Source organism: Herbaspirillum sp. AP02, assembly GCF_015767275.1.
Taxonomy (GTDB): domain Bacteria; phylum Pseudomonadota; class Gammaproteobacteria; order Burkholderiales; family Burkholderiaceae_D; genus Herbaspirillum.
In genome coordinates, this window is the sequence record NZ_JADWMY010000005.1 from 1 (window position 1) to 57,671 (window position 57,671).

Consider the following 57,671-nt stretch of genomic DNA (forward strand, 5'->3'; position numbering starts at 1 on the left):
AAAGATCATCTGCATCAAACGCGCTTGGCGCTGTTTGCATCGCTGCGAATCGTTGTGTTCGTCAGCAGCAGAGAAACGAGATTATGTAGCAGTTAGTTCATCGCGTCAACTACTTTTTTGCGATTCGTTTTAAATTTTTTCGTCTTCGCTTTTGCTACCGCTCGACGACTTCCATTTAAAACGCCCTTCAACCTGCTTCACTACTCATCTGCCTCGCCCACCTTCGTCGCTCTGTTTTTCAACTTCGCTTCGTGTGTCGCGTCAGCAGGGGGCGAACTATAGCAACCCACCCAACACCGCGCAAGACCTTTTTCTAAAATATTCGAAAATAATTTACAGGGCCCGGAACGATCAACCTTCTTTCTCAATATCCACCCGAGTTCATCCCCCCTCCAAACGACGCGCCAGGCCAGGCTGACCGCCTGTATTCACCGGCTGCTACAGGACGCGATGATAGTATTGGCATCCTTTCCCCGCTGCTCCCTATCTCTCCATGCGTATTCTTATAACAGGCGCTTCCGGTTTCGTTGGCCAAGCTTTGATTCGCAAACTTGCTTGCGAAGGTGGCCATCATTTGCGGGCGGCACTTCGCCGCGCTGCCAACCTGGCCTTGAACTACGACAACCTGGAAAAACTGGCCGTGGAAGGGCTGACGCCAGAGACCGACTGGTCCGCCGCGCTGGATGACATGGATGCGGTGATCCACTGCGCGGCCCGTGTACACGTGATGAACGAGACCGCTGGCGACCCCCTGTCGGAATTCCGCAGGACCAACGTCGAAGGAACACTGGCACTGGCACGTCAAGCGCAGCAGGCGGGGGTCCGACGATTCATCTTCATCAGTTCGATCAAGGTCAATGGCGAGGAAACTCAATCTGGACACCCCTTTACTGCCGACGATATACCCGCTCCGGCCGATCCCTATGGCATTTCCAAGCTGGAAGCCGAACAGGCACTGGGGGAGCTGCTGCGCCATGGCACTATGGAATTGGTGGTGATAAGACCGGTGTTGATCTATGGCCCAGGAGTCAAAGCCAATTTCCTGAGCATGATCCGCTGGCTGGATAAAGGAGTGCCACTACCCCTTGGTGGCATCACGAACAACCGTCGTAGCCTGGTAGCACTGGATAACCTGGTGGACTTGATCAGCGTCTGCCTAGCCCATCCGAATGCCGCGAACCAGGTATTCCTGGCGTCGGATGGAGAAGACCTTTCGACCACGGCCATGCTCAGACGCATTGCCCATGCCCTGGGCAGGTCGCCGCTCCTGCCTCCGCTACCGGCTTCCTGGTTAACGCTGGCAGCACGCCTGGTGGGCAAGCCCGGGATCGCACAGCGCCTTTGCGGCTCACTGCAGGTCGACATCAGCAAGAACCGCGATCTGCTCGGCTGGACTCCCAGGGTAACGGTCGACGACGCTTTTCAGAAAACCGTCGACGCCTATCGCCGGGCCTGACCATCCTTCAAGAACCCCTCCAGCAGAGAAAGAGTTCGACCGGTTGCGCCCTGATGACGTTGCGCAAAGACCTTCGCGGACCGCGACTTATCATCCATGCTCTTGTGGTTGGACACAAGTTCTCTCCACTGGCGTAGCAATGTGTCCGCATTCTCCACACGGGTGGCTGCGCCATCGGCAATGGCATCTTCTGTAATACGCTGGAAATTGAAAGTATGTGGGCCGATCAACACCGGCTTGCCCAGGGCGAGTGCCTCAATCAGGTTTTGCCCGCCGAGCGGCAACAGACTGCCTCCGATGAAGGCGACATCGCAGAGCGCATAGTAGGCGAACATCTCCCCCATGGAATCACCCAGCAGGACATCCACATCCCGCAAGTCGGCGTCCTGCTCCAGTGCAGAGCGTCGCTGTACGCGCAGGCCGCGCGCGCCGATCATGTCGGCGACCTCGTCGAATCGCTGAGGGTGACGCGGCACGATGACCGTCAGCCAGTCAGACCGACCTTCCCTGGCCAATGCATCAAGAATCAGGACCTCCTCCCCTTCCCGCGTACTGGCGCACAGCAGCACCTGGCGCGCCCCAATCCGGCGTTTCCATTCCAGGCCGCGCGCCACCACGGCAACAGGGGGATCAACGTCGAACTTGAGGCTACCGGTAACGACGACCTGGCGCGCGCCGAAGGCACGAAGACGCTGCGCATCGGCATCCGATTGCGCTGCCACAACATGGATGGACGCGGCCGCTGGCCTCAACAGAGCCGCAAAACGCAGCCCACGTCGCAGCGAGCGCTCCGACAAACGGGCGTTGGCCAGCATCACTGGCACCTGGTACCGGCGGCATTGAGCGATCATGTTGGGCCAGACTTCGGTTTCCATCAGCACGCATACTTCTGGACGAAAGTGACGCAGGAAACGGGCGCACATCCATCCGATGTCATACGGCAAGAAGCTTTGCACCACGCGCGCGCCGTGCTTGCCATAGACCTGGGCTCCGGTAGCCCGACCCGTGGCGGTCATGCAGGTCAGAAGGATGGAATGCTGAGGATATTGCTGCAACAGGGCGTCGATGAGGGGCTCGGCGGCGCGGGTCTCTCCGACCGACACCGCGTGCACCCAGATGAAACGCGCCTGCGGATCAGGCAGGCGTGGATAGACGCCCAGCCGTTCGCTCACATGCGCCCGGTAGCCAGGCTCCTTGCTGCCACGCCTCCAGAGACGCAGCAACACCAGCGGCAGCACCAGCCACCAGATCAGGGAATACAGCAGCCGCATCTCAGACCAGGGGATGGCCGACCAGCCGTGTGAGGATGGCCAGCGGACTGGATTGCGGATCGTATTGCTGTTCCGGTGCCAGGTGCAGGGTCTGCTCCATCATGTATTGGCCTGACATGACGGCGTGGGACGCCTGATCGGAGAAGCAGATCCAGACCGAGCCGGCGGCAAAGGGCATGGAGACCTGCTGGGCATTCTGCTGGTATTGCATGTCACCCTTCATGCCGTCGTGCAGCTGGAGCATCAGGTGATCGTACTCGCTGCGCAGGGACTTGGTGACATGCAATGCCTTCAGTACACTCGCCTGCCACGGGACGTAGGGCTTGGCGCGCGGCAGAAAGCGCCGGGCCACGGTTTCAAAAGGCTCGCCTACACGCCAGACACGCGGCACGCCTTCCGGGTTGATATTGGTGAACACGCGCAGGATACGCTCGCCATAGTTCGGCCGTGATGGAAACGCGTCGACGTGCATGCGGCGGTCGTCAGCCCGCCAAGACTGGGCACGGGTTTCCACCTGCATCGGCCGATAACTGGTGGGCGCCACTCGCAGGGCATCGCGATACTTGGGCAGGAGAGTATGTACCAGCGACAGCGCCTGCTCGCGGAAGCGCCCCACCATGGCGGCCAGGGCCAGTTGCTGCTCCGTGCCACCAGCGGCCCCTTTAATATGTCCCCGCGCGTCCAGGCTGATATTGCGGGACTTCGGAGCACGCACCGCCGGATCGAGCAGCATCTGCTCGGACTGCATCAGCTGAAAGGCCAAGTGCGGGAAATACAGCACCTTGCCGGCTTCCAGCGCGGCGATCCATTCCTGATTGGGATTGTTGACCCGCCATTCATTCAGGCCGATCTCGATAATTTGCGATTCCATGGCGCGTATTATGCCCGCAAGCGTCAACGCCGTGTGGTGATGCTGGCGCCACCGGTGGCCGCAAAACCCCGCCACAAGCGGCTGGGAGGCCAGGTTTGACAGTTTGCCACCGGGATTTGATCTGTTTCAATAATCCGGGTCGATGCCTTGACCGGTCGGGAGCCCTCAGTCCAGCAAACCCAGTGCGGCGGACAGCACAGCATCCTCGGCCGGCGGCGCTCCCAGATCCCCCAGGTTGACGATCCGAGGCGACCAGTCACCTTCGGTTTTCCAGCGCGGAGAGTCACAATAGAGCTCGACCGTGGGCTTGCAGTAGGCAGCGGCGATGTGGGTCAGGCCGGTATCCAGCCCGATCACCAGTCTTGCCTGCTGTACCAGCGCCACCGCCTGCATCAGCGGCAATGCCGGCAACACGGTGGCCCCGGGAATGCCCGCTGCCAGTTGCTGCGCGGCCGCCTGTTCCCGTGCGCTGCCCCACGGCAACAACACCGGCAGGCCGCGAGCCGACAGGTCCTGCCCCAACCGAATCCATTGTGCCTGCGGCCACTGCTTGGCGGCACGTGCGGTGCCATGGAAGAAGACCGCATAAGGAATCTCCGGCATCCAGGGCCAGCGTGCCGGTTGCGGTGCCTGCAGAGCGAAATCGGGCTCACCCTCGACCTGGTAGCCCAATGCACCGGCAGCCACCAGGCGCGCGCGCATGACGGCATGGGTGCGCCGAGCGACTGTGATGCTCTGGTCATGGAAGACCCGTGAGAGCGGCTCATAGCCCGATCCCTCGGTGGCATTGGCCAGGCCCACGCGACGCCCCTGATCGGCCAGCCGCGCCATGCGCATGACCACGCTGGTCTTGAGCAGGCCCTGAGTATCGAACACCACGTCGTAGCGTTCGGCGCGCAGTTGCCTTCGGAAAGCCGCGATCTCGGCGCGCGTGGCGGCAGAGAACAAGGTCTTGCGCCAGCGACGCAAGGCAATCGGAATCACATTGTGGACGTGGGGATTGAGGCGGACGAGGCTGGTATAGGCCTCCTCCACCACCCAGTCGATCTGTGCGGCAGGAAAATGGCGATGGATGTCCGCGACCATCGGCATGTTGTGGACGACGTCCCCCAAGGAGGAAACGCGGACGATTAGGATTTTCAAGGCTGGCCCACTCTGGCTGAACTTAACTGTGGGCCAGCATCTTACCTCATCAAGCCGTCAGAACGGCAGTGCGACGTCGGGACGAGCTGCCAGGATGACCTTGCGGAACTCACCCTGAATGCGCGCCAGCGCTTCCGCAGTCTCGGCCTCGAAGCGCAGCACCACTACTGGCGTGGTATTGGAGGACCGCGCCAGACCAAAGCCATCGGCATATTCCACGCGCAGACCGTCGATGGTAATGATGTCCTGGGCGCCCTCGAACTTGGCATCGCTTTGCAGCTTGCCGATCAACGCGACGTTCTCACCTTCCTGCAGCTGCAGTTGCAGTTCCGGGGTGCTGACCGATTGGGGCAGCGCATTGAGGATCGCCGACGGGTCGCTCTGGCGCGCCATCAGTTCCAGCATCCGCACGCCGGCATAGAGACCGTCGTCGAAACCGAACCAGCGGTCCTTGAAGAAGATGTGACCGCTCATCTCGCCGCCCAAGGGCGCACCCGTTTCACGCAGCTTGGCCTTGACCAGCGAGTGGCCGGTCTTCCACATCAGCGGCTGCCCTCCGCGGGCGCTGATCCAGGGTGCCAGGTGGCGGGTGCACTTGACGTCGTAGAGGATTTGCTTGCCCGGATTGCGGGTCAGCACATCTTCGGCGAAGAGCATCAGTTGGCGGTCCGGGTAGATGATCTGGCCGTCCTTGGTCACCAGGCCGAGGCGGTCGCCGTCGCCGTCGAAGGCCAGGCCGAGTTCATTGTCGGTTTCCTGCAGGCACCGAATGAGATCCTGCAGATTTTCCGGGTGTGCCGGATCGGGATGGTGATTGGGGAAGTTGCCGTCGACCTCACAGAACAATTCAGTCACTTCGCAGCCAAGTGCACGGTAGATCTCAGCGGCGAAAGCGCCGGCCACGCCATTACCACAATCGACGGCGATCTTCAGCGGGCGCGCCAGCTTGACGTCCGAGATCATGCGGGCAATGTAGGCGTCCTTGATGTCATGCGTGCTGTAGCTGCCGGTGCCCTGCGGGAATTCACCCTTGACGATGGCGTGGTACAGGGCCTGGATGGTCTCTCCATGGATGGCCTCGCCCGCCAGCACCATCTTGAAGCCGTTGTAGTCGGGCGGGTTGTGGCTGCCGGTGACCATGATGCCCGACTGGGTGTCCAGCACGTGGGTGCCGAAATAGACCATGGGGGTCGCGACCATGCCCAGGTCGATCACGTCCACACCCACTGACTGCAAACCCTTGGCCAGCGCAGCGGCCAGCGCAGGGCCGGACAGGCGACCGTCACGGCCGATCACGACCTTCTTTTGTCCTTTGGCCAGCGCGGCAGCGCCGAAGGCCTGACCGATCTGATAGGCGACCTGGGCGTCCAGGGTTTTGTCGATGATGCCGCGGATGTCGTAGGCTTTGAAGATGGAATGGGAGAGGATGGTCATTGATGGCATCAATACGTCAGGACTACGTGAAGGAAGATTAAACAGCTCAAGCAGGCAGCTTGGAAAGGTCTTCGGTTGAGTGCACCTCGGCAATGTTGATCCAGTCCACGATCTCTCCAGCTGGCTCATAGCCTGTTACCAGGGCGGCCAACAGACCTCGGATCGCGTCCACGTCATTGGCTTCCAGCAACGTCACGAGTTGCACCAATCGGGCCTTCAACTCCGGCCACAGCAAATGTTCCTCATGGGCGCGCAAAATACGGGGATGGGCAGTACGCTTCGCATTTTCTCCGATGAGGAGTTCTTCGTAAAGCTTTTCACCTGGGCGCAAGCCAGTCACCTGAATCTCGATATCCCCTTGGGGACGCTGCTCGTCGCGGACCGTCAGTCCCGAGAGCTGCACCATGCGGTAAGCCAAGTCAATGATCTTGATCGGCTCGCCCATTTCCAGCAGGAATACATCCCCGCCTTCAGCCATGGCGGCGGCCTGTATGACCAGCTGCGCCGCTTCAGGAATCGTCATGAAATAACGAGTGACCTCGCGATCTGTCAGCGTAATCGGGCCACCCAAACTGATCTGCTGGCGGAAGAGCGGAACCACGGAACCAGAAGAGTCAAGTACGTTGCCGAATCGCACCATGGAAAAACGGGTGCGGACCGGGGTTAGCTGCTCGTACCGCTCGTCCAAGCTGAGGCACACTGACGGGCTGCTGGCCAGCGCCTGCAGGATCATCTCTGCCACACGCTTGGTCGCGCCCATGATATTGGTCGGGCGTACCGCCTTATCGGTACTGACCAGCACGAAATCCTGCACGCCCCATGCGATGGCTGCGCGGGCAACGTTGTAGGTACCAAGAACGTTGTTGCGGATACCTTCGGCCGGATTGTGCTCGACCAGCGGAACATGCTTGTAGGCAGCCGCATGATAGATAGTACGAGGACGCCAGGTGCGGCAAATTTGCTCAATGCGATCATAGTCCTTGATACTGCCCAGCAAAGGAATCAGGTGGATATCGCTGCCTTGGCTCTCCACTTCCTTGAGTAGCTCCTTGTGGATGCTATAAAGACTGAATTCGTTGTGATCGAGCAGCAGCAGATGGCTGGGTTGCGCCGCAATGATCTGACGGCACAGTTCGCTTCCGATGCTGCCGCCCGCGCCGGTCACCAGAACGACCTTGTCGCTGATGTTCCGACTGATCAGAGTGAGATTGGGCGCAACCGGTTCACGCCCCAGGAGATCGATGATATCCAACTCGTGGATGTCAGCCACCTTGACGCGGCCCTTGGCGAGATCGGAAAGATCGGGCAAGGAACTGACATGCACATGGAATTTACGCAATTGCTCGATGATCTCGTTACGACGGGCCCGTGAAGCCGAAGGCACTGCGAGCAGCACATCGGTGACGGCAAACATGCCAATGACCCGCTCGACCTCTGATGCCGGGTAGACCTTGAGATTGTTGATCAGCTTGCCGGCCATTTCCGGCTGGTCATCCAGGAAACCGATAACCCGGAACTGGCGACGTCGATGCAGCACGTCGGCGATCTGCGCACCTGCAGATCCGGCACCATAAATGAGCATGCGCGAGGGTCGCTGCGCGCCATGCTCGCCATCAGCTTGGCTGAGCCACAAACGCGCAAAGGCGCGCGTACCGCCTACCATGGAAAACATCAGCAACGGCTGGAGGACACCAACAGAACGCGGCACGCCGGGCAAGCCCATCCACAGCAGGAAGAGGAAGTAGATAGCACCATACACCGCCACTGCCTTGGCTATGGACACCATGGCCGCGATCCCGGTATACCGGAAGACGGCACGATAGAGCCCGAACCGCAAAAAGATCGGCAAAGAAAGCAAAGGTGCGACCTGATAGGCATGCCATTGGTAGCCCTCGGGGAAGTGCAAGGTATCCAGCCGCAGCGAAAACGCTATCCAGGTCGACAGGATACAAATGAAAACGTCGACCGCAATGGCAATACCCTGCTTGGTCGCACGGGGCAGATGAATGATTTGTCGTCGCATGAACCGGCTCTAATGAGATACACCACTACGGCTGAGTACCTTGCGAGCAGTCTCCCAGATGATATAGAGGTCGAAAAAGAAGGAACGGCGCGTCAGATATTCCACGTCGAATTGAACCTTGACATCGAGCGGCAATTCGTCCCGACCATTGATCTGCGCCCACCCTGTCAACCCGGGCGTCAATTCAGAGACACCCTTGAGAGTACGCATCTGGATGAGATCCTCCTGATTGTATAGCGCCGGGCGCGGCCCTACGAAACTCATGTCGCCCTTGAGGATGCACCACAGCTGGGGCAGTTCATCCAGACTGCTCTTACGCAGGAATCCACCGATCGGGGTCAAATGCGTTTTCGGATCGGCCAACAGATGTGTGGCCACTGCTGGCGTATTGACCCGCATCGTCCGGAACTTGGGCATGCGGAAGATTTTATTGTTCCGGCCCACACGATCAGACCAGTAAATAGCCGGGCCGGAAGAAGTCAAAATCACGAAGAGATAAACGACAATGCAGGGAACAAGAAGCAATACTGCAGCAAACAACGCACTGACAACATCAAAACATCGCTTCATGATTCCGTTCTCGAGAAAATCTCAATGTCGTTAATGAGGGAGGGTAAAAACCATCCGCGACAGATATATGAAAAATATATCTTATATTGCACCAATGCAAGCCCGCAGACGCAGAGAAGAGCCGTCATGATACAATATAATGTTTAGTCAACCACTCAACAAATCGAGCATTTTCTCGGTGAATGAGGGGACATCTGGTATTTGCCCTCAGCATTGATCTGCATCGGCGCCCATGCAAAACAACAATGAAAGGAGTGGCACTCCGTCCTCGCCCTTTCACCGTCAGGACGGTAAGTTAATGGGATCCAGCGGGTTGACGACATGACAGAGGCGCTGGGACAGCCCTTGAAGGCTGACCGACAGCATCGAACAACAACAGCGCAAATGAAATTGATCCGGGCCTGGAAGCAGGTCGAGTTGACTGCCTCCTCTTCCATCCAACGCTATGAGCACCGCCGCAATGACAGCCAGCAAAAAGATTTATGTAGCCGGACACCGGGGTATGGTTGGCTCCGCGATCGTCCGCCAACTGCGTAACGCAGGTCACGGCAATATTATTGTCAGGACACACGCGGAACTGGACCTGACCAGTCAGCAGGAAGTCAAGGAGTTCTTTGACCGTGAGCGGCCTGACGAGGTCTACCTCGCTGCCGCCAAAGTGGGCGGCATTCATGCCAACAACACTTACCCGGCTGAGTTCATCCACCAAAATCTGATGATTCAGGCCAATGTCATCGATTCAGCCTTTCGCGCTGGCGTGACGAAACTGCTGTTCCTGGGTTCCAGCTGCATCTATCCCAAGTTTGCCGCACAGCCGATCAAGGAAGATGCATTGCTGACCGGGCAACTTGAGCCGACCAACGAACCCTATGCGATAGCCAAGATTGCGGGGATTAAGCTCTGTGAAAGCTACAACCGCCAGTACGGCTCCTCCCATCAGATCGACTACCGCAGCGTCATGCCGACCAACCTCTACGGTGAGGGCGACAACTACCATCCGGACAATTCGCATGTGATTCCGGCATTGATCAGACGTTTCCACGAGGCCAAACTGAACCAGAAACCCGAGGTGGTCGTATGGGGAAGCGGCACACCCATGCGCGAATTCCTGTACGTGGACGACATGGCGGCGGCCTGCGTACATGTCATGCAGCTTCCGGCAGAGGAATATCAGCGCCACACCACGCCGATGCTCAGCCACATCAACGTGGGCTACGGCAGTGACGTGAGCATTCGAGAATTGGCAGCGCTGGTGGCAGAGACTGTAGGATATACGGGCGAATTGAAGTTCGACGCCAGCAAACCCGATGGCACACCCCGCAAACTGATGGACAGTTCCCGCCTTGCGTCACTGGGATGGAAGGCCAAGGTCGACCTGCGACAAGGGCTCAACATTACCTATCGTGAATTTCTGAAAGTCTATTCGGCATGACAACCTCTTCCCAATCGATGCAAAAAGTGGCCCTGATCACCGGCGTCACCGGCCAAGACGGCTCCTATCTGGCGGAATTCCTGCTGGAAAAGGGTTACATCGTGCACGGCATCAAGCGCCGTGCCAGCCTGTTCAACACCCAGCGGATCGACCACATCTACCAGGATCCGCATATCGAAAACAGCAATTTCAAATTGCACTACGGCGACTTGAGCGACACTAGCAACCTGATTCGCATCATCCAGGAAACCCAGCCGGACGAGATTTACAATCTCGGCGCACAAAGTCACGTAGCAGTCAGCTTCGAAAGTCCGGAATACACCGCCGATGTCGATGCCATCGGTACGCTGCGGATCCTGGAAGCCATCCGTATTCTGGGTCTGGAAAAGAAGACCCGCTTCTACCAGGCCAGCACCAGCGAACTCTATGGTCTAGTACAGGAAACGCCACAGAGTGAGACCACCCCGTTCTATCCGCGCAGCCCCTATGCCGTTGCCAAGATGTACGCCTACTGGATCACCGTCAACTACCGAGAAGCTTACGGAATCTATGCATGCAACGGCATCCTGTTCAACCACGAGAGCCCACGCCGCGGCGAGACCTTCGTGACCCGCAAGATCACGCGTGGTCTGGCCAATATCAGCCAAGGCCTCGAAGAATGCCTGTATATGGGCAACATCGATGCATTGCGCGACTGGGGTCACGCCCGTGACTATGTACGCATGCAATGGCTGATGCTGCAGCAAGAGCAGCCAGAGGACTTCGTCATTGCCACCGGCGTACAGATCAGCGTGCGCTCGTTCATCGAGAAGACAGCTGCGGCCCTGGGTATGCAACTGACCTGGAAGGGCCAGGGTGTGGATGAGGTCGGATACTGGAGTGACCGTGAGATCGTTCGCATCGACCCGCGTTACTTCCGCCCTACCGAAGTGGAGACCCTGCTGGGGGACCCAACCAAGGCAAAGGAAAAACTTGGCTGGGTACCGGAAATCACCGTCGACCAGATGATCGAAGAGATGGTCGCTCACGATCTTTCTCAAGCCAAACAGCACGCATTGCTCAAGCAGCACGGTTTTGAAGTCCCTGTGAGCACCGAATGAGATGAAAGCAGTCATCCTGGCCGGCGGGCTTGGCACGCGCATCTCGGAAGAGACCGACATCAAACCCAAACCGATGGTAGAGGTAGGCGGCATGCCGATTCTCTGGCACATCATGAAGATCTATTCCCACTTCGGCGTGAATGACTTCATCATATGCTGCGGCTATCGCGGTTACGTGATCAAGGAGTATTTCGCCAACTACTTCCTGCACATGTCGGACGTCACGCTGGACCTGAGTCAGAACAGCATGGAAGTCTTGCATCGCTACGCCGAGCCCTGGCGTATCACCTTGCTCAACACTGGCATCGACACCATGACGGGTGGACGGCTAAAGCGTGCGGCTCCCTACCTGCAGGACGAGGAAGCTTTCTTCTTTACCTATGGCGATGGCGTGGGCAACGTCGATATTGCGCAGCTTCTGGACTTCCATCGCTCACAGAAGACCTTGGCAACGCTGACCGCAACCTACCCTCCAGGCCGCTTCGGCGCGCTAGACCTTGCCGGAAACAAGGTCCGCAGTTTCAAGGAAAAACCCAAGGGTGACGGCAACATGATCAACGGCGGCTTTTTCGTGCTCTCGCCCAAGGTGATCGACCTCATCGAGGGTGACCACACCGTGTGGGAAGCCGATCCGCTGGAAGCCTTGGCCACAAAAGGCGAACTGTCTGCGTTCCGCCATGAGGGCTTCTGGCAGCCGATGGATACCCTGCGTGACAAGAATTACCTTGAAAGCCTTTGGTGCGGCGGTAACGCACCTTGGAAGGTGTGGTCATGAATCGCGCGTTTTGGGCTGGCCGCAGGGTTTTCATCACCGGTCATACTGGATTCAAAGGAAGTTGGCTGAGTTTGATGCTGCAAGACGCCCAAGCCGAAGTGACCGGCTTCGCATTGCCTCCACCGACCGAGCCCAGCCTGTTCGAAGAAGCATCCGTCGCCACGGGCATGCGTTCGATCAACGGCGATATACGCGATCAGGCCTGCTTGTTCGACGCCCTGCGACAATCTCGACCAGAAATCGTTCTGCATCTGGCTGCGCAGCCTCTGGTCGGATATTCGTACAGCCATCCGGTTGAGACCTACGCGACCAATGTCATGGGTACGGTGCATTTGCTGGAAGCAGTGCGGCAGACCGGTAGCGTGCGCGCAGTGGTGAATGTCACTACCGACAAATGCTATGAAAACCGCGAGTGGTCCTGGCCCTACCGGGAAAATGAACGCCTGGGTGGCCATGACCCCTACAGCAACAGCAAGGCCTGTTCTGAACTTGTCAGTGCCTGTTTCCGAAGCTCGTTCTTCAGCCCGGAGAGGTTCGACAGTCACGGTGTCGGCTTGGCCACGGCGCGGGCGGGCAATGTCATTGGAGGCGGCGACTGGGCGGACAACCGCCTGATTCCGGATATCCTGGCCGCCTTTGCCCGAGGCGAGCCCGCGGGCATACGGTCGCCGGCATCGGTACGGCCTTGGCAACACGTTCTCGAGCCGCTCGCAGGCTATGCGCGCTTGGCCGAACTGCTGCACGAGCAGGGCCCGCGGTTCGCGCAGGCCTGGAATTTCGGTCCCCATGCAGAAGACACCCGTCCCGTATCGTGGATTGCCGACAAGATGGCAGACCTCTGGGGTGACGGTGCCAGCTGGATCAATAGCGCATCTCTGCAACATCATGAGGCCGGGCAACTGCGCCTGGACAGCACCAGTGCGATGCAGGAATTGAATTGGCAGCCCAGGCTGCGCCTGGAAGAAGCCTTGAAACTCGTCACAGAGTGGGCCAAACGACGTATGCAAGGCGCCGATATCCGTGCGCTTACCTTGGACCAGATCCGCCATTATGGATCGCTTACCCACGCAGATTAAGTCATGCAACAAGCCAAAACCCTACAGATCCGCCAGCAGATCGCTGCTCTGGTCGATGAATACGCAGCCCTGGCGCTGGCTCCCCGGCCTTTCGAACCTGGCGTGACGACGATTCCTCCCTCGGGAAAACTGATCGATGCCGCAGAACTGAAAATGATGGTCGAGGCCTCACTGGATGGATGGCTCACGACTGGCCGCTTTAACGACCAGTTCGAAGCCGCGCTGGCTAGATTCATCGGTGTCGACTACCTCATTACTGTCAATTCGGGCTCGTCGGCGAACTTGGTCGCCTTCTCCACCCTGACATCCCCCAAGCTCGGGGCTCGCGCCATCATTCCGGGCGACGAGGTCATCGGCGTGGCCGCCGGCTTTCCTACGACGGTCAACCCCATCCTCCAATTTGGTGCGGTGCCGGTCTTCGTCGACGTGGAAGTCGGAACGTACAATATCGATGCCTCGAAGATCGAAGCCGCCATCACGCCACGAACCAAGGCCATCATGCTGGCCCATACCCTCGGCAATCCCTACAACCTGTCGATCATCACCTCCCTGTGCAAGAAATATAATCTGTGGCTGATCGAGGATTGCTGCGACGCGCTGGGATCAACCTATGACGGCAAGATGGTGGGGACCTTCGGCGATATCGGCACTCTGAGCTTCTATCCTGCGCACCATATCACCATGGGCGAAGGCGGAGCGGTGTTCACCAACGATCCCCAGCTCAAGCAGATTGCCGAGAGTTTCCGGGATTGGGGGCGTGATTGCTACTGCCCCCCGGGCAAAGACAATACTTGCGGCAAGCGCTTCTGCTGGAAAATGGGACGTCTACCCGAAGGCTACGACCACAAGTACACCTATAGCCACCTGGGCTACAACCTCAAGATCACGGACATGCAGGCGGCCTGCGGTCTTGCGCAACTGGCCAAAGCACCGCTCTTCATCGAACGGCGCAAAGCCAACTTCGCACATCTGAAACAGCGCCTGCAGAGCTGCACAGAATTCCTGATTCTTCCGGAAGCCACCGAAAACAGCCAGCCTTCCTGGTTCGGCTTCCCGATCACCCTGCGCGAGAACGCGCCGGTGAGCCGGGTGGATCTGCTGACCTATCTGGACCAGCAGAAAGTAGGAACTCGCCTGCTGTTTGCAGGGAACCTGACACGACAGCCCTACATGGAAGGCCGCCAGTATCGCGTCAGCGGCGACCTCACCAATACCGACATCGTCATGAACAATACATTCTGGATCGGTGTACAACCAGCGCTGGATCAGGCGATGTTGGACTATGCTGCCGACAAGATCGAACAGTTCCTGGGCGTAAGCTTCTGAAGCATGGAGCAAGCCATGAGCCCAAGTGCCGCCACCTTCAATGCCTCCCGATTGAGGCGTACCGTGCTGGACATGGCCTACGCAGGCGCCACCGTACACATTGCCTGCGCGTTTTCGATCATCGAACTGCTGGCAGTTCTGTACCGCTCATACGTGCGCTATCCCGACGACAATCCCGAGCACCCGGCACGTGACTTCCTGATCCTCAGCAAGGGCCATGGCGTCATGGCGCAATATGCCTGCTTGCTGGAAAAGCAGTGGCTATCGCGCCATGACATCGACCATTATTTTGCCGACGGATCGCTGCTAAAGGGCCTGTCTGATTCCCGCGTCCCCGGCCTGGAGGTGTCGTCCGGATCCCTGGGCCATGGTCTGTCCGTCGGCGTAGGGCTCGCTCTGGCGGCCAAGCTGGATCAGACCGGACAGCGCACCTTTGCATTGCTGGGCGACGGCGAACTCAACGAGGGAACGATCTGGGAAGCAGCGATGTTTGCTGCCCACCATCAGCTCAACGACCTGACCGTGCTTATCGATGCCAATGGTTTCCAGGCAATGGGCAAGACGGATGACATCATTGGTCTCGGCTCCATCGAAAGCAAATTCGCCAGCTTTGGATTCGAAACGATGTCGGTAGACGGCCATGACGAACAACAGATCCATGCAGCGCTCGACACGCTTGGAAAGAGTCCTTCCACCGCGCCCAAGGCTCTGGTGGCACGTACCATCAAGGGTCGCGGCGTGTCGTTCATGGAACATGACAATCGCTGGCATTACGCCCGCCTGGATGCGGACAGCTACGCCCGGGCGATCCACCAGCTATCGGAAGGAAGCGCATGAGAGCCGCGTTCACCGAAGCCCTGCTTGCATTGGCCAAATCCGACCCGCGCGTGCTCCTGCTCACGGGAGATCATGGCTATGCCCTGTTTGATGGCTTCCGTCGCGAATGTCCTCGCCAGTACATCAACGCCGGGATCGCCGAACAGAACATGGTAGGCATGGCGGCGGGTCTTGCCAAGGCGGGATTCCGACCGTTTGTCTACGGCTTGAGCGCCTTCGTGCCGATCCGTGTGCTCGAACAGATCAAGATCGATGTGGCGCACGACAAGCTCCCTGTGGTCTTCCTGGGCGATGGCGCTGGCCTTGTGTACAGCCATCTTGGTACCAGCCACCAGTCCACCGAGGATATCGCCTGCACACGCGCCATCCCCCACCTGGCCATCTATTCGCCAGCCGACCGATTCGAAATGAAGCTCTGCATGCAGATGGCCTACGATGCGCGCGGACCGGTTTACCTGCGCATGGGCAAGAGCGATCGTGGCGATGTCCACAGCGCACCGCTGACGGAGGCAAACGCTGGACAATGGCTTGCCCTCAAACAAGGGACTGCTGGAGCACCCGTGTTTGTGGCCACCGGATCCATGGCCGTCACGGCGCTGAGATTGGCGCGGGAAGCGTTTCCGCAAGCTTCTGTGTGGAGCGCTCCTTGCATCAAACCTGCTCCTGTGGAACAGATTGCAACCCTGTGCAGAGAGAGCGGCTGTGTCGTCACGCTGGAAGAACACTCCGTCATCGGTGGACTAGGCTCCCTGGTCAGCGAAATCGCTTGCACCATGGCGCCTGCGCGCGTGCTACGGATCGGCGTGGAGGATCGGTTTTCGAAGCACTGCGGCACTCACGCCTACCTGCTCAAGGAACACGAAATCGATGACGAATCGATTCGCCACCGCCTTGAAGCATTGCTTCAAGGCGTCTGATCATGCGCATTGCTTTTCTCGGCGCGTCAAGCCAGATTGCGCGCGATCTGGCTCCCTTGTTCGCTGCAGTGCCCGGCCTCGCTCTGGAGCGCTTCCTTCGTGATCCCGATGGCGATGTAGCCTGGCGCACGCAAGCCGGCCTGCATGCGGTTCCAGCCGGCCATCATCTCCACGAATGGACGCAGCGCCCGGCGTTCGACGCCATCGTCAATTTCATCGGTGCCGGCAGTCCGGCCCGTGCCACAGGATTGGGCGCAAATATCCTGGAACTGACCGCGCATTACGATGACATGGTCGTGGCCTATCTGCAGCGACATCGCGGTTGCCGCTACCTGTTCCTCAGCAGCGGCGCAACCTATGGTTCCGACTTCGTGGTACCGGCGCGTCACGACACAGTCGCAAGCTTCCCGGTCAATGCACTAGACCAGCGTCACTGGTATGGCTTGGCCAAGTTCCAGGCGGAGTGCCGGCACCGTGCCAGACCAGAACTGAACATATGCGACATCAGGGTCTTCAGCTACGTCAGCACCAGCCTGGACATGAACAGCCGGTTTCTGCTTGCGGATATCGTGCGGACGTTGGCAGAAGGGGGCACCCTCGATACGTCGAGCCAGGACATTCACCGCGACTACATCAGTCCGCCAGATCTCTTTGCGCTCATGCATAGCATGTTGATGCACGCGCCATGCAATACCGCAGTGGATGTCTACAGCCTGGCACCTGTGGGCAAGATGCAATTGCTGGATCATCTGAGCAAACGCTTCGGATTGCGCTATGAGCTGGTGGAACGGGCCACCGGCCTCAACGCCACAGGCATCAAACCCAATTATTTTTCAGAAAACCGGAAAGCTGCCGAGTTCGGGTATCTGCCCCGGTTCGATTCGCTCTCAGCAGTCATCCATACTGTTGATCAACTTCTTTCCCAGTCCTGATTCAGAAATGAATATTCACCAAACCGAAAAACGCTGGACCACCGTCATCGACGCCAACGCGAATCGCTCCGCCTCGCGCGTGCGCGAGCTCTGGAAGGCCCGCGATCTGATTTTCCTCTTCGTGCGACGGGACTTCGTGACGTTCTACAAGCAGACCATCCTCGGCCCGCTCTGGTTCTTCATCCAGCCGCTCATGACGACACTGGTCTTCACGGTGATCTTCGGACGCATTGCCAATATTCCCACGGATGGAATTCCGCCGTTCCTGTTTTACATGTCGGGCATCATCCTGTGGACCTACCTTTCCTCTTGCATCGAGAAGACTTCGACGATCTTCGTCGAGCAACAGGCCGTTTTTTCAAAGGTCTACTTCCCGCGGCTGTCAGTCCCTGTCTCGATTGTCATCAGCAAGGTATTTTCCTTCGGCATCCAGTTCGTCACGTTTCTCGGTTTCCTCACCTATTACGCTGCGACCGGAGCCACCATTCATTTCCATTGGTGGGCCATTCTGGTCGTACCGTTGCTGCTGGCTTACGTTGCGATCCTGGCCATCTCGATCGGCCTGACGGTATCGGCCCTGACGACCAAGTACCGGGATCTGGCTTTCATGGTCACTTTCGGTGTCCAGCTGTGGATGTACGCGACCCCCATCGTGTATCCAATGTCGCAGGCACCGGACCGGCTCAAGTTGGCGCTAGCCTTCAATCCCATGTCGGCCCCGATCGAGATTTTCCGATTCGCCTTCCTTGGCAATGGCCAGATCTTCGTTCCCGCGATCGTCGCCGGACTGGTCATTACCAGCGCGCTTGCCATCACTGGCGCCAGGCTGTTCAGTAGTGCTGAAAAGACTTTCGTCGACACGATCTAAATCAAGTTAATCCGTATGACCGACAAATCCCAGATCGCCATCGAAATCGACCGCATTTCCAAGGAATACCGTCTTGGTACCATTGGTCACGGTACACTGTATCGCGACTTACAGAGCTGGTGGGCAAAGATCCGTGGCAGACCGGATCCGAATGCCCTGGTCTTCGATGAAGCCACGCCCGAAAAAAAGAATTTAAATCAACGTTTCAAGGCACTCGACGAGATTTCGCTCACCATCAACAAGGGCGACATCATCGGTGTCATTGGCCGTAATGGTGCGGGGAAATCCACGCTACTCAAGCTGCTCTCCCGCATCAGTGCGCCCAGCAGTGGCGAGATCCGCATCAATGGGAGAATTGCCAGCTTGCTCGAAGTCGGTACCGGCTTTCACGCCGAGCTGACAGGCAGAGAAAACGTCTACCTCAATGGCACCATTCTCGGCATGACCAAGGATGAGATCGACGGAAAATTTGACGAAATCGTCGCCTTTTCGGAACTGGAAAAATTCATTGACACACCGGTCAAGCGCTATTCCTCCGGCATGACCGTGCGCCTCGCGTTTTCCATCGCAGCCCATCTTGAACCGGAAATCCTGATCGTCGACGAAGTGCTCGCGGTAGGCGATACATCGTTTCGCAAGAAGTGCATCGGCAAGATGCAGGGCATCTCTCGCGATCATTCCCGCACGATCCTGTTCGTCAGTCATGACATGGGAGCCATCCGCAACCTCTGCACGCGCGGCGTAGTCCTTGAGAAAGGACGCGTCATCTATGACGGTGACGTTGAGACGGCAGTCAAAACCTACAGCGATATCAACAAGGATGACGACCGCAAGGATGGTGTCTTCGAGTTCGACAGCGGCAATAGCAAATATCCGGTGCGCATCACCAAGGCGACGCTGTACAACGGTAAGGGTGAGGTCACATCACGCATCGAATCAATGGACTCCGTCGTGCTTAGCATCGATCTGGAGGGAGAACCGCCCCAGGGAGGATTCAACCTGGAGTGGCGCCTCTTTTCCTACCGTGGCGAGGCCCTTGCCTATGGCTCCAGCTATGCGTTGGATGCAAAGGTCTATGCCATCGGCGATCGCCAGATCCACTGCAAGATCGACAGCTTGCCGCTAGCGGCTGGGGAGTACCACATGACGCTGATGTTGCGCGTCTGGGGGCAGGAGGCATGGGATTACATTGAGCGCGCGGTACTCTTCGAGGTCCTTCCGCAGCCCCACGCCGAGACTGGATTTGAATACGTACTGGAAAGCGCCGGCCCCTTCCGTATTTCCCAGCATTGGTATTGACGCTATCTGAAAGAAGCATTCTTGTGAAAAACTCATCCGATCAGCGCATCCATATCTCCATGATCATGTACGGTGGCCTCTCCTATGGTGGAGCCCACCGGCAGACGATTCGGCTGGCTTGTGCGCTGGATCCCGGACGCTTCGCGATCAATTATTTCTGGTGCAAGCCTAATCCCGACCTGCATTCCGATTTTGTATGGCCGGAACTCGATTACAGCAACATTGAGCTCATGCGCAGCCATGGCATCAACGTGATTGAATTTCAGACCCGAACCCGTGATATCTCGCACCGCTATCAGCGCTGGATCGACACGACGTTCTTCGAGGAATACAACAAGGTCAGAACCGATCTGGTATTCGCAAGTCGAGGCGGATATCCCGAATATCCTTTCATTCTGCTGCGCGAGCCAGTCATCGAGTGGAACATTTTCGGATGCGCAGATCGCTCGGCGAATCTGATCTATTCCGCCGCAATCAGTCACTGGGCGCACGAAACATGGCGCCAGGCCGCGCTGCCCGTCGAAGCAGAGATCGTCTATCCTGCCGTACCCGGCCCGGCTGAGGTCGCTGATCTTCGCGGCCAGCTTGGCATCGATGCCGAGACAATCGTGCTGGGCTTCCATCAGCGTCAGGATGACCATATTTACGGCGAACACGCCCTTCGTGCATATGCACAGGCGCTGCCACTCCTGGAAAAGCCTAGCCGCTTCCTGATCGTAGGCGGTTCGCCAAAGTACCGCAGGCTGGCCGCGGAGCTCGACATTGATGTCGGTTTTCTTCCGATTGCCAAGGACTACGAGGCCGTCTCCAGCTTCCTGCACACCCTCGATATTTTCGCCCACTCGGGTGGCGCCGGCGAAGCGCACGGGACGGTCATCCAGGAAGCGATGATGCACGCACTTCCAAGCATTACCATGCTGATCGAAGGCAAGGCTGACGGCCAGGTCGGCACCATGGCCGGAACAGGCATGGTCACCCGCTCGGTTGCCGAATATGCAGCGGCCATCACGGAGCTGGTCAATGACGAGAACCGGCGCAAGACCTTGGGGGCAATGGCCCACAACATTGCTCACGAACGCTACGCCATCGCTCCGGTAGCACGTCATTTCGAAAAGGTATTCTTGGAAAAAGCCACAGCGTATCGCCGGCGCCGTTTCTCGCGGATCAACAGAGTCGCGGTCGATTACTTCGTCGAGAGCACTCCTTTGCTTCGGCGTATCGTTGCACGTTTCCCCGTCCTGCGGCGCTTCCTGTAATTTCATATCGCCATGTCAGCCAGCCGCCATCCTGCCAATGTCACCGACGCCATGCGTCTGGTAGGGGCCTACTGCGTCGTGTGGTATCACAATCCGTTTTATTGGAACCTGCACGAGCACACCCAATGGGTGGACGCAATGAAGCTGCTTATTCTGGGATGGTCGATGCCGTTTTTCTATACGACTTCGGCTAGGTTCGCCTTCGCTGGAAAAGATGTTTCCCGGCATTTCCAGCGCGTGGTTCGCCTAGTCGCCCTGATCGGCTTCTATACGGTGCTCTACGAGTTGCTGCACTGGAACCTTCCCACTTCGCTCGCCAGCCACTGCTTTGGAAGCAGCACCGCGGACTGCTCCCCCGGGCTGGTCTTCGAGACCTTGCGCAACGTCGGCAATACCCCCGGATATTATTTGTCAGACCTGATCGTGATGCACCTGCTGGCCATGCTGGTGGCAGCGCGTCCCTTCATCGGCAAGGGTCTGGCCATCGTTGGCGGAATTGCCCTATTCGCGGGCTGGATTAGGCTGGGCGGCCTGTTCCTCAATCCGCTGGGCCTGTTTGGCTTGAGTGCAGCGCTGGGCTATATTTATCTCGTGGCGCCCCGCCTCTCAGGGTATCGACGCGTCTCGCTGGCGCCAGTGCCGACCGCCGCAATGGCGCTGGGCTTCGTTCTGTTGTGGGGCGTCGCCAACCTCCTGCAGGCGCAGAACCAGTACTGGAACGACACGAGCAATATACTTCTGTTCCTTCCTCTGCTTTTGCTCTTCATGGCACTGAGCGATCTTATACGGCCCGAGGGGCGCCTGACGTTGCTTGTCTCCGAGTGGGGCAGAAAGTATGCCTTTGGCATCTTCATCTTTCACCAGCTCTGCTTCGATCTTCTGGCACCCCGGGTCGCCCAGGTTACGATGAAGCTGGTTCAGGGCGATAATGCGCTTACCCTCTATGTGCTCTCGTCCATCGTCATTTCAGCGGCCGCCACGATCGTCACCGCCATCATACGAAAGGCAGCGCCTGTGCTCCTGACGCCGTGACGATCAACTTTGGCTCGACTGAAAACCCCGAGTCGCCACGCACCTCCTATCGTGAGTAAAATATTTTCAGCCTAGGGGGATTGTCCAGTGACTTCGTGCGCTGGCAAACGCAGGCGAGAACGGAAGCCAGGACAGTCATTAGTGACTGATGCAGAACAAACCAACTAAACTGCCTATGCGACATTTCATACACTCGACCGCCATCCGCCTGAAGAAAAAACTGAGCGAAAAGTACTATCGCGAAGTTCTGGACATTCATGGACAGTACGGAGAAGACATCATTCTTGACCGGCTCATGGGCAATCCGGCGAGCGGATTCTATGTGGATATTGGCGCAAACGATCCCAACAAGTTCAGCAATACGCTGCGTTTCTACCGTCGAGGATGGTCTGGCATCAACGTAGAACCCAATCCTGTCAAATTCCGCGAGATCTCTGCATGTCGCCCGCGTGATACCAATCTTAATGTTGGCATAGGTCCCGCACCCGCCATCTTGCCGTTTTATGTGATCGATCCGGATACGCTCTCGACCTTCGACCGGAAGGTCGCCGATATAGCCGTCAAGGACGGTTTTCATCTTGCCGAGACCATCGATGTCCAAGTCATCAAGATGGAAGACCTGATCACAGAACATTCCAAGGGTCGCGCGATTGATTTCATGTCCATCGACGTTGAGGGATTCGAAATGCAAGTTCTGTCGAGCAATGACTGGAACCGCTATCGTCCGCGCTTTGTGATGTTGGAGGTCAACCGCGCAGAACAGGAAATCGATGCGTTCATGTCCGGAGTGGGATACATCGATATCTTCAGCAATGGCACGAACAAGATCTATGCCCAGCGCGAATTCTCTCCCCAATGAAGATCGCAGTCTGTAACGATATCGCTGAGTTCGGCGGCAACCGCTTGTTCGACAAGCAATGGGCGGCACGCTTTCCTGGTGCGGGCTGGGTCAGCGCACTGGGTGAACTGGCAGCGCAACGTGGCTGGGAAGTCGCCTCGGGTGATGTCGCGCTATCGCATGTGCAATGCGGCTACTGGAGTTCCAGCGATGTGCTGGTAGTGCAGGAACTGGACTCCACCTGGGGCACGCGACTGCGGGAATCAGGTGCGCGTCCGCTCCTGCTGACCTGCATGGAATCCCCACTCTACGCAAGCCTGTTCTTCGACCGGTGGCGCACGCTGGCCGCTGCTTTCCCGCATCACATGATACCGGGTGCTAGCGCCACGGAAGACCGGAGTGCGGGCTCCAGCACTGGCTGGCCCTTGCGCTTCCCCTGCTACTGGCAGCACCAGCCCGTCCATGCCGCCGACTGGGAGGAACGCAAGGACGAAGTGGTCCTGGTCGCTGCAAACAAATACTGGAGTCACGAGGACAAGGCCGTTATCCCGCCATGGACAAGGCCACGCAGCTTCCTCCAATGGCATCGCCAGAGCCGCGCCGTGCAATCCTCTCCCGCAAGGAAATATGCACAGCGGCAGCAATTGCACGATGCCCGCCTCGATGCCATCGTCGCACTCACTCGCGAGAACAGGCTAGCCTTGTACGGCTCTGGCTGGGAGCGCCGTTCGGTCCTGCCAAAGCGCTGGCAGACCACCCTCGCCGCGCTGAACCTGCCCTATCACGGTAAGGTCGATGACAAGCTCGGTGTGCAGTCCGGCTACCGCTTCGCTCTCTGCATCGAAAACATCGCTTCGCCCGGTTACGTCACCGAGAAGATCATCGAAGCCTTGGTGGCACGCACGCTGCCCATCTACCTGGGAGCGCCCGACATAGGCGATTTTGTCCCGCCCGAGGCGTTCATCGATGCGCGCGCACTGGCGTCGATGGCAGCACTTCCGGATCGACTCAACATGGTCACCAGCAAGGAGGCCTCGGACATGATCGCAGCGGGTCAACGCTTTCTGGCGAGCGAACAAGGCCGCTTGCACAGTTACGAAGGATTCGCAAAATGGGTGGAAAGTCTGGCTCTGGAGCAGGCCCATGCCATTTGAGGCCTGCGACGTTGATATCTTCGTGCTGACCTACAACCGGTCAACCCTGCTGCCGGCCACCTTGCGCAGCCTGCTGGCGCAAAGCGCCCGTGGAGCCAGCATCACGGTATTGGATAACGCCAGCCAGGACGATACGCAGCAAACTGTTGAGGCATTCGCCCCCGAAGGCGTGACCTATGCACGCGCCAGCAGCAATCTCGGCTGGGCCGGTAATCTTGCGCGCGCCCAGCAGCAGGCTCGCCGGCCTTGGACCATGGTATTCCATGACGACGATCTCCTGCATCCGGATTATTTACGTCATGCGCTGGACGCTATCAACACGCTGCCGGGGGTCGGCATGGTGGTAAGCGCGATGAGTTTCGAAACCGCACCCGGCGAGACCGACTGGCCCGCCACCGAGCCGCGCAGCCTGCTCTGCCCCGGTGCGTCCACGCTGGCAATGCTGTGCTACGCCGGCTCTCCTATTCATTTCGGCTCGGCCCTGTACCGTACGGATATCTTCAAGACCCTGCGGTGGGAGAGCGACCGCTTCGGCAAGATTGCCGACCGCCCCTTCCTGTTGGCCGCATGCGGAACTTTGGCGTGCCAGGTGTTCCTCAGTCCCCTGGTCCGTTATCGCATACACGACCAGCAAGACAGCACAAGTTCCGACAGCGGTCCGTTTGCACCCCAACTGGCGGCGCTGCACCACTGCTACCGGTCTTACCTTGGCGAAAACCCGTTGCACTCCACCGGGCGCTGCTTCCTGCGACACAATTACCGCTGCATTGCTGATGAGTTCGGCCGCCTGGGACGGGCTGATCGCGCCCGCTTCCCTACGCTGGCCACGTACCTCACTTTTTTGCAGAAGGCCGGGGCCTGCTCCCGTTTTTCACTGGTCTCAGGCAAGCTGATGTACCGGTGGCAATGCCTGGGCCGTGGGCTGTCGGGCTTGTTCCATGGTCTTGCCCGCTGCTCTCGCCGCTGGAGAAGGCAATCATGAGTGGCGACCACCAAGCTCGCCCTCGTCTGAGCGTTTTGACCGAACCGACGCCGTTCTTCAATCCTCGCGGCTATACCGGGAACCTCAATCGCGCGCTTCCATTACGTTTGCGCACGTGGATTCGCCGCGCAGGAGCACGCACCATCGGCGGCCACGCCGCAGTCACCCGCAGCTTGCTGCAGGGACTGGACGCGCTTGGCTGCCGGCATAACTACAATCCGGTAATGCAGCGCTGCATCGCCGAGCATTGCCTCGTCCTCAGCAACGAAGAAGCGCTCCGGCAAGCGATCCTGCTCAAACGTGCCGGCAAGATCAAGCGCCTGGTCGCCGGGCCCAACGTGTTCGTGTTACCGAGCGACATGGATGCGCTGATCGCCAGCCCCGAGGTCGATCTTTGCCTGGTGCCCTCTGAATGGGTCAAACAGGTCTACCTCACCGAGACGCCTGCGCTGGCAGGCCGTATCGCCATCTGGGCCGCAGGCGTCGATATCGCAGCGTGGACCGCGCCCCCGCCTCGCCCTCCTGCGTCGGCCCCCGTCGTATTGCTTTACGTCAAGAGCGGCATGGACGAGGATGAACTGATGCGAGTGCACAATCTCCTCGTCGACCATGGCGCCAGTGTCATACGCATGGATTACGGCCAGTACAATGCCAGCCAGTTCCGCCAACTTCTGGCCCGAGCCGACCTGTGCGTCTTCGTCAGCGCGTCCGAATCGCAGGGAATCGCCCTGCAGGAAGCCTGGTCCTGTGACCGACCGACCTGGGTATTCAACCCCGGCTACTGGACCGCGCCAGACGGACACCGCCACCCGGCCTCTTCTGCGCCCTACCTGAGTGCTGCTTGCGGCCAAGCGTTCAACGAACTCGGCGCACTGGCAATCCTCCTCAAACGCTGGGAAAATGGCGAATTGCAATATGCTCCTCGCCACTGGGTCTGCCGACACATGACGGACCAGGCCAGCGCCGAGCGGCTGACAAGCCTCCTATTTGACTGAGAAAGTCGACAATGAAATTACATTTGGGCTGCGGCCAGAACTACCTTGATGGCTACGTCAATATCGACTTCCCGCCAACGGAACATACTGTCCAGGAGAAATCCATTGCGGACCGGCTGGCCGATATCACCACACTGCGCTTCGAGGCCGGCTCGATAGAAGAAGTGCGCCTGCATCATGTGTTCGAGCATTTCCGTCGCCCGCAGATCACCGGCATGGTCGCCTGCTGGAACAGCTGGCTGAAGTTAGGTGGCATCGTCCACGTAGAGGTGCCGGACCTCGGACGCATGGCCCGCGTATTTGCCAATCCGTTCGCCAGCCTGCGGACACGTGCCGTGGCCGAGCGCCACTTGTTCGGATCCCACGAGGCTGGATGGGCAGCCCACTATGAAGGCTATGACGAGTCCCTGCTGCGCCACCTGTACAGCGCGCTCGGCCTGGAGGTGATCCAGGTCAAACGCCAGCACTGGCGCGGCACGGATAATCTGCACGTTTTCGGCAAGAAGGTCCGCAAGTTGAAACTGGGCGAAGACGTCACGAATGCGGGACGCAACTTCCTGTCCTCCTTCCTGGTCGACGACTCCCCTGGAGAGCTGCGCATGCTCGATATTTGGCTGGAAGGGTTCCACCAGCAGGTCCAGAACGGATGGGCAACGGCTTGAACCAGATCGAGTCCGGTCTGGTAAGTGTGATCATCCCGACCTGGAACCGCGAAAAGGAGTTGCCCGACGCCATTCGTTCGGCTCTGGCGCAAAGTCATGGTCAGCTGGAAGTGCTGGTCTGCGACGACGGCTCCTCGGATGCCTCGCAGGCGGTAGTCGCTGCAGTGGGTGACCAACGCGTACGATGGATTCCCGGTCCGCGCGCCGGACTCCCCGCGGCCCCGCGCAATCGCGGCCTGCGTCACGCACGAGGCGAATGGATCGCCTTCATGGATAGCGACGACTGCTGGCTGCCCGACAAACTTGCCACGCAACTGGACCGTCTGCAGCGCTCCGGGGGAAGCTTGCTCGCCTCATGCGGCAATGCCTTGCGCCGAACCACGCCTTCCAGCCAGGTCGACGGCGGGCTGCTGCTGGAAAGGCAACTCTCCGATACGGTACTGACCCTGGAACAGTTGCTACAGGGTAATCAGGTGATCACCAGTACCGTTCTGCTGCATCATTCCCTGCTGGCCAACATCGGTACGTTTCCCGTCCAGACCGGACTAAAGGTCGGTGAAGACTATGCCTACTGGCTGAGAGTGGCCAGCCTGACGCCGCTGGCCTTCCACGGCACGGCACTGGCCCGCTATACCGACGCTCCCGCAACCAGTGTGCGCGCCCATGCTCGCAACGAGGTGCTGGTCAAATTGCGCATCTACCGGGATTACTTCGGCTGGCTAGCCGGATATGCGCCCCGGCGACTGCTGCGCGTGTTGCCGGTGTGCGTACTTCTGGCCGTCCGGAATGCCTCCCTGCGCCAGTGGTGGCGCCTGCGTGCAACATTGGGGACACTCAAACGCGCACTGCTGCGCAAACTTTAGCAGGACACATGAAGCAAACGGAAACCAACATCATCGTGAGTCAGCCGCCGCTGGTGAGTGTGCTCATGCCGGTCTACAACGGCGAACGCTACCTGCAGCCGGCCATCCAGAGCATCCTTGAGCAGACCATGGGTGACTTTGAGCTCATCGTCATCGACGACGCCTCACGGGACAGTACGCCGGACCTGCTGGCAAGATGTATGGACCCGCGCCTGCGCGTCATCCGTCATGACAGTAACCGGGGAATCGTCGATGCGCTCAATCATGGCCTTAGTCATGCCCATGGCCAGTACATCGCCCGGATGGATGCGGATGATATCAGCCGTCCTGACCGTCTGGAAAAACAGCTGGCATTCCTGCAACGCCATCCTGAGGTCGGTCTGGTGGGAAGCTGGATTCGCGGTTTTGGAGATGTACGGCGCAAGTACATCCATCGTTATCCAATCACGCACGATGCTATCCGCGCTCTGATGTTGTTCGAGAACGCCTTTGCGCATTCCACCGTGATGTTCCGCCGTGGGCTGCTGCTGGAACACGGACTTGGCTATTCGGAACGATTCAAATACGTGGAAGACTGGGCGTTGTGGTGGCAGATCGCTAGCGTTTCCCGCGTCGCCAATCTGCCCGAAGTGCTGCTGGACTACCGCATCAACAAGGCCGGTACCAGTTACACTGGCACCAGTATTCAGACGCGGTCGCGCCTGGATTTTGTCGAGGCCCGTCTAAAGGAAGCCGGCATGCCTTTTCGTCAGGAACTGGCTGAAATGGCGCCCTCGTCGCTGCAGGAGCTCCACGCACTCTCGGAAGCTTTCACGGCCTTGCTGGCTGCCCATGCGCGGCACCCCTCCATGGATGACCGCGCCCTGCACGAATGTGTGGAACAGCTGTGGTTCCGGTCATGCTGCCGTGCGCGCCGCGCCGGTTTGGATGTGGCCAGGCTGTACGTATCGACACCACACGCCGCTTTGCCCTGGTCTGTACGGTCCCGCCGTTTTGCCGGTATCGTCGTACGTACCTATGGCCGGCAGGCTTGGGACCTGATCAAGAAAATAAAAACCAACAGAATGGGAACCTGACGGTGAAAATCTTATTGTGCTGTGAGTTCTTCTATCCCAGTGTCGGGGGGGCGCAGGAAGTGGTAAGGCAGCTGGCTACTCGGCTGGCGCGGTGGGGCCATGATGTGTCTGTCGCGACATCGTTTCTGGCCAACCGGACTTCCGACGTTCACGAGGGCGTCAAGATCATCTCGTTCAATATCAGTGGCAACTGGGCCAACGGGCTGATGGGAGAAGTTCAGTCTTATCGTCAGTTCATGCTAGAAGGGCGGTTTGACCTAGTCTTCATCTATGCCGCACAGCAATGGACGCTCGATGCGATTCTCGACGAGCTGCCTCGCATCAAAGCACGCAAGGTGCTGGTGCCGTGTGGCTACTCCGGTCTACCCGATCCCGGCTACGCCAGATATTTCGCACGCCTTCCCGCGGTACTGAGCTGCTTCGACGCGCTGGTCTATCACGCCTATGATTACCGTGATCACCACTTTGCGAAGGAACATCAGCTGAACAACTCCTTCTTCATCCCCAATGCGGCGGACGACATCGAGTTCTCCAGCTCATCCGGCGCCGATGCCCGCTCGGCTCTGGAGCTGGCGCCCGACGAAGTGGTCTTGCTGACGGTCGGCTCGCTCAATGGCGCCAAAGGTCACCTGGAAGTGGCCGAAGCGTTCTCCAAGGCAGTCCTGCTGCGCAGTGCGACGCTCATCCTCAATGGGAATGACATGCCCCCCACCGGGGACAATATGATGTCGAACGTCCGCAAACTGGTGACACAGATGAAAAGCCGCGGAATATTGCACACCGCGCGCTTTGTGCTGGGAAGACTATTGCATGCCGTCGGCCTGCGCCCCGACTATTTTGACCGGCTTGAACGCGTGATGAAGGAAGTCAACGGCAGGCCCGCTGCGGGAAAGCGCATCATCCGGACCAACCTTGCGCGCAGAGAACTGATCGAGACCTTCCTCGCGTCGGACCTCTTCGTCTTCGCCTCGATCATTGAATACTCGCCCTTGGTGCTGTTCGAAGCTTGCGCGGCGGGACTACCGTTCCTGACCGTCCCGGTTGGCAACTCACGGGAGATCGTAGAGTGGACCCAGGGCGGAGAGCTGTGCCCGGCCAAGGTCGATGCACACGGTTTTACGCGGGTCGATACGACCGAGCTCGCCCGGCGCATCTCAGACTTGGCAGCAGATCCGGAGCGCCTGGCTGCGCTAGCTGCCAATGGTCGGAAGGCCTGGCGCGAACGCTACAACTGGGAGACCATCTCCAGGGAATATGAAGCCCTGTTTGCCAGACTGACCCGTCCTCATTCCTCCACAGATTCAACTCATGAAAAATAACGTCTCCGTTGCCCTTCACGGCGGCCTGGGCAATCAGCTCTTCCAGTTCGCCACCGGGCTATCAGTGGCACGCAAGCACCATGTTCCGTTGACGCTGGACCTGACCTGGTTCGACATGGCTCCGCATCTGCCCAATACGACTGTGCGCAGTTATGCACTGGCGCCCTTCGGCGTGGACGTGCCGACTTACCGCAAGCCGACGCCAGAAGGCTCACGCGTGCGCTTCTTCATCTATCGCGCCATGCGCAAATTGCAGCGCCATCTTGGTATCAGCGCGCAGGGCCTGACCGCTCTGAACGAAAAGAGCTTCCGCTTCGACCCCCGTGTTTTGGAAACGGCACCACCGCTGCACTTGTTCGGCTATTGGCAGTCTCCCTTGTATTTTGATCGCATCCGCCCGGAACTGACGGCGATGCTGGGCACGCCGCGTCAGATGAATGCAGGCACTTCCCGGTTACATGAACAGATCCGCAACACCGATGCGATCTGCATCCACGTGCGCCGCGGCGACTACGTGACCAACCAGCAGGCCGCTTCCACCCATGGTCTTTGCGACATGAGCTACTACCATACCGGCCTGGCACATGTCCGGCAGGGGCTTTCGGCACCACACGCCTTCCTCTTTTCAGACGATGCGCAATGGGTGCGTGCCAATCTGAAGCTGGATATCCCCATGACGGTGGTGGATGTCAATGGCCCGGATGACGCGCACCAAGACCTGTGGCTGATGGCTGCGTGCAAGCGCTTCGTCATCGCCAACAGCTCTTTGAGCTGGTGGGGCGCGTGGCTGTCCGAGGCGCAGTCAAAGGTCGTCGTGGCGCCCAGCAAATGGTTTGCCGATGACAAATTGGATACCACCGATCTCATACCGCCCGACTGGCTACGCGTATAAGCGGCCCTATCATGCGTACCAAGGAAATGAAGTCAAGCCAGCTGCCACGACCGTCTCACCGTCTCTGCATTGTCTGCGCCACGCCGATGATGATCCATTTCTTTCTCAAGGAGCACGTCCATCTCTTGAGCGAGTTTGCGGAGATCACCATCGTGACGAACATGCAGAACGATCCGCAGACCCCGGCCCTGAATCTGCCAGCCCGGGTAATCTCCCTTGGGCTGCAACGCAATATCGTTCTGCGCAAGGACATCAGCAGCCTGATGGCACTGTTCGCCTTGCTGCGCCGTGAGAAATTCGATCTCATCTGGGGTGTCGGCCCCAAGGCGGGTCTGCTCGCCATGTCGGCAGGATGGGCCGCCAGAATCCCGAAACGACTGTTCATCTTCCAAGGCGAAGTATGGGCCAACAAGAGTGGCATGGGCCGCTTCGTCCTCAAGACGATGGACAGGCTAATCGCACGGCTGGCCACTCACCTACTGACCGTCGGCCACTTTGAACGCGAATTCCTTTGTCAGCAGGGCGTCCTGTCGCGTCAGCAGGGGCCGACGCTGGGACGAGGTTCGATTGCTGGCGTGGATACGGGAAAATTCCACCCTGATCCGGTCACACGGACAGAGATGCGAGACCGCTGGGGTATCCCCGAGGACGCCGTGGCAGTGCTTTTTCTCGGGCGCCTGAATGCCGACAAGGGGATCGAGGATCTTGCACATGCCTTCCATGTCGCAAGGAAGACCTGTCCCCGCCTGTGGCTGTTAATGGTCGGTCCGGACGAAAACGGCATGGCCAAACGCATCAACACCATACTGGACGATGCGCAGGAAAGACGGCATACACTGATCGGCTTCACAGAGCAGCCGGCTGCCTGCTTCAATGCGGCGGATATCTTCTGTCTGCCCAGCTATCGTGAAGGTTTCCCCGTATCATTGCTGGAAGCTGCTGCCTCGGGCCTACCCAGCATCGGCAGTGATATCTACGGTATTCGCGGCGCCCTGATCCATGGAGTAACGGGTCTGCTCTTCAACGCAGGCAATCGCGAAGATCTGGCCGATGCGCTCGTGCGCCTGGGCATGGATGAAGCAGGAAGGGCGGCAATGGGGGCCAGCGCCCGCCAGTACGCCAAGAACCATTTCGAGCAGGATGAGGTGCTGGCCCGCTACAGCAGCTTCTTCAGGCAGATGCTCATCGGCCCTAAATCTGCCGCGATCGGATGATCGCACGTAGCGCATGCCAGGCTGCGACCTGTTGTTCCCCGGGAGGCACAAGACGATTGCGGGCGGCGCGAATTCCACCAAACATGAAAAGCAGGTCGGCAGCGATCTTGGCCGGCTGGCGCAAGCTGACAATGAGGGCATCACGATAGCGCCGCTGCCGACAGGCTTCCATCATGAATACCTTCCAGAAACGCAAGCGTCGCGACAAGAGCTTTCTGAACGACTGCCGATCGTCGCGATAGGCCAGAAGCACCTCAGGAATCCCGTGAAAGCGACTGCGGGCAAATGCGCGATAGAGCAGGTGCTGATCCTCTGCACCATCGGCCTGGCTGACATACCGGAACTGCCTGAACCAAGAAGTCTTGCCCATCCATGAAGGATGCGGAAAATGAAAGCCATTCCAAGGACGGGCACAGATGACAGCGTGGTCCGTTGCCACTTCAATGACGCCTGTGATATCGAGCCCGGAAGTAAAGGTCATCACTGACGAGGCGACCAGGTCGATCGTTGAGTCGGCTTGCAGCGCAGAAACCTGCACCTGCAGACGTTGCGGAAAGCTCATGTCGTCGGCATCCATGCGGCAGAAGTATTCACCGCGGGCCAGATCAAGTGCCTGGTTGAGCCGCCAGGAAATCCCCTTGTTCTGCCCATCGCTGATCCAGCGGATTCGCGCATCATTGAAGCCGCATGCAATACCCCCACTGGCATCAGATGAACCATCATCCATGATCAGCAATTCCCAGTTCTGGTAGGTTTGCCCCAGGACAGAAGCAATTGCCTCTGCGATGGTTCGCTGCGCGTTGTAGAGGGGTAAGCCAATCGTTACCAAGGGAGTTGCGATCATTCCGATTGCCTGTGTAGTTCTGCTGCGCAGAGGGCGAAAGTATAATTCTAAGCCACCAAAGCAATATTGCCAGAGGTTTCCTGATGCATTTCCCATCTCACACGATCGTAGTCGGCGACCTCCAGGGATGCCTTTCCCCCTTTTTGCGGCTTCAATCGCTGGCTGATATACCCAGCCACCGTTTTATATTCGCCGGCGACCTCATCAACCGCGGCCCCCAATCCCTGCAAACCCTGCGCACGGTCATGCAAATGGGCGATCGAGCCAAGGCTGTGCTGGGCAACCACGACCTGCACCTGCTGGCAGTGGCCTGCGGCATCCGTCCGGCCCACCGGGATGACACGCTCGACGAGATCCTGGCAGCACCCGACCGGGACGAACTGATCGACTGGCTACGCCATCGTCCGCTGGCCATCCACGAGCAGGGCCACCTGATCGTACACGCCGGCGTGCTGCCGCAATGGGACCTGAAACAGGCGCTGTCGCTGGCCGCCGAAGTCGAGACCATGCTGCAAAGCGAGCAATGGATCGATTTCCTGCGCCACATGTACGGTAACCAGCCAGCGTGCTGGAGCGACGACCTGGCCGGCTACGACCGGCTGCGCTGCGTCATCAACGCCTTCACCCGGCTGCGCTTCTGCCAGGCGGACGGGACGATGGATTTTGCAGTGAAGGAAGGCGCGGCAGCCGCACCGGAAGGGTTGATGCCCTGGTTCGAGGTGCCGGGCCGTCGTACGGAAGAGGTGACCGTGGTCTTCGGTCACTGGTCCACGCTGGGTCTGGTGATGCGCCCCAACCTGATCGCCCTCGACACCGGCTGCGTCTGGGGCGGCAAGCTCAGTGCGGTGCGACTTGAGGATCGTGCGCTGTTCCAGGTGCAGTGTCCGCAAGCGCGCCAGCCGGGCTGAGCGACTCCAGCGAATACCCCAGGCCGGTCGCGATCACCTCGCGCGCGCTACGTGCCAGGTCGCGCCGGTGGGCGCCTTCGGTGCTGATGATGGGCAACTGCTTCAGCTGCGCGCGCATGCCATCGGCCTTGAGGATGGTCAGGATGCTCTCGGCAATGGACATGTCGCCGATGAAATTGGCTGCCCCGTGCAGCTTGCCGGCCGCATCCACGTAGCGCAACGCATACGGCTGCACCGGCGCCCTGGCGTCGATGGCGGCTTCGAACAGGTTGGCATGGAAGGGTAGCAACGTACCCTGGGCCGCCGTGGTGCCTTCCGGGAAGAAGGCCACATGCTCGTCCTTCTCGATGCTTTCCACCAGTCCCTTGAAGATGCGGCGCACATCGCTGGCCTTGCCGCGCGAGATGAAGATGGTCCCGGTCTTGGCGCACAACCAGCCGATCAGCGGCCAGCCGCGGATTTCGGACTTGGCCACGAAGCGGCAGGGTTGCAGCGAATTGACCACGAAGATATCCAGCCAGCTCACGTGGTTGGACACCAGCAGCGAACGCTGCAGCGGCAAGGGACTATCGATCTCGACGCTGATGCCGCAGATGCGCAGCAACTTGCGCGACCAGCGCCGGATATGCGCCTCCTGGCCATTCTTGCCGGTCAACGGGAACAGGAAGGCGCAGACCGCCATGCCCTTGAACAGATGCGCGATCAGGCGCAGCAAACGGAAAACGAACATGGTTCGGTCGGCTCGTGGTCGGCTAAAGAAACTGTCCGGATCGGATCAACGCTCGAAGGCGAGATGCCCGGATACGATGGTGGCCTTGACCACGCCAGGCAACTCATAGCCCAGGAAAGGCGTGTGCTTGCCCTGGCTGGCCAGGGCACTGCCCTGCACCTTCCACATGGTGTTGGGATCGAACAGGCAGAGGTCGGCCACGTTGCCAACGGCCAGGTTGCCCGCCTTCAGGCCCGCCACCTTGGCGGCGCGATGAGTCACCTTGGAGATCGCCTTGGACAGCACTTCCTTGCCCTCGCCTTCGGTCTCCAGTGCCCACTTCAAGGACAACGACAGCAGCAATTCCAGACCGGTTGCGCCCGGCGAGGCTTCGCCGAAGGGCAGCAGCTTCTCGTCATCATCCACCGGGGTGTGATCGGAGCAGACGGCGTCGATGGTGCCATCGAGCAGCGCAGTGCGGATCGCTTCACGGTCGCGTTGCGAGCGCAGCGGCGGGGTCATGCGGGCGTTGGAATCGAAGAAACCGATATCCAGGTCGCACAGATGGATGTGGTGCACGCCCACGTCGCAGGTCACCGGCAGGCCTTCGCTCTTGGCCTGGCGCACCAGTTCAAGACCGGCGGCCGAGGACATGCGGCACAGGTGGACCCGCGCGCCCGTCGCGCGCATGAGCTCGAACAGGGTGTACAGGGCGATCGTTTCGGACATCACCGGCACGCCCGACAGGCCCAGGCGCGACGCGGCCGGGCCGCTGTGGGCAATACCCGAGCGGCCCAGGTGCGGATCCTGCGGGCGCAGCCAGACGGTGTAGTTGAAGGTCTTGGCATATTGCAGCGCCGACAGCAGCACCGTGGTATCGGTGATCGGTTCCTCGGCCTGCGAGAAGCCGATGCAGCCGGCTTCGGTCAGCTCGGCCATCTCGGTCAGGGCCTTCCCCTTCAGACCGGCGGTCAGCGCGCCCAGCGGATAGACATGCGCCTGATTCAATGAACGGGCGCGGTGCTTCAGCATTTCCACCAGGCCGGGCTCGTCCAGCACGGGATCGGTATCCGGCGGGCAGATCAGGCTGGTCACACCGCCCTGGATGGCGGCCTGCATCTCGGATTCCAGCGTGGCCTTGTATTCGTAGCCGGGCTCGCGCAGGCGCGCCGACAGGTCCACCAGCCCGGGAGTCACCACCAGTCCGGTGGCGTCGATGGTCTTGTTGGCCACGAAGTCGGCCGGAGCCTGGCCGACACCGACGATCTTGCCGGCGGCTACGTACACATCCTGCTGGGCATCAATGCCGTTGGCCGGGTCGATCAGGCGGCCGTTCTTGATATGCAGTTTCATCAGTTCTTGTCTTCTTAACGGATCGTTCAAAACGTCGCTGTGATAGTCGTCGTTACCGCTCAATTCAATTGCCGGCCACGATGCTCATGACCGCCATGCGTACCGCAATGCCGAAGGTCACCTGCGGCAGGATCACGGCCTGGGCGCCATCGGCCACGGCCGAGTCGATTTCCACCCCGCGGTTCATCGGGCCGGGGTGCATCACGATGGCGTCCGGCTTGGCCAGGGCCAGGCGTTCCGGAGTCAGGCCGTAGCTCTTGAAGAACTCCTGCGCCGAGGGCAGCAGCGCGCCGCTCATGCGTTCGTTCTGCAGGCGCAGCATGATGATCACGTCGACGTCCTTCAAGCCCTCTTCCATGTTGTGGAAGACACGCACGCCCATCTGCTCCAGGCCACTGGGCAAGAGTGTGCGCGGGCCGATGGCGCGCACTTCCGGCACGCCCAGGGTGGTCAGCGCATGGATGTCCGAACGCGCCACGCGGCTGTGCAGGATGTCGCCCACGATGGCCACGCGCAGGTTGCTGAAATCCTTCTTGTAGTGACGGATGGTGTACATGTCCAGCAGCCCCTGGGTGGGGTGCGCATGGCGACCGTCACCAGCGTTGACCACGTGCACATGTGACTGCTTCGTATCGACCAGGTGCTTGGCGATCAGGAAGGGGGCACCCGATTGCGCGTGGCGCACCACGAACATGTCGGCATGCATGGCGGCCAGATTGTCGATGGTGTCCAGCAGCGACTCGCCCTTGCTGGTGCTGGACGCCTGGATGTTCAGGTTGATCACGTCCGCCGAGAGCCGCTTGGAGGCGATCTCGAAGGTGGTGCGGGTGCGCGTGGAGTTCTCGAAGAAGAGATTGAACACGCTCTTGCCGCGCATGAGCGGCACCTTCTTGACTTCGCGGTCGCCGATGCTGACGAACGAGGAAGCGGTGTCGAGGATGTGCGTGAGAATCGAGCGCGGCAGGCCCTCGATGGTCAGCAGGTGCTGCAGTTCGCCGTTTTTGTTGAGTTGTGGATTAAGCATGGACCACCGTGAGTGAGAAGCGGCCGTCGTCGGCGCGTTGCAATTGCAGGTTTTCTTGTTTGGTCAGCTCGACCGAGGTCGCCACGAAGTCGGCGGCCACCGGCAGCTCGCGCCCACCGCGATCGGCCAGCGCGGCCAGCAGCACGCGCGCCGGGCGGCCGTAGTCGAACAGTTCGTTGATGGCCGCACGCGTGGTGCGCCCGGTGTAGAGCACATCGTCCACCAGCAGGATGGTGGCACCCTCGACATCGAAGGGAATCTGGCTCGGCTTGACGTCGGCGCGCAGGCCCTTCTCGGAAAAGTCGTCGCGATAGAAGGACACGTCGACAAAGCCCAGGCGTTCGGTCAGGCCCAGTTCGGCCGCCAGCCGCTCGGCCAGCCAGGCACCACCGGAATGGATGCCCACCAGCGCCACGTCGGTCGCGCCCTGCAGGCCGGCCCTGATCTGCTGCACCAGGGTCTGGTACAGCGCTTCTGCATCAAGCTGGGAAGATGTTGTGCTCATGAATGTGCGTCGTCAAAGTATTGCTGCAAAATGATGGCGGCGGCCTGGTCGTCGATCTGCTCGCCGCGCTGGTGCTGGATCACCGCGGAACTGTAGCGTTCATCCACCAGCGTGACCTCGATCCCGTAGCGACCGTGCAGCTGGTTGGCGAAGCGCCGGCAGCGCACGCTCATCTCGTGCTCCGCGCCGTCCGGATGCAACGGCAGGCCGACCACGCAGCGCGCCGGCTGCCACTCTGCGATCAGGCGCGCGATGGCGGCGAACTTGCCGTCGTTGGTGGGCTCGCCGATCACCGCCAGCGGCTGGGCCTGCTTGAGACCGGTATTGCCCACTGCCACGCCGATGCGCTTCAAGCCGAAATCGAAGGCCAGGATGGTTTCCAAGCGATTTTCCTATCGTCCTCAGGCCCGTCCGGCGTCGCCGGAGAGCATCACCGGATCGATGCCCAGCAAGGCCAGGGCCGCCGTGAAGCGTTCTTCCACGGGCAGCTCGAAGATGATGGCCGGATCGGCCTTCACCGTCAGCCAACCGTTGCGTCCGATCTCCCCTTCCAGCTGGCCCGGGCTCCAGCCCGAGCACCCCAGCGTGATCAGCACCCGCTCCGGGCCATTGCCATGCGCCACCGCTTCCAGCACATCCTTGGAGGTGGTCAGCGCGACATCATCGGTCACCTGCAGGGTGGAAGAATATTTTTCCGAGGTCGAATGCAGCACGAAGCCGCGCTCCACCTGTACCGGGCCACCAAACATGACCGGCCGGCGATACAGCTCCGGCATGGCGTCAGGGGTATCGGGGCGGATTTCCAGCTTGAGGTTGATGCGGTCGAACAGCACGTCCATCGTCATGTCGGTGGGCTTGTTGATGACCACGCCCAGCGCGCCGTTATGGTTGTGTTCGCACAGATAGACCACCGTGCCGCCAAAGATCGGGTCCAGCATGGACGGCATGGCGATCAGGAAGTGATTGGTCAGGTCCAGCTCCAGCGGCGGACGGTTTTCCTCTTCGGCGCTGTCCTCGCCCGCGGCGGATGGCCCGGACGGTCCGGCTTGGGCCGAAGCCGCCTCGCGGCGAGAGGAGCCAGGACGGAAAGGATCGAAAGCGCCAAAGGAATCCATGGATTCATCGAAATCCTCGGCTGAGAAACTGAAGGGAGAATTACGTCGCTTGATCATCCCGACATTTTAGCAGTTTTGGCCGCCCTCCCATGCGGCTCATGGGAAAGCGGGGCGAAGGCGGCGCAAGCAACCGGCTTCGCCCTGCCTTAATTGCCCGAAAGCATCTTCCCCACCGCCTGCCGCGCCTGCGCGCCCAGTTCAGCCAGATCAAGCCCCGGGATGACATCGTCCCGCACCACGGCCCGGCCGCCGACCCACATTGCCTTCAGGAAAGGGCGCCCACCCGAAGCCACCGGCCCGATGGCCGGATCATGCAGACCGAAGTAGCGGGGATCATCCAGGCGGTACAGCGCGATGTCGGCCTGCTGCCCCACCTGCAGGCCATCCAGCGCGTCCAGCCCCAGCACCCGCGCGCCACCGGTCGTGCCCCAGCGCACCACATCCTCCACCGTGGCCTCGGCCGCGCCGCCCTCGAAGCTGCCGCCCCGGAACACCGGCGTCGCTTCCTGGCCGCGCCGGGCGCGCTGCATCAGCCAGGCGGCGTGGGTTTCGGAAATCATGTCAGCCGCCTCGTTGGAGGCCGCGCCATCCACGCCGATCGACACCGGCACCCCGGCCGCCTCCAGCGCACGTATCGGCGCAATGCCGCTCCCCAGGCGCCCATTGCTCTGCGGACAGTGGGCAATGCCGGTGCCGGTGGCACCCAGCAGAGCAATTTCCTCGGCATCGAGCTTGACCAGATGCGCAAACCAGACGTCCGGTCCCAACCAGCCAATGCGCTCGCAGAACTGTACCGGGCTGCAGCCATGCATGGCGTGCGCGCTGTCCTGGTAGCCCACCGTCTCGGAGAGGTGACTGTGCAGCCGCAAGCCCATCTCGCGCGCCGCCACCGCCATCTCTCGCAGTTCCTCGGGCGCCGCCGAATAGAGCGGCGTGGTGGGCGCCATCACCACCCTGCGCATGGATGCCGGTGCCGGATCATGGAAGCACTTGTGCAAGCGCGCCATGTCGGCCAGGAAACCCTCCAGCGTTTCCGGTCGCAAGGCACTCGGCAATTCGGCCTCCAACTGCCGGGTGCGGGTCGCGGTGCCACGACACAGCACGAAACGCAGCCCCAGCCGCTCGGCTTCCTCGAACAGGATTTCGGAAGTATCAAAGGGCATGCCCGGGTAGTACAGGTAGTTGTGGTCGGCAATCGTGCCGCAACCCGAACGCAGCAGTTCCACCATGCCGACGCGCGCCGCCAGCCGGAACAGCTCGGCATCGAATCTGGCCCGATAGCGATAGGGTGTGGCCGCCAGCCAGGGTGTCAGCGTCGCGTTGATGCCCAACGGGTCGCCCTTCAACAGCGACTGGAACAGGTGATGATGGGTATTGACCCAGGCCGGATAGGCCACGCAATCGCTGGCATCGATCACGTCTTCGCCGGCCTGTGCCGCAAGCCGGCCGATGGCTGCGATCACGCCGTCCTGCACCCGGATGTCGGGGCCGACGTGGCGCGCCGCAGCGCCGGGCAAGCCGGTCATGATGGCTTGCAGGTTCCTGATCAGGAAGGTGTTCATGCGCAATCGTCTCCTTGATATCGTGGACTCATCCCATTTCACTTTCATGCCAGCCGGCCAGGGCCGCACGCGACAGCGCACTCATCAACCAGAACAGCAGGATGCCGGTCAGCGTGATCAGCAGCAAGGCCGCAAACAGCCGCGGGATGTTGAGCTGGAAGCCGGCCTGCAGGATCTGATAGGCCAACCCCGACCCAGTACCGCCGGTGCCGGCCACGAACTCCGCCACCACCGCGCCAATCAGCGCCAGTCCGCTGGAAATGCGCAAGCCGCCGAAGAAATATGGCAAGGCACTCGGAATGCGCAAGCGCCTGAGCGTCTGCCAGCGGGTCGCCTTGTTCAGCCGGAACAGATTGAGCAAGCCCGGATTGACGCTGCGCAGCCCCAGCGTGGTGTTGGAAATGATCGGGAACAGCGCCATGATGGTGGCGCAGACCGTCAGCGCAGCGGTGGTGTCCTTGACCCAGATGATGATCAACGGCGCAATCGCCACGATGGGCGTGACCTGCAGGATGATCGCATAGGGAAACAGGCTGACCTCGATGAAGCGGCTCTGCACGAAGACGAAGGCGATCGCCACGCCCAGGATCACCGCCAGCACAAAAGCCAGGAAGGTGATCTTCAGCGTCACCAGCAACGAATCAAGCAGCATGCCCCAGTCGGCCACCAGGGTCTTGGCAATCAACGTCGGCGTAGGCACCAGGTAGGGGGGCACCTCCAGCAGCGTGCACACCACCTGCCACATCAACAACAGTGCGATACCAATCGACAAGGGCGCCACCACCCGCCAGAAACCGGGACGGTTGACCAGTGGATCATTGTTGGGCTTCATGACCGCCTCCCTGCTGGTTGGCCAGCGTCAGGTAATCCGACAGTGTCTTGCAATACTGCATGAAGGGCGCAGAAATGCGGAAGGCCTCATCACGCGGCCCTGGCACGTCGATGGCCACATCGGCGATCACCCGTCCGGGGCGCGCCGCCATCACGATCACCCGCGAGGACAGGAACACCGCCTCGTAGATGCTGTGGGTCACGAAGACTACCGTCAGGTCCTGCTGGCTCCAGATATCGCGCAGGTCGGCATCGAGCTTGTTGCGGGTGAACTCGTCCAAAGCACCGAACGGCTCATCCATCAGCAGCAGATTGGGCGATGTCGCCAGCGCCCGCGCAATCGAGGCACGCATCTGCATGCCGCCGGACAATTCGCGCGGCAGCACCTTGTGGAACTTGTCCAGGCCCACCAGCTTCAAGGCGGCCGCCACCCGTGCATCGGCCTGCGCACGTGGCACATGGCGCAGGTCCAGCGGCAGCCGCGCATTCTGCTCCACCGTGGCCCAGGGCATGAGCGTGGCTTCCTGGAACACCATGGCCAGCGTGCGCTCCGGCGTGCCCACCGTGGCCAGGTTACCGCCCCACCAACGCAGATGCCCATGCGACGGCTCCTCCAGCCCGGCGAACATCTTCAGCAGGGTGCTCTTGCCGCAGCCCGAAGGACCCAGCAGCGAGACGAACTCCCCGCGCCCGATATCGAGCCGCACTTCGTCCAGGGCGCGGGTGCCGTTGCGGTAGGTCTTCTCCACCCGTTGCGCCGACAGCACCGGAGCCTCGCCGGATGCCTCACCCTGCTGCTCCCATGCCGCGGCCTGCGACATGGCGTGATCATCTCTGTCCATGGAATCTCCTGGCGGGTTCATGCAGCGGGATGGATGCGGAAGACTTCGGATTCGCCATGCTCTTCCAGCAACTGCAGCAGCATGCGACGCATGATCAGGCCCGGACGGTCCGAGGCCATGTGGAATTCCTGGCGGCGCCGCACGTCGATGCAGGCATCCGGGTCGGTGGCTTCCAGGATGTCGCGGTCTTCCACCAGGATGGGGGCATCCCAGGCGATCAGTTCGGCCTCGGAACAATCTTCCTCGGTATCGTTGCGGTACAGCCACTGCGCCAGCATGATGCTGCCGTCGTCGATGGGCGTAGCGCAGTTGTAGATGATGTGATGCCGGCCGCTCTCCGGATAGGTGCAGCCGAAGCGACGTACGAAAGGCAGGTACCAGCGGTTGAACATGTGGCGCACGGTGGTATCGGCGGTGCTGCCGGTGACGCGGTGGCTGGCCGGCACGTTCTTGATCGGCACCCGGGTCTCGGCCTCGAAGCCGTAGTCGGTTTCCTCGATCTCGTACTTCTCCGGCTTGGGCTGGTCGTACAGACCGAAGGTGGCCCGATGCACGTAGCTGAAGTGGGAATTGTCGAAGGAATTCTCCATCATGCGCAGCGCGCTGGTATCCCAGCGTTCGTAGAACTGGAAGATGCGGCGGTATCCCGGCGCACCGTCCTCGGGAAAATCGGGGATGTCACGCAGCGGATCGTCCAGCGCCACCCAGACATAACCGTAGCGCTCCTTGCAGTGATAGGACTTCACGCAGGCACCCGACGGCACGCTGCCGTCCACGCTCTGCGGCACGCGTACGCAGGCGCCCTCGCCGTTGAAGGTCCAGCCGTGATAGCCGCAGACGATATTGCCGTTCTCCACGAAGCCCTTGGACAGTCGCGCCGTGCGATGGCAGCAGCGGTCCTGCAAGGCGGCCGGCGTACCATCTTCCCTAAGCCATACGACCAGCTTCTCGCCCAGCAGCGTAAAGGGCAGCGGACCGTCCTTGAGCTGCGAGATGGGCATGAGCGCGTACCAGAACCTGCGCAAGACTTTCTGTTGAGTTACCAGCATGATGCTGCTCCTTCTGCTTGGACTGCGGACCTGGGGATCCGCAGCGGTCCGGCCGGCGTGCCAATACGGTCGCCTTCGCCGGAAAATCTGACATTCGAAAATTCGGACTTGCTGGCTGCGGCGACTCAGTCCATCGCCACCGCCCCGAAGGTCTGCCTCACCTTCATGTCCAGGTACTCGCCAATGGTGCAAGGCGCATAACGCGGTGGGCGCTCGGCGCCGCAGCAGGTCGGCAGGCAAGCCACCACCGCCGCCTGGTCGCCATCCTGAAAAAAGGGCAGCGAATAGCGCGGCACCGTGCCGGCATTGAGCACGCGATGTGGATTGCTGTGATAGAGGTCATTGCTCCAGCGCTGCAGCAGGTCACCGATGTTGACCACGAAACTGTCCTCGATGGGCGGTGCGCTCACCCACTGGCCCTCTGCGTTGCAGACCTCCAGTCCACCGATGGCATCCTGCGCGAGGATGGTGACCAGGCCCCAGTCGGTATGCGCACCGGCGCCGATCTGGTTGTTGCGCGCACCGTCCGGTTGCGGCGGGTAGTGCAGCATCCGCTGCGTGGCGATGGGCGTTTCCAGCACGGGCTCGAAGAAATCCTCCGGCATCTCCAGCGATAGCGCAATCACGCTGAGCAGACGATGCGAGAGCGCACGCACGGCCTCGTAATAGCGCCGCGAATGGGCCTCGAATCCGGGCAAGTCCTGCGGCCAGCGGTGGTGACCATAGCGCAGCAGGCCGCGCTGCACGTAGGCATGATCATGGGCAATGTCGAAGCCGAACTGGAAGCCCTCCTTCAGGTCCGCCGGCGAACCCTCGTCAAGGGCCTGCGCCCCCATGCGTTCATAGCCGTAGCCGGAGGGCGAACCGCGCATGTCGATGGCCGCCTTGCTGGCCGCCGGTAGCGCAAAGAAACGGCGCGCCCAGTCGAACTGGCCTTCTACCAGCGCCTGCGGTACGCCGTGGTTGACGATGTAGAAGAAACCCACGTCACGCGAAATCTTGTGGATTTCCCAGGCCAGCGCTTCGCGCCGGCTTCGCTCGGGGGAAAACGCACCGGCAAAATCGATCACCGGGATGCGGCGGGCTGTCATCGGTGCTGTGTAGGGAATCATGGCGTCCTCACGCGCAAGGTGGACCGCGCCGCCGCACCCACGCAGCGGCGCCGAACGGGATCAGGGCATGACCTTCATGTCCTTGACGAACTGGGTGGTGTAGGCCTTGTGATAATCCGTACCCGCCTTGAGCAGGCCGGTGGCGACCATGACGTCATAGGTCTGCTTCCAGCGTTCATCGGTCATCACACCGATGCCCAGCCGCGCGGCATCGCCGCCGGTGACCACCTTGAGCTCCTTTAGCTTGCCCAGGGCATAGGCCAGCTGCTCGTCGCCCATGTTCTTGTTGTCGGCCTTGATGAGGGCATTGGCCGGGGCCGGGTCTTCCAGGTAGCTCTTCCAGCCTTCAGCGGTCGCCTTGACGAAGCGCTGCACCAGGTCGGGCTTGCTGGCCACGGTCTTTTGCAGCGTCACGATGGTGGTGCCATACGGCGGATAGCCCTCGCTGGCGAAGAGGAAGAACTTGCTCTTCACGCCGGCCTTGTCGGCCTGGAACAGTTCGGAGGATGGATAGGCCTGCTGCGCGATGTTGGGATCGGCGAAGAAAGGCTGCAGGTTGAAGGTGTAGGCCTTGGACTGCGCATCGGTATAGCCATACTTGGACTTGAGCCACGGCCACCAGCTCGACTGGCCGGAACCGGCCACCAGGATGGTCTTGTTCTTCAGGCCGGCCAGGCTGGTGACATCATCATGCGTCATCATGCCCTGCAGGTCGGACTGGAAGGACGTACCCACCGTCACCAGCGGCAACCCCTGTTCGATCCCCTTGAGCACCGTGAAGTCGTACCCCATGCTGAAGTCGGCCTGCCCCGCCACCAGGATCTGCATGTTGTTGACCTGCGGGCCACCCATCTTGATGGTGACGTCCATGCCGTACTTCTTGTAGATGCCCTTGGCCACAGCCTGGTAGAAGCCGCCATGCTCGGCCTGCGCATACCAGTTCGACAGCAGCGTGACCTTGTCCTCGGCATGGGCCAGGCCGGCCATCTGCAGGGCTGCCGCGCCCAGCAATACGCCGGCGACACGCCGCATGAAAGTCCGCTTCTGCATCGCTTGCTTCTTCATAGCCTTCCTCTCCAGGTGGGTTGAACTTGCACAGACAAATCGGAACATCACAGATCCAGTACCAATCGCGTTCCTGCACAGCGCGAGACGCAGGGCAGTAGCGTGCGACCACTGGCGCGCTCGGCGGCCGACAGCACGCTGTCGCGATGCAGGGGCAAACCTTCCAGCACGGCGCTTTCGCAACTGCCGCAGAAACCCTCGCCGCAGGAGGTGCCGATCACCACGCCAACCTCGGCGGCGGCCGCCACGATGCTCTGGCCGGACGACACCGGGCAGCTCACGCCGGAGCGGTGCAATACCAGTTCGAAGACGTGGTCGTCCTGGTCAGTGACATGGTGGATGGCATGGCCTGCGCCAGTGGGCGCGGCGAACCATTCGAAGTGGATATCGTCCTCGCGCCAGCCGGCCTGGCGCGCATGGTCACGCGCCGCCTCGATGAAGGGCGCGGGACCGCATACATACAGCGGGGAAGAGCACGGCACGCCGGCCAGCGCAGCGGCAATGGCGCGTCCGGTCTCGGTGCCATCCAGCCCCAGATGCAGGGACAGGCCCTGCGAACAGGCCGCCAGTTCGTGGAAGAAAGCCGCATGCGCCAGGCCGCGCGCAAAATAATGCAGACGGTGGCGTACACCGCGTGCGGCCATGTCGGCGACCATCGCATGGAGCGGTGTGATACCGATACCGGCGGCCAGCAGCAGCGGAGCACGTTCATCCGCCACCAGAGGAAAGGCATTGACGGGTGCCGATGCAGTGAGCAGGTCACCCTCTTCCACCTGGTCGTGCAGGAAGGCCGAGCCGCCGCGTGAGGCGGCTTCCCTCTTGACGGCGATCACATAACAGTCGCGCTGCTGCGGCGTATTGCACAGCGAATAGCAGCGCTCCAGCCCATCCCGCAGTTGCAGGCGCAGGTGCGCGCCCGCGCTCCAGGACGGCAATGGGGCGCCGTCCACGGATGTCAGTTCGAAGAGGCGGATATCGGCGGCAGCCTGGCGTATGGCCATTACCCGCAAGCGCAGCCTGATGGCGGGCTCGGCAAGGGCGACGCGGTTGAAGCGTTCAGTGACGGCATTCATCGCTCACCTCGCAGAGATGCGGGCGATCCTGAGCGTGGCCGGGAACAGAATAGAGAGAATGAGAAAGAGAAAAGCGCGCGGGCATCGTGCATGGTCTCGTGTCCTATCAAAAGATGGGGACCATCGGTGAGTTCCGATGGCATCACGAGCAATGCCCCGCAGGAAGGTAAGTGTCTGTTTTACCGACCGCTAGCCGCTTCTACTCAATCCATGTCATAGCAAACCGCGTGCCAATGCCGCAAGGCCGGGATCGGCGCGGTATACCCATGTGTTTTGTCCCACACCCATGCAAAAGGGACGGAAAATTCCGTCCCTTGTCGTAGCAAGCCGGCACATCTTGGTGCGCACCGCCTTGATCTGCATCAGACGCGCACCAATAAGAAGCCTGACCTTCAGTTCGTCATGCCACGCCGTGACTCTTGAAGAAGGCCACCACCTTGCTCCAGGCATCCTTGGCGTCGGCCTCGACATAGCTGGGGCGGTAATCGGCATTGAAGGCGTGGCCGGAATTGGCATAGACATGGAATTCCGACTTGTTGCCGGCCTTCTGCAGGGCTTCCTTCATCTGTTCCACAGTCGACACCGGGATGCCCTGGTCCTTGCCGCCATACAGGCCGATGACCGGGGTCTTCAGCGTGGGCGCGATATCGATCGGCTGCTGCGGGAACAGCGCGGTCTTGTCACCCACCAGGCGGCCATACCAGGCGGCACCGGCCTTGACCTTGGGATTGTGGGCGCTGTAGAGCCAGACGATGCGGCCACCCCAGCAGAAGCCGTTGATGCCCAGGCGGCTGGTATCACCGCCATTTTCGCCGGCCCATTTCACGTAGGCGTCGATGTCGCCCATCACCTGGGCATCCGGCACCTTGGAAATGATGTCCTTCTGCAGCTCGGCAATGGAGGTATAGGCCATGGGATTGCCTTGGCGCACGAAGAAGTCCGGTGCGATAGCCAGATAGCCCAGCTTGGCGAAGCGGCGGGCGATATCGGCGATGTGCTCGTGCACGCCAAAGATTTCCGACACCACGATGATGACCGGCAGCCCGGTCTTGCCCTCGGGCTGGGCCCGATAGGCCGGCACGCGCTGGCCGTTGACGTCGATGACGACCTCGCCGGCAGTCAGGCCGCTGGTATCGGTCTTGATCATGGTCTGCGCGCAGACCGGCAGCACGGCGGCGGCAAAGCCGGTGCCCAGGGCAGTCTTCAGGAAGCTACGGCGGTCGGCGCTGCCGGACAGGGTGCTCTGTCCCAGCAGGCTGTGGAAATCATTGCGAAGGTCGTTCATCGGGGTTCTCCATCTTGGTGGCACGTGGCCTCGTTGTGGTGGACATGATGCAGGGAAGGATCACGGATTTCCTGGCCTCATCCGGAATATCCAGATCCAGAAAAAAGCGGCCCTTGCAGGCCGCTTGCCGGCATCCTCACAGATGCGCTCCGACTTCACCCAAGCCGGAGTCTAACCGCAAACCGGCGCAGGCGTTGGCCCCATCCCGGGGCCATGCTCTACCCGGTTTTCAGCCCTGCACCGCCAGCACCTGGCCACCGGCCGGCAGTTCCGGCGCGCCCGGCGTGACATCGATGACGCGCTCGGCACTCGGCGCCGCATAGGATGACGCCACCCTCGCCTCTGCAGCATCGACACGGAACACGCTGACCAGCTGCTGCAGGCCGGCCGCCTGTTCCTGCAGCGAACGGGCCGCCGCTGCGGCCTGTTCGACCAGCGCCGCATTCTGCTGTGTCATGTCGTCGATCTGGATGATCGCCTCGTTGACCTGTTCGATGCCGCTGCTCTGCTCGCGGTTGGCGTGGGTGATCTCGGTCATCACGTCGGTCACGCGGCGGATGCTGGTGACGATGTCGGTCATGGTGCTGCCGGCCTGTTCCACCAGCTTGCTGCCGTTCTCGACCTTGCCCACGGAGTCGCCGATGAGCACCTTGATTTCCTTGGCCGCCGAGGCCGAGCGCTGGGCCAGCGAGCGCACCTCGGACGCCACCACCGCAAAACCGCGCCCCTGCTCGCCGGCGCGGGCCGCTTCGACCGCTGCATTCAGGGCCAGGATGTTGGTCTGGAAGGCGATGCCATCGATCACGCTGACGATATCGGCCACCTTCTGCGAAGAGGCATTGATGGACTGCATCGTCTCTACCACCTGCGAGACGATGCTGCCACCCTGCACCGCCACATCGGAGGCGGCCAGCGCCAGGTCGTTGGCCTGGTGGGCGTTCTCGGCATTCTGCTTGACGGTGGAATTCAACTGTTCCATCGAGGAAGCAGTCTCTTCCAGGGCGCCGGCCTGCTGCTCGGTACGGCCCGACAGGTCGAGGTTGCCGCGGGCGATTTCGGTGGAGGCGGTGGTGATGGTTTCCGAACCCCGGCGTACTTCGGTGACGATGGCAGCCAGCTTGTCGCGCATGACCCGCATGGCGGCCAGCAGGCTATCGTTGTCGCCGGCACGGGTGTCGATGACCACGGCCAGGTCGCCTTCGGCAATCTGGCCGGCGATCTGCACCGCATAGTCCGGCTCGCCGCCCAGCTTGCGCAGGATCTGGCGGGTCAGCCAGAGTGCCGCGAGAATGGCGGTGACCACGCCGATGGCACTGATCACCAGCATCAGCAGGCGCGCACGCGCATACGCGGTGGCGCTGGCCTCGGCCGCTTCCTTGTTGAGCCGGTCTTCCAGCGCGGCCAGCGCCTTCAGTTCGACCTGCCAGGACTTTTGCACCGGCAGGTATTGTTCCTTCAGGAATTGCGCCAGCTCGTAGGCTTCACGACGTTTGCCGAACTCCACGGCCTCGTTGATCAGCTTTTCGGCATTGGTGGCCTGGGCCTGGATCTTGGGCAGAGCGGCCTTTTCCTCATCGGTGGTGTCAGCCGAATCCATGAAGAGCTGCTGCAGCTTCTGCGCGGCCATCTTGTACTTCAGCGTCTGCGCTTCGATGTACTGCGCCTCGATATCCACGTCCTCGGGCGCGGCCGGCAACATGAGGTTGCGCAGCGAGATGGACCGTTCACCCACGGTCTCCAGCATGTCCTTGACCAGCGTGCTCTCGGGGTTCTTGACCTCCACCACGTGGGTGAAGCGCCCCTGCACCTGGTGCATGTTGAAGATGCCGAAACCGGTCACCAGCACCAGCAACAGCACCACCCACGCAAACCCGAGTCCCAGGCGCGTGCCCACTTTCATTGCTGACTTCATGACGTCTCCTCCAATGTGTTCATCGGAGGCCGGACGGAAGCGTTGGGGGATGGAAAGACCTGCGCCGATGGCGCAGCCCGCATGCGCGGTGCGTGTCGAAAAACCTGGTGCTTGTCCCCTGCCCTTTCCTGCCCAGCCTCTGCTGCACCGGACCTTGGTCCGGCTTCACCCAGTGCGTCGTCCCGTCTTCGAATGCCTGCGGTTGCGACGCCAGTCTTCTATTTTTCTAAGTTCTGATTGCGCCGACTTGTCAGTTCGTCAGCTTGTTGCATTGCCAATTTTTATATCCGGCACCTGCGCCCGATCCGCTTTTCCTGGCGAGGCGGGCGCCGGTTCCACACGACCGGCGGTGATGCGAAACCGCGAACGATGTTGTGCCAGAATCCGGAATTAATGTGAATTAATGTGCTTCGTCCCAATTCTTACCGATTCCTACCTCGGCAAGCAAGGGAACTTTCAGCTCCGCAACATTTTTCATCAATTCGGGCAGCTTTTCACGCACAACGTCCAGCTCCTGTTGCGGAACTTCCAACACCAGTTCATCGTGCACCTGCATGATCATGCGAGTCTGCATGCCGGCGCTCTCCAGCCAGTCCTGCACGGCGATCATGGCCAGCTTGATGAGGTCGGCGGCCGTGCCTTGCATGGGCGCGTTGATCGCCGCCCGTTCCGCACCCTGGCGACGCGGGCCATTGGGCGAATTGATCTCGGGCAGCCACAGGCGACGACCGAACACGGTTTCCACATAGCCGCGCGCCTTGGCCTGCAGGCGGGTTTCGTCCATGTAGCGCTTCACGCCGGAAAAACGCATGAAATACTTGTCGATGTACATCTGCGCCGCCGAGCGCTCGATGCCCAGGTTGCCGGCCAGGCCGAAGGCGCTCATGCCGTAGATCAGGCCGAAGTTGATCACCTTGGCATAACGGCGCTGCTCGGACTCGACCTGCTCGGGCGCGATGCCGAAGATTTCGGCGGCGGTCGCCTTGTGGATGTCTTCGTTGTTGGCGAAGGCCTTCAACATGTTTTCGTCTTCCGAGATATGCGCCATGATGCGCAACTCGATCTGCGAATAGTCGGCCGACACGATCACGCAGCCTTCGGGCGCGACGAAGGCTTCGCGGATGCGGCGGCCTTCGGCGGTGCGGATCGGAATGTTCTGCAGATTGGGATCGTTGGAGGCCAGGCGTCCCGTGACCGCCACGGCCTGCGCATAGTTGGTATGCACGCGCCCGGTGACCGGATTGATCATCTTGGGCAGCTTGTCGGTGTAGGTGGACTTGAGCTTGGACAGGCCGCGATAGTCCAGCAACACCTTGGGCAGCGGATAATCCTCGGCCAGCTTCTGCAGCACTTCTTCGTCGGTGGAAGGCGCGCCGGAAGCGGTCTTCTTCACCACCGGCAACTCCAGCTTGCCGAACAGGATCTCGCCCAGTTGCTTGGGTGAATTCAGGTTGAAGGGCTGGCCGGCCAAGTCATAGGCCTGCTGCTCGATCTCCAGCATGCGGCGCCCGAGGTCGTGCGATTGCTGGCCCAGGCGTTCACTGTCGATGAGCACGCCATTGCGCTCGATCTTCTGCAGCACCACCGAGGTGGGGACTTCGATCTTTTCATAGATGAAGCGCAGCTTGTCGTCATGTTCGATCTGCGGCCACATGTTGCGGTGCAGGGCCAGCGTGACCTCCGCATCCTCGGCCGCATATTCGGTGGCGCGTTCGATGGCCACTTCGTTGAAGCCGATCTGGGAGGCGCCCTTGCCGCACACCTCGGCAAAGGTAATGGTCTTGCGCTCCAGGTGACGTGCCGCCAGGCTGTCCATGTCGTGCGGCCGATGCGATTCGAAGACATAGGATTCCAGCAGCGTGTCGTGCTTCACGCCTGCCAGGCCGATGCCATAGTTGGCGAAGATGTGGCTGTCATATTTCAGGTGCTGGCCCAGCTTGGGCTTGCTGGCGTCTTCCAGCCAGGGCTTGAGTTTTTCCAGCACATGTTCGCGCGACAATTGCGGCGGTGCGTCCTGGTAATTGTGGGCCACCGGGATATACGCGGCGCGGCCCGGCTCCCAGCACAGCGAGATACCGACCAGCTCGGCCTGCATCGCTTCCAGCGAGGTGGTTTCGGTATCGACGGCGGTCAGCTCGGCTGCATTGATGGCGGCGATCCATTGGTCCAGCTGCGCATCGGTGAGTACCGTCTCGTACTCCATCGGCGTGGCCGGGGCGAACAAGCCTCCCTGGGCCGGCGCTTCCAGCGCGGCTGCAGCGACGGCGCCCACCACCGGCGACTTGCCGAGCGCAGCATCGCCGCCTTCGGCCAGTTCACGCAACCAGGTGCGGAAGTTGTAGCGGGTGAAGATGTCCTTGAGGACTTCCTTGTCCTGCGGCTGCATGGTCAGCGATTCGAGAATGGACTTCATGTGCGCCGACAGGTCGCAATCGGTCTTGACCGTCACCAGCACGCGGCCCTGCGGCAGCCAGTCCAGCGCGCGGCGCAGGTTCTCGCCGACCACGCCGCTGATCTTGTCCGCATTGGCCATCACGCCATCCAGCGAATCGTAGGCGGTCAGCCACTTCACGGCAGTCTTGGGGCCGCACTTTTCCACGCCGGGAACGTTGTCGACGGTGTCGCCGATGAGGCTGAGGTAATCGACGATACGGTTGGGCGGCACGCCAAATTTTGCAGTCACGCCGGCAATGTCGAGAACTTCATTACTCATCGTGTTGACCAAGGTAACGTGTTCATCGACCAGCTGGGCCATGTCCTTGTCACCGGTGGAGATGATCGTGTCCAGCCCGGCGGCGGTGGCCTGTACCGACAGGGTACCGATGACGTCGTCGGCCTCGATGCCCTCGACCATCAGGATGGGCCAGCCCAGTGCGCGCACGGCGGCATGGATGGGTTCGATCTGCAATGCCAGGTCTTCCGGCATCGACTTGCGGGTGGCCTTGTAGTCGGGATACAGATCATCACGGAAGGTCTTGCCCTTGGCGTCGAACACACAGGCAACGTAACTTGCGGGATAATCGTTGCGCAGTCGGCGCAGCATATTGATGATGCCGTACAGCGCACCGGTGGGCGCGCCTTCCGCGTTACGCATATCGGGCAGTGCATGGAATGCGCGATAGAGGTAACTGGAACCATCAACTAACAACAAGGTTTTTTGCATATGGAACAGAGAGGAAAGAATGTCCCGCGTCTGCGGGAAGTGGGAGACATCGAACGCGCGACAGCCAAGAAAGCGCGCGAGTCGTGGCATGTACTCACGATTATGGCAGAATTCATTGAATCGACCGAACGTCTCTCCGAGTTGCGTCCTGCCGTTTCCATCTTCGGTTCTGCCCGTATCCGCCCCGACAATCCCCACTATCAACTGTGTGTGGAGATCGCCCGCCTGATCTCGGATGCCGGCTATGCCGTCATTTCCGGCGGTGGTCCCGGCATCATGGAGGCCGCCAACAAGGGCGCCTACGAAGGCGCCTCACCCTCGGTGGGCCTGAACATCGAACTGCCGCACGAACAGCATGGCAATGCCTGGCAGGACATTTCGCTGTCCTTCCGTCATTTCTTCGCGCGCAAGGTCGCCTTCGTCAAGTATGCCGACGCCTATGTGGTCCTGCCCGGCGGCTTCGGCACGCTTGATGAACTCACCGAAGCACTGACCCTGATGCAGACCGGCAAGTCGCGCATGATGCCGGTGATCCTGGTGGGCAGCGAGTTCTGGGCGGGCCTGGTGGACTGGATCAAGACCCGCCTGGTGGACGACGGCATGATCTCGCCCAAGGACGTCAACCTGCTGCAGGTGATCGACGAGCCGGCCGAGGTCCTCGCGGCGATCCAGAAATTCCACGCCGAGAAATCCAAACCGGCCGAGACGCAGCAGGAGGCGGAGCGGCAGAGCGGGATGTATCTCTGATCGGCTGTAGTGCCGGCAGCACTCGCTGCCTCCCCCATTCCACCCAGGCCGGGCCGCAGCAATGCCGCCCGGCCTCTTCATTGCTCCCTCCCGGCCCGCCATCTTTACACCGATAAGTGTAAAAACGTTCACTTTCCAGCACCTTCGTACGATTTAAAAAACATGTCGACAACTTCATGATGCGCGGCACGCAAATGAACTAATTGCACGCCCTCGTCGTCATGCCGGTCACCAAAGCCTACCTTATCCAACTCCTCATCGGCACGCTCTACACGCTCGCGCTGGCAGGAACGCTGATCGCCGCACTGGTCAGCATGCCGGCGATCATTTCACCGGCAATCGGCCAGCAGCTGGGCGTACTGCCCTGGGACCAGAACGCGCCATCCGACACCACGCCACTCTACTGGACCATGGGCATGGTGCTGGTCTGTGCACTGGGCCTGTTCTATCGCACACTGATGCGCGTGGTTGCGCCGGCCAAACCCGCTCTCAAACCCGGTTACCACGCCGTGACCCTGCTCTATCTGCTGGCCATGGCCTACGGGCTGGCCGCCACGGTGACCACCGCGTTCACGCCGCGCTACCGCGACTGTGCCATCTACAGCCAGAAGCTCAACGGTGGCTGGCGCCAGTATCGGGGCCAGCAGTTGCGGGTCGAACTGTGCGGCGCGGGCCCGGCCGAGCAGACCCGACAAGATAAGATCAGGCTGCGCATCTTCGGAGAACGGGGCGAACTGCGCGCCCTGCGGCACTTCACGGTGCAATGGGGACGCGACTTCCCGACCCTGCTGGAATATTCCTCCGACCACCTCAGCTACTTCGATATCAGCGACGAAGACGATTTCACCCGCCTGGTGGCCATGCCACCCACTACGGGCGACTGGATTCATAGCAGGCTCCCGCTGCTGGACTAGCCGCCCGCATGACGCCGCCGGCCGGCAGGAAAGCGGACCCAATGTTGCCTTCCTGATCATTCCCGTGAAGAAACGCAGGGGCCGCACCACGATGGTTTGCTACAATGAAGAAAACAACACCATCTTTTTCCTGCATTTTTCCTGTCGATATCATGAAACCATCCAACGTCTGGTTCCAACAGTCCCTGGCTGCCGCCCTGCTGTGTGCATCGGCCAGCCTGGCTGCACCGCTGGCTCTCGCCCAACCGGCCCCCGCCGGCCTGGCCGCCCAGCCGGCGCCGCCGCCACCCGAACTGGAAAAGCTGGAAGAAGGCGAACCGCCCGCCGTCACCATCCGTAAGCCCGGTGAAGACAGCCGTACCCAGGGCAACAGCATCAAGGAACGCCGCGACCACGGCCAGACCAAGGAAATCGAAGTCAAGTCCGGCCCCAGCACCTATTACGTGCGCCCCAATCCGCAACTGGGCGGCTCCACCCCGGGCGATGCCCAGAGCCCGCCGCCGAGCTCGGCGCAATGGAAGGTCGGCGAGTTCGACTGGGGCGTCAAGAAGCCGCAGGAAGGCGATACCGACAGCAATCCCAAGAAGTAATCGCTTCGCCACGATGGCGGGCCGACCCTGCGGGTTGGCCAGCATCACCCCGGTCGCCCGCCGCGACCGGTCCAGGGACAGCCGGTGCGGCCCATATGCCTCTGCTGTCACGCCAGTCCCGGCGGTGCCGGCAGGCGTAGCTAGGGATCTCGGTATTTCAGCAAGCTTCACATTCTCAATTTCGTCATGGCAGTCTTTACACCGGTCAGTCTGGAACAGCTCTCGGACTGGATCCAACAATTCCCGCTCGGTCGCGCCCGCTCGATCAAGGGCATTTCCTCGGGCATCGAGAACAGCAACTTCTTCATCGGTACCGACAGCGGCCAATACGTGCTGACCCTGTTCGAAAAGCTGCATATCGAACAATTGCCCTTCTACCTGGAACTGATGCGCCACCTGGCGCAGCGCGGCATTCCCGTGCCGGCGCCGGTGGCCAATGACAAGGGGGCCATCGTCACCCTGCTCAACGACAAGCCGGCCGCCATTGTCAGCAAGCTGGAAGGCGAGTCCCAGCTCGACCCGCAACCGGTGCACTGCGCCGCGCTGGGCGACATGCTGGCGCGCATGCACCTGGCGGGCAAGGATTTCAAGATCCTGCAACCCAACCTGCGCGGCCTGGCCTGGTGGCTGGAAACCACGCCCTCGGTGCTGCCCTTCCTGCCGCCCGAACTGGCCCGCCTGCTGGCCGATGAAGTGCAGTACCAGAAGGACTTCGCTGCCACCGCCGATTACCGCGCCCTGCCACGTGGCCCGGTGCATGCCGACCTGTTCCGCAACAATGCGATGTTCGTGGGCGAACGCCTGTCGGGCATCTTCGATTTCTATTTCGCCGGTTGCGACACCTGGCTGTTCGACCTGGCCGTGACCGTCAACGACTGGTGCGTGGACCTCGATACGGGTGCGCTGGACCTGGCCCGTGCCGAAGCCATGCTGACCGCCTACCGCGCCGTGCGTCCGTTCTCGCCAGCCGAAGGCGTGGCCTGGCAACCGATGCTGCGCGCGGCTGCACTGCGCTTCTGGCTGTCGCGCCTGTATGACTTCTACCTGCCGCGTGAAGCAGAGATGCTCACGCCGCATGATCCCACCCACTTCGAACGCATCCTGCGCCTGCGCATCAAGGAAGCGCCGCCGGCGCTGTAACCACTGGAGCTATGGAAAAGATTCCCGCACATACCGGCTGGTCCTGGGTCAAGCAAGGCTTTGCGCTGTTCCGCAAGCAGCCGGCCGAGATCTCCACGCTGTTCCTGGCCTACATGTTTCTGATGCTGGCACTGGGCATCATCCCGGTGCTGGGTCAGATGCTGCCGCTGATCCTGATCCCGCTGTTTTCGATGTCGTTCATGCAAGCCTGTGCGCAGATCGAAAAAGGCGAACGGGTCTACCCCAACCTGCTGCTGGTCGCGTTCCGCAGTCCGGCCCGCAACACCCTGCTCAAGCTGGGTCTGCTCTACCTGCTGGTGGCCACGCTGGTGGTGGCTGCTTCGGCGCTGGCTGACGGCGGTACCTTCTGGAAAGCCATGATGGGGGGCGGACTCTCGACCGAGGAGCTGCAGAATGCCGCCGGCAGCATGCGCATCGCCATGCTGGTGGCGGCCGCCCTGTACGTGCCGGCCGCCATGGCCTTCTGGTACGCGGCGCCGCTGATCATGTGGCAGCAGATGCCGCTCGGCAAGGCGTTGTTCTACAGCTTCTTCGCCGTACGCCGCGCTGGTCGCGCCTTCCTGGTCTACGGCCTGGCCTGGATCGTCATCGCCATCGTCGTCCCGACCGTGATCAGCATGATCATCGCGCTGGTGAGCGGCAGCTTCACGGTGGTGTTCTTCGTCCTGTTGCCGATCTCGATAATGTTGACGGTAGTCATGTACTGTTCGTTCTATCCAACCTACACTAGCGTCTTCGGAAAGCTCCGCAGAGGGTCCGACAGCCCGCATCCCGGAGACAATCCCGCCGCCTGACTCTCATCAGGCAAGACATGCGCCAGGCTGTCGCTGCCTGGCGCCGACGGTTCCACGCGTTCGTCAGGGAGAGACGGACGCTGCCCGCCGCGCCGCTTGCGCCCGCCAGCCGGTCTTTCCACACACAAGGCTAGAACTCATGTCGTCAATAGGCGTGAGATGCGTTCTACTTACACGGGGGTAAAAGATGCGCATGAACATGCCGGTCACCGGCGAGGAGCGCCTGCTCATCGACGGCAAGGCAATCGTTTCCAAGACCGATCTCAAGGGCAACATCACCTACGTCAATCCCTACTTCATCGAAATCAGCGGTTTCGAGGAAGAGGAATTGCTGGGTGCGCCGCAGAACCTGATCCGCCATCCCGACATGCCGGGCGAAGCCTTCGCCGACATGTGGGCCACCATCAAGGGCGGTCTGCCCTGGACCGGGCTGGTCAAGAACCGCAGCAAGAACGGCGACCACTACTGGGTGCGCGCCAACGTCACGCCCATTCGCGAGAGCGGCCAGGTGGTCGGCTACATGTCGGTCCGCACCAAGCCCGAACGCGAGGCCGTGGCCGGCGCCGAAAAGCTGTATGCCAGCATTCGCCGCGGCCAGGCCAAGGGCATCGCCCTGCACCGTGGCGAGGTAGTGCGCACCGGTCTGGCCGGCTGGCTGGGCAAGCTTGCGCGCATGCAGTTGAACACCCGGTTGAACCTGTCCATGGGCCTGATGCTGACCATCCAGATCGCCGTGGTGATCGCCGGCATGGCGGCCCTGCATCAATGGTGGATCAGCGCCCTGGCCGCCGCCTCCGCGCTGATCTCCATCGTGCAGTGGATCGCCTTGCGCAACGCCCTCATCAAGCCCCTGCACCAGGCACTGGAGATCACCCACGCCATCACCGGCGGTGACCTGTCGGTGCGCATCGAAAGCCGCCGCCACGATGAACTGGGCCGCCTGCTGGCCTCGCTGCGGCAGATGAACGTGAACCTGACCGCCATCATCGGCGACGTACGCTCCAACGTGGAAACCATCACCCTGGCCACACGCGAGATCGCCACCGGCAACATGGACCTGTCACGGCGCACCGAAGCGCAGGCCTCCAACCTGGAAGAGACCGCCTCCAGCATGCATCAGCTGGCCGCCACCGTACGCCAGAATGCCGACCATGCCGTACAGGCCAACGACCTGGCCGGTACCGCCTCCTCCATCGCCATGCGCGGCGGCGATGCGGTGGCCAGCACCGGCACCACGATGAACGAGATCAGTGAATCCTCGCGCAAGATCGTGGACATCATCGGCCTGATCGACAGCATCGCCTTCCAGACCAATATCCTGGCGCTCAACGCCGCCGTGGAAGCGGCGCGTGCCGGCGAACAGGGGCGCGGCTTTGCGGTGGTGGCCTCCGAAGTGCGCTCGCTGGCGCAACGCTCGGCAGCGGCGGCCAAGGAAATCAAGCAGCTCATCGATGCCTCGGTGGAAAAGGTCGACGTCGGCAACCGGCAGGTGGAACAGGC

53 protein-coding genes (1 of these 53 running past the window's edge) are annotated in these 57,671 nt (G+C 60.8%); 30 read left to right on the top strand and 23 right to left on the bottom strand.

Annotated elements, in window-relative coordinates:
- Nucleotides 1–493: 493 nt before the first annotated feature.
- Nucleotides 494–1,456 (top strand): SDR family oxidoreductase, encoded by a 963-nt coding sequence (locus I5R65_RS11860; protein WP_180667717.1) that lies wholly within the window; start codon nucleotides 494–496, stop codon nucleotides 1,454–1,456.
- Here the strand turns inward: I5R65_RS11860 and waaA are convergent.
- From waaA to I5R65_RS11890, 6 genes are all read right to left on the bottom strand, one after another.
- Nucleotides 1,441–2,727, bottom strand: a complete 1,287-nt coding sequence (gene waaA / locus I5R65_RS11865; protein ID WP_180667719.1) for a lipid IV(A) 3-deoxy-D-manno-octulosonic acid transferase — start codon at nucleotides 2,725–2,727, stop codon at nucleotides 1,441–1,443. The genes I5R65_RS11860 and waaA overlap by 16 nt on opposite strands.
- A gap of 1 nt (nucleotide 2,728) precedes the next feature.
- Complete coding sequence (locus I5R65_RS11870; protein ID WP_180667720.1) at nucleotides 2,729–3,598, bottom strand: Kdo hydroxylase family protein; 870 nt, start codon at nucleotides 3,596–3,598, stop codon at nucleotides 2,729–2,731.
- Nucleotides 3,599–3,763: 165 nt separating this feature from the next.
- The gene (gene waaC, locus I5R65_RS11875; RefSeq protein WP_180667722.1) at nucleotides 3,764–4,741 is read right to left on the bottom strand and encodes a lipopolysaccharide heptosyltransferase I; all 978 of its coding nucleotides are present in this window, start codon (nucleotides 4,739–4,741) and stop codon (nucleotides 3,764–3,766) included.
- Nucleotides 4,742–4,798: 57 nt separating this feature from the next.
- Nucleotides 4,799–6,175, bottom strand: a complete 1,377-nt coding sequence (locus I5R65_RS11880; protein ID WP_180667723.1) for a phosphomannomutase/phosphoglucomutase — start codon at nucleotides 6,173–6,175, stop codon at nucleotides 4,799–4,801.
- A gap of 46 nt (nucleotides 6,176–6,221) precedes the next feature.
- Nucleotides 6,222–8,198: a nucleoside-diphosphate sugar epimerase/dehydratase gene (locus I5R65_RS11885; RefSeq protein WP_180667725.1), complete on the bottom strand. Its 1,977-nt coding sequence runs from the start codon at nucleotides 8,196–8,198 to the stop codon at nucleotides 6,222–6,224.
- Between the two features lie 9 nt (nucleotides 8,199–8,207).
- Nucleotides 8,208–8,768 (bottom strand): sugar transferase, encoded by a 561-nt coding sequence (locus I5R65_RS11890; RefSeq protein ID WP_180667727.1) that lies wholly within the window; start codon nucleotides 8,766–8,768, stop codon nucleotides 8,208–8,210.
- A gap of 445 nt (nucleotides 8,769–9,213) precedes the next feature.
- Here I5R65_RS11890 and I5R65_RS11895 point away from each other — a divergent pair, with 445 nt between their 5' ends.
- The 22 genes from I5R65_RS11895 (at nucleotide 9,214) to I5R65_RS12000 (ending at nucleotide 31,613) form a co-directional block, all read left to right on the top strand.
- Nucleotides 9,214–10,200 carry a GDP-L-fucose synthase family protein gene (locus I5R65_RS11895; RefSeq protein ID WP_370460934.1) on the top strand — a complete coding sequence of 329 codons (987 nt, stop codon included), beginning with the start codon at nucleotides 9,214–9,216 and terminating at the stop codon, nucleotides 10,198–10,200.
- 17 nt (nucleotides 10,201–10,217) lie between these two features.
- Entirely contained in the window at nucleotides 10,218–11,300 is a 1,083-nt protein-coding gene (gene gmd / locus I5R65_RS11900) for a GDP-mannose 4,6-dehydratase (protein ID WP_180668135.1), read from the top strand.
- Nucleotide 11,301: 1 nt separating this feature from the next.
- The gene (rfbF, locus tag I5R65_RS11905; protein WP_180667729.1) at nucleotides 11,302–12,075 is read left to right on the top strand and encodes a glucose-1-phosphate cytidylyltransferase; all 774 of its coding nucleotides are present in this window, start codon (nucleotides 11,302–11,304) and stop codon (nucleotides 12,073–12,075) included.
- Nucleotides 12,072–13,151: a CDP-glucose 4,6-dehydratase gene (gene rfbG, locus I5R65_RS11910; RefSeq protein WP_180667731.1), complete on the top strand. Its 1,080-nt coding sequence runs from the start codon at nucleotides 12,072–12,074 to the stop codon at nucleotides 13,149–13,151. Before rfbF ends, rfbG begins: the two co-directional genes overlap by 4 nt.
- A 3-nt stretch (nucleotides 13,152–13,154) precedes the next feature.
- Nucleotides 13,155–14,477 carry a lipopolysaccharide biosynthesis protein RfbH gene (gene rfbH, locus I5R65_RS11915; protein WP_180667732.1) on the top strand — a complete coding sequence of 441 codons (1,323 nt, stop codon included), beginning with the start codon at nucleotides 13,155–13,157 and terminating at the stop codon, nucleotides 14,475–14,477.
- Between the two features lie 15 nt (nucleotides 14,478–14,492).
- Entirely contained in the window at nucleotides 14,493–15,314 is an 822-nt protein-coding gene (locus tag I5R65_RS11920) for a transketolase (protein WP_180667733.1), read from the top strand.
- Complete coding sequence (locus tag I5R65_RS11925) at nucleotides 15,311–16,231, top strand: transketolase family protein (RefSeq protein WP_180667734.1); 921 nt, start codon at nucleotides 15,311–15,313, stop codon at nucleotides 16,229–16,231. Before I5R65_RS11920 ends, I5R65_RS11925 begins: the two co-directional genes overlap by 4 nt.
- Before the next feature lie 2 nt (nucleotides 16,232–16,233).
- On the top strand, nucleotides 16,234–17,163 hold the full coding sequence (locus I5R65_RS11930; RefSeq protein WP_180667736.1) for an NAD-dependent epimerase/dehydratase family protein: 930 nt from the start codon (nucleotides 16,234–16,236) through the stop codon (nucleotides 17,161–17,163).
- Between the two features lie 7 nt (nucleotides 17,164–17,170).
- Nucleotides 17,171–18,031, top strand: a complete 861-nt coding sequence (locus I5R65_RS11935; protein ID WP_180667738.1) for an ABC transporter permease — start codon at nucleotides 17,171–17,173, stop codon at nucleotides 18,029–18,031.
- Nucleotides 18,032–18,046: 15 nt separating this feature from the next.
- Nucleotides 18,047–19,330: an ABC transporter ATP-binding protein gene (locus tag I5R65_RS11940; protein ID WP_180667740.1), complete on the top strand. Its 1,284-nt coding sequence runs from the start codon at nucleotides 18,047–18,049 to the stop codon at nucleotides 19,328–19,330.
- Nucleotides 19,331–19,353: 23 nt separating this feature from the next.
- Nucleotides 19,354–20,586: a glycosyltransferase gene (locus tag I5R65_RS11945; protein WP_196872184.1), complete on the top strand. Its 1,233-nt coding sequence runs from the start codon at nucleotides 19,354–19,356 to the stop codon at nucleotides 20,584–20,586.
- Between the two features lie 12 nt (nucleotides 20,587–20,598).
- A complete protein-coding gene (locus I5R65_RS11950) occupies nucleotides 20,599–21,618 on the top strand; it encodes a hypothetical protein (RefSeq protein WP_180667743.1) in 1,020 nt (339 codons plus the stop codon).
- A gap of 148 nt (nucleotides 21,619–21,766) precedes the next feature.
- Nucleotides 21,767–22,477, top strand: a complete 711-nt coding sequence (locus I5R65_RS11955; RefSeq protein ID WP_180667745.1) for an FkbM family methyltransferase — start codon at nucleotides 21,767–21,769, stop codon at nucleotides 22,475–22,477.
- Complete coding sequence (locus tag I5R65_RS11960) at nucleotides 22,474–23,610, top strand: glycosyltransferase family 10 domain-containing protein (protein ID WP_180667747.1); 1,137 nt, start codon at nucleotides 22,474–22,476, stop codon at nucleotides 23,608–23,610. The genes I5R65_RS11955 and I5R65_RS11960 overlap by 4 nt, the downstream gene beginning before the upstream one ends.
- Nucleotides 23,600–24,592: a glycosyltransferase family 2 protein gene (locus I5R65_RS11965; protein WP_180667749.1), complete on the top strand. Its 993-nt coding sequence runs from the start codon at nucleotides 23,600–23,602 to the stop codon at nucleotides 24,590–24,592. Before I5R65_RS11960 ends, I5R65_RS11965 begins: the two co-directional genes overlap by 11 nt.
- Nucleotides 24,589–25,587 (top strand): hypothetical protein, encoded by a 999-nt coding sequence (locus tag I5R65_RS11970; RefSeq protein WP_180667750.1) that lies wholly within the window; start codon nucleotides 24,589–24,591, stop codon nucleotides 25,585–25,587. The genes I5R65_RS11965 and I5R65_RS11970 overlap by 4 nt, the downstream gene beginning before the upstream one ends.
- Before the next feature lie 11 nt (nucleotides 25,588–25,598).
- Nucleotides 25,599–26,249 carry a hypothetical protein gene (locus I5R65_RS11975; RefSeq protein WP_180667752.1) on the top strand — a complete coding sequence of 217 codons (651 nt, stop codon included), beginning with the start codon at nucleotides 25,599–25,601 and terminating at the stop codon, nucleotides 26,247–26,249.
- On the top strand, nucleotides 26,246–27,112 hold the full coding sequence (locus I5R65_RS11980) for a glycosyltransferase family 2 protein (RefSeq protein WP_180667754.1): 867 nt from the start codon (nucleotides 26,246–26,248) through the stop codon (nucleotides 27,110–27,112). The genes I5R65_RS11975 and I5R65_RS11980 overlap by 4 nt, the downstream gene beginning before the upstream one ends.
- Before the next feature lie 8 nt (nucleotides 27,113–27,120).
- Nucleotides 27,121–28,188: a glycosyltransferase gene (locus I5R65_RS11985; RefSeq protein ID WP_180667756.1), complete on the top strand. Its 1,068-nt coding sequence runs from the start codon at nucleotides 27,121–27,123 to the stop codon at nucleotides 28,186–28,188.
- Nucleotides 28,143–29,507 (top strand): glycosyltransferase family 4 protein, encoded by a 1,365-nt coding sequence (locus I5R65_RS11990; protein WP_196872185.1) that lies wholly within the window; start codon nucleotides 28,143–28,145, stop codon nucleotides 29,505–29,507. Before I5R65_RS11985 ends, I5R65_RS11990 begins: the two co-directional genes overlap by 46 nt.
- The gene (locus I5R65_RS11995) at nucleotides 29,497–30,399 is read left to right on the top strand and encodes an alpha-1,2-fucosyltransferase (RefSeq protein WP_180667759.1); all 903 of its coding nucleotides are present in this window, start codon (nucleotides 29,497–29,499) and stop codon (nucleotides 30,397–30,399) included. Before I5R65_RS11990 ends, I5R65_RS11995 begins: the two co-directional genes overlap by 11 nt.
- A gap of 11 nt (nucleotides 30,400–30,410) precedes the next feature.
- Nucleotides 30,411–31,613, top strand: a complete 1,203-nt coding sequence (locus tag I5R65_RS12000; RefSeq protein ID WP_180667761.1) for a glycosyltransferase — start codon at nucleotides 30,411–30,413, stop codon at nucleotides 31,611–31,613.
- Here the strand turns inward: I5R65_RS12000 and I5R65_RS12005 are convergent.
- Nucleotides 31,591–32,457, bottom strand: coding sequence for a glycosyltransferase (locus tag I5R65_RS12005; RefSeq protein ID WP_180667763.1), 867 nt, complete (start codon nucleotides 32,455–32,457; stop codon nucleotides 31,591–31,593). The genes I5R65_RS12000 and I5R65_RS12005 overlap by 23 nt on opposite strands.
- Nucleotides 32,458–32,540: 83 nt before the next feature.
- Here I5R65_RS12005 and I5R65_RS12010 point away from each other — a divergent pair, with 83 nt between their 5' ends.
- Nucleotides 32,541–33,365 (top strand): symmetrical bis(5'-nucleosyl)-tetraphosphatase, encoded by an 825-nt coding sequence (locus tag I5R65_RS12010; RefSeq protein WP_180667764.1) that lies wholly within the window; start codon nucleotides 32,541–32,543, stop codon nucleotides 33,363–33,365.
- On the opposite strand, the gene I5R65_RS12015 is transcribed toward I5R65_RS12010, so the two are convergent.
- From I5R65_RS12015 to polA, 16 genes are all read right to left on the bottom strand, one after another.
- Nucleotides 33,295–34,095 (bottom strand): 1-acyl-sn-glycerol-3-phosphate acyltransferase, encoded by an 801-nt coding sequence (locus tag I5R65_RS12015; protein WP_180667766.1) that lies wholly within the window; start codon nucleotides 34,093–34,095, stop codon nucleotides 33,295–33,297. The two genes, I5R65_RS12010 and I5R65_RS12015, sit on opposite strands and share 71 nt — an antisense overlap.
- A gap of 45 nt (nucleotides 34,096–34,140) precedes the next feature.
- On the bottom strand, nucleotides 34,141–35,427 hold the full coding sequence (locus tag I5R65_RS12020; protein ID WP_180667768.1) for a dihydroorotase: 1,287 nt from the start codon (nucleotides 35,425–35,427) through the stop codon (nucleotides 34,141–34,143).
- 64 nt (nucleotides 35,428–35,491) lie between these two features.
- Entirely contained in the window at nucleotides 35,492–36,451 is a 960-nt protein-coding gene (locus I5R65_RS12025; RefSeq protein WP_180667770.1) for an aspartate carbamoyltransferase catalytic subunit, read from the bottom strand.
- Nucleotides 36,444–36,956, bottom strand: a complete 513-nt coding sequence (gene pyrR / locus I5R65_RS12030; RefSeq protein ID WP_180667772.1) for a bifunctional pyr operon transcriptional regulator/uracil phosphoribosyltransferase PyrR — start codon at nucleotides 36,954–36,956, stop codon at nucleotides 36,444–36,446. Before pyrR ends, I5R65_RS12025 begins: the two co-directional genes overlap by 8 nt.
- Nucleotides 36,953–37,339 (bottom strand): Holliday junction resolvase RuvX, encoded by a 387-nt coding sequence (ruvX, locus tag I5R65_RS12035; protein WP_180667773.1) that lies wholly within the window; start codon nucleotides 37,337–37,339, stop codon nucleotides 36,953–36,955. Before ruvX ends, pyrR begins: the two co-directional genes overlap by 4 nt.
- Nucleotides 37,340–37,357: 18 nt before the next feature.
- Nucleotides 37,358–38,128 carry a YqgE/AlgH family protein gene (locus I5R65_RS12040; RefSeq protein ID WP_180667776.1) on the bottom strand — a complete coding sequence of 257 codons (771 nt, stop codon included), beginning with the start codon at nucleotides 38,126–38,128 and terminating at the stop codon, nucleotides 37,358–37,360.
- 89 nt (nucleotides 38,129–38,217) lie between these two features.
- Entirely contained in the window at nucleotides 38,218–39,633 is a 1,416-nt protein-coding gene (locus tag I5R65_RS12045) for an amidohydrolase family protein (RefSeq protein ID WP_180667784.1), read from the bottom strand.
- 28 nt (nucleotides 39,634–39,661) lie between these two features.
- Complete coding sequence (locus tag I5R65_RS12050) at nucleotides 39,662–40,465, bottom strand: ABC transporter permease (RefSeq protein ID WP_180667785.1); 804 nt, start codon at nucleotides 40,463–40,465, stop codon at nucleotides 39,662–39,664.
- Nucleotides 40,449–41,306, bottom strand: coding sequence for an ABC transporter ATP-binding protein (locus tag I5R65_RS12055; protein ID WP_180667786.1), 858 nt, complete (start codon nucleotides 41,304–41,306; stop codon nucleotides 40,449–40,451). The genes I5R65_RS12050 and I5R65_RS12055 overlap by 17 nt, the downstream gene beginning before the upstream one ends.
- 17 nt (nucleotides 41,307–41,323) lie before the next feature.
- Nucleotides 41,324–42,355, bottom strand: a complete 1,032-nt coding sequence (locus tag I5R65_RS12060) for an aromatic ring-hydroxylating dioxygenase subunit alpha (protein WP_180667788.1) — start codon at nucleotides 42,353–42,355, stop codon at nucleotides 41,324–41,326.
- Between the two features lie 125 nt (nucleotides 42,356–42,480).
- Nucleotides 42,481–43,467: an isopenicillin N synthase family oxygenase gene (locus I5R65_RS12065; protein ID WP_180667790.1), complete on the bottom strand. Its 987-nt coding sequence runs from the start codon at nucleotides 43,465–43,467 to the stop codon at nucleotides 42,481–42,483.
- A gap of 60 nt (nucleotides 43,468–43,527) precedes the next feature.
- Nucleotides 43,528–44,532, bottom strand: a complete 1,005-nt coding sequence (locus I5R65_RS12070; protein WP_180667792.1) for an ABC transporter substrate-binding protein — start codon at nucleotides 44,530–44,532, stop codon at nucleotides 43,528–43,530.
- A gap of 47 nt (nucleotides 44,533–44,579) precedes the next feature.
- Entirely contained in the window at nucleotides 44,580–45,605 is a 1,026-nt protein-coding gene (locus I5R65_RS12075; protein WP_180667793.1) for a PDR/VanB family oxidoreductase, read from the bottom strand.
- Nucleotides 45,606–46,005: 400 nt separating this feature from the next.
- Entirely contained in the window at nucleotides 46,006–46,890 is an 885-nt protein-coding gene (locus I5R65_RS12080; protein ID WP_180667795.1) for a dienelactone hydrolase family protein, read from the bottom strand.
- A gap of 229 nt (nucleotides 46,891–47,119) precedes the next feature.
- Nucleotides 47,120–48,802, bottom strand: a complete 1,683-nt coding sequence (locus I5R65_RS12085; protein ID WP_180667797.1) for a methyl-accepting chemotaxis protein — start codon at nucleotides 48,800–48,802, stop codon at nucleotides 47,120–47,122.
- Nucleotides 48,803–49,202: 400 nt separating this feature from the next.
- Nucleotides 49,203–51,965, bottom strand: a complete 2,763-nt coding sequence (gene polA, locus I5R65_RS12090) for a DNA polymerase I (RefSeq protein ID WP_180667799.1) — start codon at nucleotides 51,963–51,965, stop codon at nucleotides 49,203–49,205.
- Between polA and I5R65_RS12095 the strand changes: the two genes are divergently transcribed.
- The 6 genes from I5R65_RS12095 to I5R65_RS12120 form a co-directional block, all read left to right on the top strand.
- The gene (locus tag I5R65_RS12095) at nucleotides 51,966–52,712 is read left to right on the top strand and encodes a TIGR00730 family Rossman fold protein (protein WP_006463673.1); all 747 of its coding nucleotides are present in this window, start codon (nucleotides 51,966–51,968) and stop codon (nucleotides 52,710–52,712) included.
- A 203-nt stretch (nucleotides 52,713–52,915) separates the two neighbouring features.
- Nucleotides 52,916–53,626 (top strand): hypothetical protein, encoded by a 711-nt coding sequence (locus I5R65_RS12100; RefSeq protein ID WP_180667801.1) that lies wholly within the window; start codon nucleotides 52,916–52,918, stop codon nucleotides 53,624–53,626.
- A 152-nt stretch (nucleotides 53,627–53,778) separates the two neighbouring features.
- Nucleotides 53,779–54,216, top strand: a complete 438-nt coding sequence (locus I5R65_RS12105) for a hypothetical protein (protein WP_180667802.1) — start codon at nucleotides 53,779–53,781, stop codon at nucleotides 54,214–54,216.
- A 186-nt stretch (nucleotides 54,217–54,402) separates the two neighbouring features.
- Nucleotides 54,403–55,356, top strand: coding sequence for a homoserine kinase (locus I5R65_RS12110; protein WP_180667804.1), 954 nt, complete (start codon nucleotides 54,403–54,405; stop codon nucleotides 55,354–55,356).
- A gap of 11 nt (nucleotides 55,357–55,367) precedes the next feature.
- Entirely contained in the window at nucleotides 55,368–56,171 is an 804-nt protein-coding gene (locus I5R65_RS12115) for a BPSS1780 family membrane protein (RefSeq protein ID WP_180667806.1), read from the top strand.
- A gap of 187 nt (nucleotides 56,172–56,358) precedes the next feature.
- On the top strand, nucleotides 56,359–57,671 hold the 5' portion of the coding sequence (locus I5R65_RS12120; protein WP_180667808.1) for a PAS domain-containing methyl-accepting chemotaxis protein. It continues 250 nt past the right edge of the window; 1,313 of the gene's 1,563 nt are visible here — the first part of the coding sequence; it begins with the start codon at nucleotides 56,359–56,361; its stop codon lies off the right edge, out of view.

Coding starts and splice junctions, on each gene's coding strand:
- I5R65_RS11860 (WP_180667717.1), top strand. CDS start 494: ATGCGTATTCTTATAACAGGCGCTTCCGGTTTCGTTGGCCAAGCTTTG.
- waaA (WP_180667719.1), bottom strand. CDS start 2,727: ATGCGGCTGCTGTATTCCCTGATCTGGTGGCTGGTGCTGCCGCTGGTG.
- I5R65_RS11870 (WP_180667720.1), bottom strand. CDS start 3,598: ATGGAATCGCAAATTATCGAGATCGGCCTGAATGAATGGCGGGTCAAC.
- I5R65_RS11880 (WP_180667723.1), bottom strand. CDS start 6,175: ATGACCATCCTCTCCCATTCCATCTTCAAAGCCTACGACATCCGCGGC.
- I5R65_RS11885 (WP_180667725.1), bottom strand. CDS start 8,198: ATGCGACGACAAATCATTCATCTGCCCCGTGCGACCAAGCAGGGTATT.
- I5R65_RS11890 (WP_180667727.1), bottom strand. CDS start 8,768: ATGAAGCGATGTTTTGATGTTGTCAGTGCGTTGTTTGCTGCAGTATTG.
- I5R65_RS11895 (WP_370460934.1), top strand. CDS start 9,214: ATGAGCACCGCCGCAATGACAGCCAGCAAAAAGATTTATGTAGCCGGA.
- gmd (WP_180668135.1), top strand. CDS start 10,218: ATGCAAAAAGTGGCCCTGATCACCGGCGTCACCGGCCAAGACGGCTCC.
- rfbF (WP_180667729.1), top strand. CDS start 11,302: ATGAAAGCAGTCATCCTGGCCGGCGGGCTTGGCACGCGCATCTCGGAA.
- rfbG (WP_180667731.1), top strand. CDS start 12,072: ATGAATCGCGCGTTTTGGGCTGGCCGCAGGGTTTTCATCACCGGTCAT.
- rfbH (WP_180667732.1), top strand. CDS start 13,155: ATGCAACAAGCCAAAACCCTACAGATCCGCCAGCAGATCGCTGCTCTG.
- I5R65_RS11920 (WP_180667733.1), top strand. CDS start 14,493: ATGAGCCCAAGTGCCGCCACCTTCAATGCCTCCCGATTGAGGCGTACC.
- I5R65_RS11925 (WP_180667734.1), top strand. CDS start 15,311: ATGAGAGCCGCGTTCACCGAAGCCCTGCTTGCATTGGCCAAATCCGAC.
- I5R65_RS11930 (WP_180667736.1), top strand. CDS start 16,234: ATGCGCATTGCTTTTCTCGGCGCGTCAAGCCAGATTGCGCGCGATCTG.
- I5R65_RS11935 (WP_180667738.1), top strand. CDS start 17,171: ATGAATATTCACCAAACCGAAAAACGCTGGACCACCGTCATCGACGCC.
- I5R65_RS11940 (WP_180667740.1), top strand. CDS start 18,047: ATGACCGACAAATCCCAGATCGCCATCGAAATCGACCGCATTTCCAAG.
- I5R65_RS11950 (WP_180667743.1), top strand. CDS start 20,599: ATGTCAGCCAGCCGCCATCCTGCCAATGTCACCGACGCCATGCGTCTG.
- I5R65_RS11955 (WP_180667745.1), top strand. CDS start 21,767: ATGCAGAACAAACCAACTAAACTGCCTATGCGACATTTCATACACTCG.
- I5R65_RS11960 (WP_180667747.1), top strand. CDS start 22,474: ATGAAGATCGCAGTCTGTAACGATATCGCTGAGTTCGGCGGCAACCGC.
- I5R65_RS11965 (WP_180667749.1), top strand. CDS start 23,600: ATGCCATTTGAGGCCTGCGACGTTGATATCTTCGTGCTGACCTACAAC.
- I5R65_RS11970 (WP_180667750.1), top strand. CDS start 24,589: ATGAGTGGCGACCACCAAGCTCGCCCTCGTCTGAGCGTTTTGACCGAA.
- I5R65_RS11975 (WP_180667752.1), top strand. CDS start 25,599: ATGAAATTACATTTGGGCTGCGGCCAGAACTACCTTGATGGCTACGTC.
- I5R65_RS11985 (WP_180667756.1), top strand. CDS start 27,121: ATGAAGCAAACGGAAACCAACATCATCGTGAGTCAGCCGCCGCTGGTG.
- I5R65_RS11995 (WP_180667759.1), top strand. CDS start 29,497: ATGAAAAATAACGTCTCCGTTGCCCTTCACGGCGGCCTGGGCAATCAG.
- I5R65_RS12000 (WP_180667761.1), top strand. CDS start 30,411: ATGCGTACCAAGGAAATGAAGTCAAGCCAGCTGCCACGACCGTCTCAC.
- I5R65_RS12005 (WP_180667763.1), bottom strand. CDS start 32,457: ATGATCGCAACTCCCTTGGTAACGATTGGCTTACCCCTCTACAACGCG.
- I5R65_RS12010 (WP_180667764.1), top strand. CDS start 32,541: ATGCATTTCCCATCTCACACGATCGTAGTCGGCGACCTCCAGGGATGC.
- I5R65_RS12015 (WP_180667766.1), bottom strand. CDS start 34,095: ATGTTCGTTTTCCGTTTGCTGCGCCTGATCGCGCATCTGTTCAAGGGC.
- I5R65_RS12020 (WP_180667768.1), bottom strand. CDS start 35,427: ATGAAACTGCATATCAAGAACGGCCGCCTGATCGACCCGGCCAACGGC.
- I5R65_RS12025 (WP_180667770.1), bottom strand. CDS start 36,451: ATGCTTAATCCACAACTCAACAAAAACGGCGAACTGCAGCACCTGCTG.
- pyrR (WP_180667772.1), bottom strand. CDS start 36,956: ATGAGCACAACATCTTCCCAGCTTGATGCAGAAGCGCTGTACCAGACC.
- I5R65_RS12040 (WP_180667776.1), bottom strand. CDS start 38,128: ATGATCAAGCGACGTAATTCTCCCTTCAGTTTCTCAGCCGAGGATTTC.
- I5R65_RS12045 (WP_180667784.1), bottom strand. CDS start 39,633: ATGAACACCTTCCTGATCAGGAACCTGCAAGCCATCATGACCGGCTTG.
- I5R65_RS12050 (WP_180667785.1), bottom strand. CDS start 40,465: ATGAAGCCCAACAATGATCCACTGGTCAACCGTCCCGGTTTCTGGCGG.
- I5R65_RS12055 (WP_180667786.1), bottom strand. CDS start 41,306: ATGGACAGAGATGATCACGCCATGTCGCAGGCCGCGGCATGGGAGCAG.
- I5R65_RS12060 (WP_180667788.1), bottom strand. CDS start 42,355: ATGCTGGTAACTCAACAGAAAGTCTTGCGCAGGTTCTGGTACGCGCTC.
- I5R65_RS12065 (WP_180667790.1), bottom strand. CDS start 43,467: ATGATTCCCTACACAGCACCGATGACAGCCCGCCGCATCCCGGTGATC.
- I5R65_RS12070 (WP_180667792.1), bottom strand. CDS start 44,532: ATGAAGAAGCAAGCGATGCAGAAGCGGACTTTCATGCGGCGTGTCGCC.
- I5R65_RS12075 (WP_180667793.1), bottom strand. CDS start 45,605: ATGAATGCCGTCACTGAACGCTTCAACCGCGTCGCCCTTGCCGAGCCC.
- I5R65_RS12080 (WP_180667795.1), bottom strand. CDS start 46,890: ATGAACGACCTTCGCAATGATTTCCACAGCCTGCTGGGACAGAGCACC.
- I5R65_RS12085 (WP_180667797.1), bottom strand. CDS start 48,802: ATGAAGTCAGCAATGAAAGTGGGCACGCGCCTGGGACTCGGGTTTGCG.
- polA (WP_180667799.1), bottom strand. CDS start 51,965: ATGCAAAAAACCTTGTTGTTAGTTGATGGTTCCAGTTACCTCTATCGC.
- I5R65_RS12095 (WP_006463673.1), top strand. CDS start 51,966: ATGGAACAGAGAGGAAAGAATGTCCCGCGTCTGCGGGAAGTGGGAGAC.
- I5R65_RS12105 (WP_180667802.1), top strand. CDS start 53,779: ATGAAACCATCCAACGTCTGGTTCCAACAGTCCCTGGCTGCCGCCCTG.
- I5R65_RS12110 (WP_180667804.1), top strand. CDS start 54,403: ATGGCAGTCTTTACACCGGTCAGTCTGGAACAGCTCTCGGACTGGATC.
- I5R65_RS12115 (WP_180667806.1), top strand. CDS start 55,368: ATGGAAAAGATTCCCGCACATACCGGCTGGTCCTGGGTCAAGCAAGGC.